Raw genomic sequence first — 54,963 nt, 5'->3', positions numbered from 1 at the left:
AGCGCAACTCAGCAGGAGCACGACATAGAGGAAGGACACGATTCGTCTCTCTGCGGCCGGGACGCGGGGGTCGCGTCAGTGGGTCTCAGCGGGAACGGTGCGGGACTGCGGATCGGTGGCTCTGTCGCGGGTCACCAGGGCCTGGCGGACGAGTTCGAGGGCCCGGGTGACCGAGCCGATCTCGTCGTGGTTGGCCGGATAGATCACACTGCGCCGGTCACCGGCGGCCAGCCGCTCCGCGGTCGCGGTGAGCGCCCGCAGCGGGCGGACCACCACGAGGTGGGTCCAGCCCAGACAGACGGCGCCGACGGCGATGGCGAGCAGGCCGGTCAGCATGGTGTGCCACTGGACGGCGAACGCGCCGAGCCTGAGGGCCGACGCCTGCTCGGCCGACACCACCTGCCAGCCGAGTGCGGTGGTCGGCCCGGCCTGTGCGAGCGGCACGGCGGCGGCGACCGAGGCGCCGTCGGCGGTGGCGCCACGCGTGTCGATCAACGCGGACCGCGCCGCGCCGGGCAACGTCGCGAAGTCGCCTTTACGCGCGGCGAGTCGAGCGAGGTCGTGGCCGGGCAGGCGTTGGAACGCGCGGAAGCCGACGCTCGCGGCGAGCACCCGGTGGTGTTCGTCGGTGAGCCAGACGTGGCCGAGGCCGGGCCGTTCCAGCATGGCATCGAGGACGGACACGTCGATCTCGGCGAAGAGCACGGCGGGAGCGCCCCTGGCGGCCTCGACGGCGGCGCGGCCGTGCGGTCGCGGTGGGTTCCCGGTCCGCGCGTAGGCGGCGATCGCGGGGATGCGGCCCGAGGCGTTCACGAGGGTGACGCCGTTGCCGGTGGGCGCGTGGACGAGGGTGCGCAGCGGCTTGGCACCGCGCCGGGTGAGGATCCTGCCGGTGCCGTCGAGGACGTACACCGAGCGGTACTCGGTGTGTTCGGCCAGCACGCGCTTGAGGACGGCCGTGCGTCGCGTGACGTCCCCTCCGGCGAGGGCGGAGGCCGCGGCGGCCAGGTCGGTTTGGGAACGGTCGAGATAACGGCGTACCCGGTCAGCCGCCGCCATCGTGCGGTCCCGCTGGTCGCCGACGACCGCCGTGGGGACGGCCGTGCGGGGGTCGGCCCGGTTGACGACGCACAGCATGGGCACCGACCAGGCCGCGACGAGCACAGCCGCCACGACGACGACCAACCGGGTGCCCACCGGAATCCGTGCCGGGGCGGGCTCGGACGGCGCGCTCCCGCCGAGCAGTTGGAGACGCAGCGACTCCAGCGCCCGGGCGATCCGCCGCGGTTCACCGAACCGTGGCAGTGGCACCGGGACCGCCAGATCGCCCTCTCGCGCCTGCGGACCTCCGGCAGCGCCCCGTGCCAGCCGACGTGCCGTCACATGCAGTCCGATGAGGGGACGTTGCAGCCCGAACACCAGAAGCGCCGTGACGAGCAGGGCCACCAGCGCGAGCAGGACGCCGGCCACCAGGGCGCACCGCAGGTGCCGCACGTGGTGTTCGGTGGCCGTCGCCGTCGAGGAGGTGGTGAGGACGACGAGACCGGGGCCCGAGGCGTCCTTCCCGCCGCCCACGCCGTCGACCGACGCCCAGCCGGCGATCGTGCGCCGGTCGCCGTGCGTGTCGCCGAGGAGCGCGCCGGACGCCGGGCCGGGCGCGGCGGACGCCGAGGCGGCGGCGACCGCCCGGGTGGCCAGCGCCGACGACTCCCGGGCCGGGAGCGGCGATCGAACGGATACCACCGGGGTCGGGTGCGGCGACCGAGCGGACACCGCCGTGGGCGGGTGCGGCGACCGGACGGACACCACCGCGGCCGGGTGCGCGGGCGTGGGGAACGCCGGGGTCTCCTGCGGGGCATCGGTCCGGGCGAGCACCGTGCCGTCACGGGTGAGGAGTTGGACGCCGCGCGTCGGACCGTGCACCGGCGGGGCGGTGAGGGCCTCGGAGACGGCCAGGAGCCACTTGCGGTGCGCGGGCGCCAGCCCGTTCAGCACCTGCCCCTGGTCGTCCTGGTCGCCGGGGGGCGTGAGCGTGACCCTGGCGAACAGCAGCAGCCTCAGGCCGGTTCCGGCGCGCACGACGCGGGGCGCGATCGTACGGCCTTCGCGCTCCGGGACGCCGCGGACGTCGGACGGCGCCAGGGGTAAGGACTCGCCCCGCGCGGCGAGCCTGCCGCCGGTGCGCAGGTCGAAGAGCGCGACACCGCGCACGGACGGGTCCTTGGGGGGCACGGCGGTGAGCGATGCCGCGGGCGCCGTGCCCGTGGCAGGGGTGTACGCCGAGGCGGTGTAGCGCAGTTCGCCCGCCCTGGCCTCGATGTCGGCACGGGTGGAGGCCGCGGCGTCGGCGGCTATCTGGCGTTCGGCGTCCGGCAGCGCCTGCGGTACCGCCCGTGGGCGCACCGTGCCGATGGCGAGCGCGGTCGCTCCCGAGACGGCCAGAAGCAGGCACAGCAGGGCCGCGACGGGGGGACGCACACCCCCGAGCAGCGGCATGTCGGCACGCAGGCGGGTGCGATGACGGCGGGACGGACGAGGGGACGGTGTCGTTGCGCGACGGTTCATGACTCCTGAGTGCTGCTCAGGTCGGCGTGGCGGGGGGACCAACGGAGCGCGGACGTCAGCGTCTTCGCGTGCGTCCGGCGACATCGGTCCGGGAGCAGACGGGCGTGCGGGACGTGAAGAGACGGCGTCGGCAGGGGCACGGCGTACATCGGCGGCACGCCGGACATCGTCGGCTCGACGCTCCCGGTCCGGCCGTGCGACCGGCCGGCTCGTGTATCGCCCCCGGGCCCCGTAGACCTTGGACGACCAGCACGCTCTCACCCTCCGTTCGGCGGGTACAGTCCTGGCGGTTCCGCTCCGGGACACTCAACGGCCCTGGTCAGGGGCCGCCCGCGTCACACGGGCACCTGATCGGGAACGCTATACCGAGCCTCGTCACAGAAAACACACAACTTCCGTGGCCCTACTGGCGAATCAGCCACCACAGCACACCGCACGCGCGGCATGTCCCGACATTCCGCCCACGTCCCGGCGCGTTCTGTACGAAATCATTCGCAGGGACTTCACTCGCGGTCGCCACGTCACCGTCCGGAGGGCGGCGACACAAGGAAGCGTGAGCGGTGCGAAGACGCGTGGGACCCGCGAGGGGTCGTGGGATCCGGTTCGTGGGATCAGGGCCGTGCAATCAGTGGCGTGGGATCAGGCGCGCGGGGTGCCGAGGGCGAGGATCGCCAGGTCGTCGTGGCCGTCGCCGGGGCCCGCGGCGACCAGCGCCTCGCACAGGACGTCCAGATCCCGCGCCCCGGCAGCGGCCGCCGCGTCGGCGACCAGGCGCAGGCCCTCCTCGATGGACTGCCCCGGGTGTTCGATCAGGCCGTCGGTGAAGACCGCCAGCGTCGATCCCGCGGCCAGCGGCAGGGCGTGGTCCCTGCGGGCGATGGCGGTGTCGACGCCGATGGGCAGGTCGGCCGGGGCGTCCGGGTAGGAGGCCGCACCGTCGGGCGACAGCACCAGCGGCGGCGGGTGGCCCGCGTTGCTCCAGCGCATCAGCCAGCCGCCGTCCAGGGCCGGTTCGAGGCGGACCAGGCACACGGTGGCCATGACGGCGGGCTCGACGGCGTGCAGGGTGCTGTCGAGCCGGGCGAGGACGGTCGCGGGCGAGGCGGAACCGTCATGGACCAGGGCGCGCAGCATGTTGCGGACCTGGGCCATGGTGGCGGCGGCGTCCAGGTCGTGGCCGACGACGTCCCCGACGACCAGCACGCGCGAGCCGTCCGGAAGCGTCATCGCGTCGTACCAGTCACCGCCCAGCAGGGACGGCGAGGCGGCGGGGCGGTAGACGGCGGCACAACGGAACGGCGACAGGTCGGGCAGGCTGGGCAGCAGCAGCCGCTGGAACCGCTCGGCCCCGGCGCGCAGCCGCCCGTACAGCCGGGCGTTCTCGATGGCGATGCCCGCCGCGCCGGCGAGCGCGGTCACCACCGCCTCGTCACCCGCGTCGAACGGTTTGCCGCCCGCCTTGTCGGTCAGGTACAGGTTGCCGTAGACGGTGCCGCGCACCGCGATGGCGACCCCCAGCAGGGTGCGCATCGGCGGGTGGCCGGGCGGGAAGCCGACCGCGCCGGGGTGGTCCGGGATGCACTCGACGCGCAGCGGCCGCGGGTCGCTGATGAGGCGGCCCAGCAGACCGCGGCCGCGTGGCAGCTCCACGCCGTCGAGGCAGGCGATCTCCTCGTCGTCGAGGCCCGCGGTGATGAACTCGGCGAGTTCCTCGCCGGTGTCGTCCAGGACGCCCAGCGCCCCGTAGTGCGCGCCGACGAGCGTCATCGCGGTGCTGACGATGCGGCGCAGCACCACCGGCAGGTCCAGCTCGCGGCTGATCGACAGGACCGCGTCGAGCAGGCCCCGCATGCCCGGCTGGTCGTCCGTCGTGTCATCCGGGCCGTCGTACCGGCCCGGGTGCCCGTCCTGATTCATGATCCGCTATTGACCTCTGCCGCTCGGGGCGCTCGTCCTCCGGGCACGCCGCACCAGCCCAGGCCCGCCTGCCATGTCTGAGACCGTTTCAGCCGGTGCTCCCGACCGAGGATATCGACTGGAAGGCCCCGGAACCGGCAGTACGGTCATATGAACCAGACTTACCGCAGGTCACAGGCGTGTGTCCGGACAACGCGCCGTGCGCGTCGCGGCCCGAGCCCCAGCCCGGGCCGCGATCGCACGCCCCACCCCGACGCGTCGCCCGCTCACTCCTTCTCGCCGCGCACCACGACCACCGGACAGTCGGCGTGCTGAACGCAGTGCTGGCTGACCGAGCCGAGCAACGCCTCGGTGAAGCCGCCGTGTCCCCGGTTGCCGACGACCAGCAGGTCGGCGCCGCGCGCGGTGTCCAGCAGGGCCCGGGACGCGTTGTCGGCGACCACCGTCTGGCGGACCTCCACCGACGGCTCGCCCGCGGCGACGGTGGCCACCAGCTCGGACAGCGTCTTGGCGGCCAGTTCGCCGAAGTCGACGTCCGGCAGCGGCGCGGACCAGCCCGCGTACACGCCCGCCGGGTACTCCCAGGCGATGACCGCCTCCACCGAGGCCCCGGTCAGCCGCGCCTGCCCGACCGCCCACGCCAGCGCCGCACGGGACGCGGCCGAACCGTCGGCCCCCACCACGATCCGCCCACCGGCCGTCCGCTCACTCATCGCTGTCTCCGTCTCCGTCCGGCCCCGGCGCGGGGCCGACTCGTCGCGTACGCCAACTCACGTCACTGGCATACCTGCCCACGCACCGCCTCTTCGATCGCGACGTACGTCACGGTGACCGCGCTCGCGGCCCACGTCACGGCGGCCGCGACCCGCATCACGAGGCGAACGCGCCGGCGCACTCCGGGTGGCCCCAGGACGCGCCGACCCGGGTGATCGTGTCGCCCTTGCCGTACGGGCGGGAGCAGGGGCAGGTGCCGGGGAAGCGCGCCGCGAGCGTACGAGTGCCTCCCGGGGCGGAGCCCTTCCGGGCGGAGGCGGCCTTCTTTCCCGGGCCGCCCTCCTGCGACGCGCGCGCACGGGGCGGGGCGACGCGGACCGGGTCGGGGACGGGCAGGTCGGACGCGGTCCCCTCGGCGGACTCCTGCGTGCGGGCGGCGTCGCTGGCGGCCTTGTCCGCGATCGCGTTCAGACGGTCGCCGTCGGCCTGGTGGGCGCGGACGTACGTGAAGACGACGTCGCGGCCCTGGAGGAGTTCGTCGATGGCCTGGATCAGCTCGCGGTTCGCCACCGGCTTGCCCGCGGCGGTCTTCCAGCCGTTGCGCTTCCATCCGGCGAGCCACTTCGTCGCGCAGTCCCGGGTGTACGTGCTGTCGAGCCGGACCTCCAGGGATACGGCCGGATCGGTGGCGGCCAACACCTCGCGCAGGGCGGTCAGTTCGCCGACGTTGTTGGTGCTGTGCCCGAGGGCACCGGCCCGCCACCGCTGCGGGACACCGGCGGCGTCCGCGACCACGTAGGCCCAGGCCGCAGGCCCCGGGTTGCCCTTCGCGGCCCCGTCGCAGGCCGCAATCGTTCGCTCGCTCATGCCCTCGATCATGCCAGCAGCGGGACAGGGCGACCGCCGCCACCGGGTGCGCCGGGATCGGCGGGGACGTTGCCGGACGAAAGGCCCAGCGGAAGGCGGCCGAACCGACGGGCTCGTGTCCTGTTTCCGACATTGTCATGTTCACACGCTGTCGTGGCGCCGCCCCGGCCCTAGCGTATCGCCACCCGATCACGGGCTCCCCCACGGTTTCGAAGGGGCATCATGACGTCGATACCCAGAATGCCGGGCCGCTCCGGTCCCGCACTGCTGGCAGCCATCGCTACGGTGTTCGCCCTCGCGGCAGCAGGAAGCATGCCGGCCGCCGCCGCCTCGCCCGCCGCCTCCTCCCCCGCGTCCGGTTCCGCCTCGTACACCCACGCCTGCGCCGACGCCGGGGCGGGGCACGCCCGGTGCTGGGCCGAGGGCGTGCCCGGTGCGCGCGGCGGTACGGGGGCCCGCCCCGCGGCGCCCTCCGGCTTCGGTCCTTCCGACATCCAGTCCGCGTACGACCTGCCGAGCGGCGGCTCCGGTGCCACCGTCGCGATCGTGGACGCCTACGACGACCCGAACGCCGCGAGCGACCTGGCCACGTACCGCAGCCAGTACGGGCTGCCCGCCTGCACCACCGCGAGCGGCTGCTTCACCAAGGTCGACCAGACCGGCGGCACCACCCCGCCGCAGGGCGACTCCGGCTGGAGCGAGGAGATCACCCTCGACCTCGACGCGGTCTCGGCCGCGTGCCCGTCCTGCCACATCCTGCTCGTCGAGGCGAACGACAACAACGACGACAACCTCTACGCGGCGGACGACGAGGCGGTGAAGCTGGGCGCGAAGTTCGTCTCCAACTCCTGGAGCGACAGCGAGAGTTCGGGCGAGACGTCGAGCGACTCGCACTTCGACGTGCCCGGTGTGCTGTTCGCGTTCGCCACCGGCGACAACGGCTACAGCATGGGAACCCAGTACCCCGCCTCCTCGCGCTACACCCTCGCGGTGGGCGGCACCTCCCTCAGCAGGGGCGGCGGCAGCCGGGGCTGGACGGAGTCGGCGTGGAGCGGCGCCGGGTCGGGCTGCTCGGCGTACGAGAAGCAACCGAGCTGGCAGAGCGGCGTGGTGAGCGCCTGCGGTTCCGAGAAGGGCACCGCGGACATCTCCGCGGACGCCGACCCCAACACGGGCATCGCCATCTACGACACCTACAGCGCTCCCGGCTGGCAGCAGTACGGCGGCACGAGCCTCGCCACCCCGCTGATCACGGCGATGTACGCGCTGGCCGGCACCCCGGGCGCCAATGACGACCCGGCCTCCTACCCGTACGCGCACCGCGGCGCGCTCAACGACGTGACGTCGGGGAGCAACGGCGACTGCGGCACGGCACTGTGCGACGCGGGCACCGGCTGGGACGGGCCGACCGGCCTGGGCACGCCGGAGGGCGTCAGCGCCTTCACCCCGGGCGGCGGCACGACCGGTGTCACCGTGGCCAACCCCGGTAACCAGAACGGCACCGTCGGCACGGCGATCACACCGGTACGCGACAGCGCCAGCGGCGGCACGGCGCCGTACACCTGGTCGGCGAGCGGACTGCCCGCCGGGCTGTCCATCGACTCCTCCAGCGGCACGATCAGCGGAACCCCGACCGCGGCCGGCACCTCCCAGGTGACGGTGACCGCCAAGGACAGCACCGGCGCGACCGGTTCGGCGCCCTTCACCTGGACCGTCACCTCCGGCGGCGGCAGCGGCACGGTGACCGTCGGCAACCCCGGCGACCAGGTGTGGATCACCGGCTATGCCATCAACTCCCTGCGGATCAGCGCCACCGACAGCAAGAACCTCCCGCTGACCTACAGCGCGACCGGGCTGCCGTCCGGACTGCGGATCAGCACGAGCGGCGTCATCAGCGGCACCCCGACCGCGTCCGGCGACTACACCGTCAAGGTCACGGCCACCGACTCGGGCGGGGCGAACGGGTCGACGACCTTCACGTGGACCATCCTCGCCTGACGTCGTGACGTGGTGAACGCCGTGACGTGGTGAACGCCATGAAGTCGTGACGCCATAGCGCCCTGACGCCCTGACGGGCGCCTTCCCTCCCCCACACGCCCGGTTCCGGGACGGCGGTGGCCTCGCCGCCCCGGAACCGGGTCATGTCCGTCCGGCCATCGCAACCGGGGAGCAGCGCTCCCGAGAATCCCCCGTCCGCAACCCTTCTTCCCCCCACCCCTCGCCGCCTAAGGTCCGCGCATGGCCCACTTGCTCCAACCGGTCGGTCTCGGCCAGACCGACAGCGACGTCTATCTGCGGCTGCTCTCCCACGCCCACGTCACCCCCGCCGACCTCGCGCAGGCGCTGGAACTGTCCGCGTCGACCGTCCGGCAGTCCTTACGACGGCTGACCTCCGCGGGTCTGTGCAACCAGCTCGTCGGCCGTCCCATCCGTTACGTCGCCGCGCCGCCGGAAGTGGCGCTCGATTCCCTGGTCATCCAGCACCACCGCGAGCTGGACCAACTCCGGGTGCAGGCACGCGCGTTGTCGGTGCGCGCGCAGACGACCGGCGCCCAGAGCCCGTTGATCGAACTGGTCGAGGGGGCGGAGGCCGTGTGGCACACCCTCGCCCGGCTCGAACTCGGGGCGCGGCAGGAGGTGTTGATCATCGACAGCCCGCCGTACCTGGCGAGCGGGCTCAACACCAACGAGATCCAGGCGCTGGAACGGGGGGTGACCTACCGGGCGATCTACCACGCCCAGGCGCTGGCCGACAGCGGGCGGCTGGCCCTGCTGGAACGGTACTTGGAGGCGGGCGAACAGGCCCGCAGCCTGCCCGACGCACGCATGAAGATGCTGATCGTGGACCGCGAACAGGCGCTGGTCCCCATCAGTTTCACCGGAAGCGACGCCGCGACCCGTCTGCTGGTGCGGTCCTCGCCGCTGCTGGACGCCCTCGTGCTGAGTTTCGACACGCTCTGGCAGCGCGCCACACCGCTCGGCGCGGGCTCGACCGGGCGAACCCCCCTCGGCGACACCGTCTCCCCACGCGACCGGGACATCCTGCGCCTGCTGGCCACCGGAGCCAAGGACCGCACGATCGCCCGCACGCTGGGCATCACGGAACGCACGGTGGTACGCCGCATCCACACCCTGATGACCCTGCTGAACGCGACCACCCGCTTCCAGGCAGGAGTCCAGGCCGCGACCCGGGGCTGGCTGGGAGGGCGTGCGTGACCACTCGCTCGCTGACGCGGGTTGCGCGCCGAAGGCGCCCGTGCGTCAGGCCCCGCCGCCCCCGGCCAGGACGCAGTCGCCGCACAGGCCGCCCGCGCCATCCGGGGCGGCCCGGTAGATCAGGCAGCAGCTGCGGCGGCGGAACGTCCCGTCCTCGTCGCTGAAGGCGTCCGCCAGGTACGGGTCGTCCAGCAGCTCGGACGCGACCGCCCGCACCCGGTCCGCATGCGGCGAGGAGGAGTGCGCGGCGGCGCGGGCGGCGCCGTTCAGGGCGGAGGCGGCGTTGCCGCGCAGGATGTGCGGGGAGACGGACATCGGCAGCGCCACCGCCTCCAGGGGCCGCAGCGCCCCGTCGACGACGGCGGACAGCGGCACGTCCTCGCCGGAGCCGAACGCGTCCTCGGGGAGCGACAGCGGGAAGGTGCCGCCCAGCTCGGCCTGCCAGCGCACCCGTTCCGGGTCGAGCGAGGGGATCCGCCCGAGCGCCGCGGCGCACCCGAGCACGGGTGACAGCAGCCGGGAGACCAGCCCGAGGTGCGTCACCGACGCGGCGACCCGCTCCTCGATCTCCTCCGGAGCCCGTCCGCCGCCCGCGGCGAGGAACGCGCGCACGGCGGCGACCCGTTCCGCGAAGGCACCGGAACCGGGTTCGAAGAGGTCGGACAGGACGCGCCACGGCTCCGGCGCGACGGAACCCTTCGGATGGACCTCGAAGGCGAAGAACGGTCCGAGAGCGGCGACCCGGGCGGCCTCCTCGGGCGTCACCGCACCCCGGATCGTGTCCTGGCTCACATGGTCGTGACGCTGCGGGCCTTCGTCCGTCCGACCCTGTGACCGATGTCCACTCGGGTCCAACTCCCCACGCTCCCCGCGCACTTCGTCCTCCGCTCCCGTGCGCTGGTCTCGCACGCCAGCCACGGGATTGTGCAGCCTACCGCAGCGCCCCTACACTCCGAGTGCATGACAGGGCACGGAAGCCGGTGTGAGTCCGGCACGGTGGCGCCACTGTGATCCTCCTTCCGGGGAGGTCAGTCAGACACGTTCCCGTCATGACGCTTCGACCCCTGCAACGCGGGACGCACCATCCCCGGAGGAGCTCACCATGACGTCCAGTGTGTACGGCGCCAACCCGATCCCCGAGGTGAACGTCTCACCCGAGGCGATCTCGCGCGGCCGTGTCATCGCCGTCCTCAGCCTCACCGTCTTCCTGGCGCTGGCGGCGTACTACTTCGTCGGCGTCGACGAGGGCATGACCTCGGTGTTCGGCAAGACCATGGTGATCCACGAGTGGGTGCACGACTCGCGGCACTTCCTCGGTTTCCCCTGCCACTGAACAGGGGTCACCACCGTGGAAATACGCGCCATCCTGCGCGGTGCGCTGGCGGGTGCGCTCGCCGGCGTGCTCGCCTTCGCCTTCTCCCGCATCTTCGCCGAGCCGGTGATCAACAAGGCCATCGACTACGAGTCGGGCCGTGACGCGATCCTGGCCGAGCTGAACAAGGCGGCCGGCCGTGCCGTCGCCCCGGACGGGCCGGAGATCTTCTCCCGCTCCATCCAGTCCACCGTCGGCATCGCCACCGGCCTGATCCTCTTCTCCGCCGCGATGGGCGCCCTGGTCGCCGTCGCGTACGTCGTCCTGCACGGCCGCTTCCAGGTGCGTCCGCGCAACCTGGTGTGGATGATCGCGGGCTTCGGCTTCCTCGGCGTCTTCGTGCTGCCGTACGTGAAGTACCCGGCCAACCCCCCGGCCATCGGGCACACGTTCACGATCACGACCCGCGGGCACCTGTACCTGGCGATGGTCGGCTGCTCGCTCGTCCTGCTCGGCCTGGCGGTCCACCTCGCCCGGCGGCTCTCGCGCCGCTACACGATGACGACCTCCGTCGTGCTGTCCGGCATCGCGTTCCTGGTGGTGTACGGCGTGCTGATCGGGCTGCTGCCCTCGCTCGGCGACCTGTCGGCGAACGTGGACGCCGCCCACCAGTTCGGCTATGCCCGCGCCGCGACCGAGACACCGCAGCCGATCGTCAACATCCTGTCCAGGTCCCTGGTCATCGACGGCAAGTCCATCGCGCCGGGCCAGATCGTCTATCCCGGGTTCGACGCGGACGTGCTGTGGAAGTTCCGCTGGTACTCGCTGCTCAACCAGCTGCTCATCTGGACGACGATCGCCCTGGCCTTCGGCGCCCTGCTGGAGCGCTTCCTGAACGGCGGCTCCGGCCGCACGAAGCGCGACCGGGCCGAGCGGCCGACGGTGGACGAGCCGGTCCCCGCGAGCTGATCCACCGATCCCTTCCGGGCCGTCCGACGGTCCTCGTACGTCCCCTGGCCTCCCGGCCGGCGTTCACGCTCGTTCGTGATCGTCGGCCGGGAGTCAGTCGTTCGCGGGCGGATCGCACAGGTCGGCGACGAGACCGCGCGCGTAGTCCTCGTCCGTCTCCGGGACGGAGAAGACCACGCGGAAGTAGAGCGGCGCGACGACGCGGTCCAGCACCCGCCCCAACGCGGGTGTCTCCTCGCCCCGTTGGGCGGCGGCGTCCAGGGCGGCCTGGAACCGGGAGCTGACCCGTTCCAGGCACTCGCGCAGCCCGGCCCGCCGCTCGTCCACGTCCGGCGCCACTTCGGCGCGGAAGAACGCCACGCCTCCCGGCCGGGACAGGTCGGCGAGGGTCCACACCGCCACGTGCTCCAGGTCCGCGCGCAGGTCGCCGCCGGGTTCCACGCCTTCCTCACCACCGGTGACTGGGACGGCATCAGGAGCCTGCTCACCGACGACTGCGTGTGGACGCTCCCCGGCGACAACGCGATCTCCGGCACGGCGGACGGCGCCGACGCGGTCGTGGAGCGCGCGCGGAAGATCGCGTCCTACGGCCTCGACTTCGAGCTGCTGCACATCCTGGTCAGCCGCGAGAACATGGCCCTGTCCCTGCACAACACCGCCCGCAGGGGCGACGTCCGCCTCGACGAGTACCTGTCCACGGTCTGCCGACTGCGCGACGGCAGGATCGCGAACATCGAGACCTACCTGTCGGACGTCCAGGGCATGAACGCGTTCTTCGTCTGATGCGTCCGAGGAGGGAAGCGGCGCGCCCTGCGGGCGGGGTGGGTCAGGGAGTTCAGGCGGTGATGCGGACGACCGCCTCGATCTCCACCGCGATGCCGAACGGCAGGCTCATCATGCCCACGGCGGAGCGGGCGTGCGAGCCGACCTGCGTGCCGAAGACCTCGGTGAGGAGGTCGGAGGCGCCCTCCGCGACCACGTGCTGTTCCTCGAACTCGGGCGTGCACCGCACCATGACCAGGAGCTTGACGAACTCCCGTACACGGTCCAGGTCACCGAGTTCGGCCTGGAGGGCCGTCAGCATGTTCAGCGTGACCAGGCGGGCGGCCTCCTTGCCGTCCTCCACGGTGAAGTCGTCCCCGAGGCGGCCCCGGTACTTGACCGACCCGTCCGGGTTGAGGGGGCCGTGCCCGGAGACGAAGACGAGTTCGCCGACCGTCTTCGTCGGCACGTAGTTCGCGAGCTTCGGCAGCAGGGGCGGAAGCGTCAGTCCCATGTCGGTGAGGCGGCGGGAGACCTGGCCCATCGGTGTTTCTCCTCAGTCTTCGTTCGCTGATGCGGTTGCGGTGGTGGAGGCGGGCGCGGACGCGCCAGTGGTGGCGGGGGCGGTCGGGGACGCGGCGGCCGCGTGGGCCGACAGGGCCCGCAGGCCGTGGAACGCGGCCAGGCCGACGAACGCGAAGGCGGCGACCAGGATCGCGAAGGACCGGGTGTCCGGCGGGATCTTGCTCACCAGGAGCGACGACAGGCTGCCCCCGGCCATCTGCACCGCCCCCAGCAGCCCCGAGGCCGCCCCCGCCATGGTGGGGAACGACGTCACCCCGCCGGTCACGGACATCGGGAAGAGGAAGCCGTTGCCGATGGTGACGACGGTCATCAGGACCAGCAGCGGCCACGGGGTGTGCGGATCGGTCAGTCCGACGGCGAGCAGGAGCAACGCGCCGCCGGAGAAGATCAGATGGCCCCGGGCCAGCAACCGGTCGACCGAGTACCGGGCGAGCAGGCGGCGGGAGACGAGGTTTCCCGAGATGTACGCGGCGGCGATGCTGATGTAGCAGTAGCCGTTGACCTCGGTGCTCATGCCCAGACGCTGGAAGATCACCGGGGAGGCGACCAGATAGCCGGTGTAGACGGCGTAGCCGACGCCGAGGTTGAGCCCGTAGCCCCAGAACTTCGCGCTCAGCGCCAGCCTGCGGTAGTTGCCCGCGGTCGCGCGCAGCCTGGGCGCGCGTCGTTCGTCCGGCAGGGACTCCGGCACCTTGAGGACCACGACGATGACGGTGACCGCCGCGATCACGGCCGTCAGCACGAAGGGCGAGCGCCAGGACAGGTACGTGGTGAGGTAGCCGCCGATGAGCGGGGAGATCGCCGGTGACGCGCCCACCACCGGCATGATCGTGGTGAACACCCGCGCCGCGGTCTGCTGTCCGTACAGGTCGCCCACGATGGCCCGGGCCAGGACGAGGCCCGCGCCCGCGCCGAGCGCCTGGAGCAGCCGGGCGACGGCGAAGACCGCGATGTCCGGCGACAGCGCGCAGGCCAGCGAGGCGACCGCGTAGAGCGAGAACCCGCCGATGACGAGTCGGCGCCGCCCGACCGCGTCGGACCAGGGCCCGTACAGCAGTTGGGCCACCAGCAGCCCCACGAGGTAGGGACTGAACGTCGCCTGGACCGCGGAGGTGGAGGTGGCCAGCGCGTGGGCGGTCCGGGTCAGCCCGGGGAGGTTGATGTCCGAGGACATCAGTCCGCCGACGCTCAGGGAGATGAGCACCGCGAGCAATAACGGCGGGACCTTGGCTTGCGTGGTCTGCATACCTGCCCTTCCGCCGGGCGGGTGCGGCCTGCGCCCGCCGTCACGGCGACGGTGTGGTGGCGAACGCCATCGGTGTGGCGAGCGGTCGATCAGTGATGCTAACGATCCGCGGGGCACGCAGACAGTCCCCTCTCGGACCGTTCGTCCCTCTCCAATGGGCGATCGGCCCTGCTCCGAAGAGCGCCGCTCGGGCCTGTTCCGCCCTCGGGCGCCCGGCCGTTCCGTAACGTCGCGAGCATGCGCGCCTTCATCGTCGATGCGTTCACCGACCGGCCCTTCGCCGGGAATCCCGCCGGAGTGTGCATGCTGGACGCCCCGGCCGATCCGTCCTGGATGCAGCGGGTCGCCGCCGAACTCAACCTCTCGGAAACGGCGTTCGTGCACCCGGTGGATCAACGCACTTACGGCTTGCGGTGGTTCACTCCAACGGTGGAGGTGAGTCTGTGCGGTCACGCCACCCTGGCCACCGCGCACGTGCTGTACACGGCGTGCGGCGTCTCCCCCGACGCCGCCGTGTCGTTCGACACCCTCAGCGGTGTGCTCACGGCGCGCCCAGCGGGTGACGGTCGCGTCACCTTGGACTTCCCCGTGGATCCGCCGGCCGAGGATGCCGTGCCGGAGCGGCTGGCCGAGGCGCTGGGCACCGAACCGGTGTGGACCGGCCGGGCGAGCCACGACCTGGTCGTCGAGGTGCGGGACGCGGCTACGGTCGGCGGACTGGCCCCGGACATCGCCGCGCTGGCGGAGTTCAGCGGCCGGGCGGTCATCGTCACCGCACGGGCCCGCGAGGGCGCGGACCACGACTTCGTCTCCCGGGTCTTCGCCCCCGCCGCGGGGATCCCGGAGGACCCGGTCACCGGCGCCGCCCACTGCGTTCTCGCCCCTTACTGGGCAGGGCGGTTGGGCCGTACGGAATTGACGGCACGTCAACTCTCGCCGCGCGGCGGGCAGCTGGGGGTCGCGTTGCGTGGTGAGCGGGTCGCGCTGGTGGGCCGTGCGGTGACGGTGTTCGAGGGCGAACTGAGGGCGTGACGCGCGCGGGCGCCTCGGGAACGGCTGGTTTTCGCCGTTCCCGAGGCGCCCGCGCGGTGTGGGTTCAGGGGCGGATGAGGACCTTGAGGGCCTCGCGCTCCGCCATCGCCTTGTAGCCGTCCGGGACACCGTCCAGCGCCACGGTGCGGTCGAAGACCGCGGAGGCGTCGAGCCGTCCGGACAGCACGTCGGGCAGCAGCTCCGGCACGTAGGCCCGCGCCGGGGTCACGCCGCCCGCGAGGGTGACGTTGCGCCGGTAGAAGCGCCGCACGTCGACGCCCTCGCCGTCCTGCGGCACTCCCACGTAGCCGACCGCGCCACCGGGGCGGGCCATGTCCAGGGCGTCGCGCAGCGCCGCTCCCGTCCCCACGCACTCCAGCACGGCGTGCGCGCCGTGCCCGCCGGTCAGCTCCCGGACACGCTCGACGGCGGCCTCGCCGCGCTCGGCGACCACCTCGTGGGCGCCGTAGCGGCGGGCCAGGTCGGTGCGCCGGGCATGCCGTCCCAGCATGATCACCCGGTCCGCGCCCAGGCGGACGCAGGCCAGGACCGCGCACAGGCCGACGGCGCCGTCACCGACCACGGCGACGGTGGTGCCGGGTCCGACCCGCGCGGCCTTGGCGGCGTGGTGGCCGGTGCACAGCACGTCGGACAGCGCCAGCACCGCGGGCAGCCGCGGGTCGTCCGGCTCCGGATCGAGCTTGACCAGCGTGCCGTCCGCCTGCGGCACCCGCACGGCCTCGCCCTGCCCGCCGTCCAGTTCCCCGCCCCAGAACCCGCCGTTCAGACACGACGAGTGCAGTCCCGCGCGGCAGAACTCGCACGTTCCGTCGGACCACTTGAACGGCGCCAGCACCAGGTCGCCGCGTCGCACGGAGGTGACGTCCGCGCCGGTCTCCTCGACCACGCCGATGAACTCGTGCCCGACCCGCACGCCGTCGGGCGTCGGCGCGAGTTTCTGGTAGCGCCACAGGTCGCTGCCGCAGACGGCGGCGTGGGTCACCCGCACCACCGCGTCGGTCGGCCGGGTCAGCCGGGCATCGGGCACCTCCCTCACCTGGACGTCGCCTGCTCCGAACATCACTGCTGCCCGCACGGTCGTACTCCTCCGCAATCGCTCGTCACGTCCGGCCGGTGTCGTCTCTGTCGCGTCCCGCGCCGTCACTCGTGGACGGGCCAGCCCCGGCGCCGCAGTCCGGCGGCGAGCGCGTCGGCGGACTCGCCCGCCACCAGCAGTTCCACGAGCCCGGTGTCGCCGTCCGTCGCGTGGTCGAGACGGATGTCCTCGATGTTGGCCCCCGTGCCCGACGCGTCGGTGAGCACCCGGGCCAACTCGCCCGCCCGGTCCCGCAGAACGACCCGAACCGATGAGTACGTTACGGACTCTCCCCCGTGTTTGCCGGGGATTCGCGCGTGTCCCTCGTTGCCGCGGGCGAGCAGCGCCGTGAGGTGCGCGGCGGCCGGATGGGTCCGCGCGGTGACGGCGTCGACCGACGCCAGGCCGCGCAGGGCGGTCAGCACCTCCGCGAGGTCGTCGGCCACGTCGCCCAGCACCCGTGCCACAGCCGGGGCGTTGGACGCCAGGATGTCCGTCCACAGAGCGGCGTCGCCCGCCGCGATGCGGGTGACGTCCCGCAGTCCCTGACCGGCGAGCCGGACCGAGGAGTGCGGGCCGCCGCGCAGCCGGGCCGCCATCAGGCTGGACAGCAGGTGCGGTGCGTGGCTGACGAGCGCCACGGCCTCGTCGTGGTCGTCGGGGCTCAGCACGACGGGCACGCCGCCGCACAGCCTGACCAGTTCCAGCACCCGGGCCATCGCCGCCCGGCGCGTCGCCCGGCCGGGCGTCAGCACCCAGGGTTTGCCGCCGAACAGGTCGGCCCGTCCGGCCAGCGGCCCCGAGCGTTCCCGTCCGGCCAGGGGGTGACCGCCGACGAAGGAGGCCAGGTCGCAGCCGCGGGCCTCCACGTCGGCCTGCGGCGGTCGTTTGACGCTGGCCACGTCGGTGTAGGTGCGGGCCAGTCCGCTCCTTTGGTGCTGTTCCAGTACGGCCGCCACGCTCGCGGGCGGCACCGCCAGCACCGCGAGGTCCACCGGGGAGCCCGGTAACTCGGCGGTACCGGCGCCGAGTTCCGCGGCGGTACGGGCCGCCGCGTGGTCCCGGTCGATCAGGTGCGTGGTGACGCCGCGTTCCGTCAGGGCGAGGGCCACGGAGGTGCCGATCATGCCGGTGCCGACGACGGCGGCCGTGCGCAGGGGGGTCTCGCTCATCGGTCGCCCTGGGTGAGGCGCTCGATGACGTGCCCGGCGAGACGCCGCACCCCCTCGTCGATCTCGTGCGGCGTGAGGTAGCTGGCGGAGAGCCTGATCTGCCGTTCGCCGCCGCTGCCCAGGTGGAAGTAGCGCATCGGGGTCCAGATCACCCCGTGGTCGCCGGCCGACTCCCGCAGGAACGCGTCGTCGGCGTCGAACGGCACGGTCAGCGAGAGGAAGAAGCCGCCGTCCGGCACGTTCCACCGCACCGGCCACCGGTCCTGCGGCAGGTGCCGGTCCAGCGCGGCCAGCAGGGCTTCCATGTTGCCGCGGTAGAAGTCGACGAGGTCCTTGTCGGCCTCGCGCAGCCGGCAGTCGTAGGAAACGAGCATCCCGCCGATCACGGCCTGGGCGAGGGCGGGCGTGTTGACCGTCACCATGCTCTTGATCTTCGACAGTTCGTCCGCCAGGACCGTGCGCGCGCCGCTCGCGGTCACGACCGGCTGGTCCGCGATGACGTAGCCGACGCGGGCGCCGGGGAAGCAAGTCTTGGCGAACGACCCGAAGTGGACGACCCGGTGGCGGGTGTCGAGCGACTTCAGCGTGGGCCGGTGCTCCCCGGTGCGGCTGAAGAACCCGTACGGGTTGTCCTCCAGCAGCAACAGGTCCTCTTCCGCCGCGAGTTCGAGCAGGCGGCGGCGCCGGTCGACCGGCATCGACGTGCCGGAGGGGTTGGCGAAGTCGGGGATGACGTAGACGGCGCGCGGCTGCTTGCCCCGGGCGCGTACCTCCCGGACGGCCGCGAGCAGCGCGTCGGGGTCGAGCCCCGCCTCGTCCTCGGGCACCGGCACCGTCTCGGCGTCCAGCAGCCGCGCCGCGCCGGTGATGCCCACGTACCCCGGATCGGTCACCAGCACCACGTCGTCGGGACCCGTGACGAGCGCCCGCAGCACCAGCAGCATCGCCTCCTGGCAGCCGACGGTGACGACGACGTGCGCCGGATCGACGTGGATGTCCTCGTCGTTGGCGAGCGTCCGGGCGACCAGGTCGTTGATCTGGCCGTTGGTGCGCCCGTACTGGAACAGCGCGGTGCGCACCTCCTCGGGCGTGCGTCCGAGGTCGGTCTCCAGGTAGCGGGTGTAGGCGGTGAGGTAGTCGCCGATCCGGTCCACCTCGAAGAACCCGTCGTAGGGGCGGCCCGGGCCGAACGAGATCGCCTCGGGGTGACGCGAGGTCACCTCGTTGAGGAAGTTCATCACGTCGAGCAACGGGTCCGACAGCGAGGAGTGCAGTTGCGCCGACGTGAGTTCGGCGTCCGGTCCGGGCCGCGCCATTACGGCTGCTCCTGCCACAGCACCGGGCAGAAGTCCGGGTCCGCGTAGTCGGGGTGGCCGTCGGCGGTCTTCCGTACCAGGACGTCGTTGTTGTAGACGACCTGCTCGCCGGTGGAGATCCGGAACGGCCGCCACTGGTTGGCCTGGTCCTGGAGGTGGAAGGAGATCGCGCGGCGCGGGCGGGTGCCGCGGTTCAGCCCGCTGCCGTGGTAGGTGCGGCAGTGGTGGAAGCTGATGTGCCCCTTGGGGATGACGACGGGCACCTTGCGGACGGTCTCGTTGTTGAACGCGGCGTTCTCCTCCAGCATCTCGTCCAGCTCGGAGCGGTCGCGTTCGGCGAAGTGCCGGGTGGTCGCGTCGTTGCCGCCGATCTCCTTCCAGCGGTGGCTGCCGTCGACCATGGTGATGGTCCCCAGCTCCTCGTCGCAGTGGTGGAAGGGGACGAAGGCGGTCAGCATCTCGTCGGAGGTGCAGGTCTGCCAGTAGTGCCGGTCGAAGTGCCAGGGCACGATGTTGCCCTCGTCCTCCGGGCGCGGCGGCTTGTGGATCAGCGTGCTGTTCCACAGCCGTATCTGACCGGTCTCCGCGATCCGCGCGGCGACCGCGCCGATGAGCGGCTTGGACAGGATGCGGCGGACGGTGTCGTCCTCGTAGAAGATGTAGTCGTTGTGCCGGTGCACGTCGCCTCGGGAGGGCTCCCAGTAGGCCAGGCGCGGCGGCCGCACGGGCAGGGTGCGGTCGCGGTGTCCGGCGTAGAAGCGGTCGGCCGCGGCGTCGAGCGCGTCGACCTCCCCGTCGGTCAGCAGCTTCTTCGACAGGTACCAGCCGTGTTCCTGGTAGAACGCCACTTCCTCCTCGGAGGGCAGCAGCGCGCGGTCTTCGTCACTGAGGCGGAACGCTGATTCGGTCATCGTCGTCCTTCCGGGGATTCGTCGTACGAGGCGGCGGGGGCGACCGCGGCGGCCCCTCGGTCCAGTAGGTCCGGGGTGAGGGAGTCGAGCGACGGGCAGCCGGCCAGGGCCATGGCGTCCTCCAGCTCGTCGCGCAGCAGCGTGAGCACGTCGCGCGCTCCGGCCTCGCCCGCGGCGGCCAGTCCCCACAGCACGGGGCGGCCGACGAACACGGCGCGGGCCCCGGCGGCGAGCGCCTTGAGCACGTCGGTCCCGCCGCGCACTCCGCCGTCGAGGAAGACCGGGCAGCGGCCCGCGACCGCCCGCACCACGTCCGGCAGCGCGTCCAACGTGGCGCTCGCACCGTCGAGTTGGCGGCCGCCGTGGTTGGACACGATCAGCGCGTCGACGCCGAGGTCGGCCGCGCGGGCCGCGTCCGCCGCCGAGAGCACGCCCTTGAGCACGATCGGCAGCCGGGTGCGGGAGCGCAGCCAGTCCAGGTCCGACCAGTTCAGCGAGGGGTCGATGAACGCGTCGGCGTGCCGGGAGAGGGCCGAACTGCCGTCCTCGTGTTCGTGCAGGAACCCGGTGACCTCGCCGTCCAGGTTGGGCGCGGTGATGTGCGGCGGCAGGTGGAAGCCGTGGCGGGCCTCCCGCAGCCGCCGGCCCAGCCGCGGCGTGTCCACGGTCAGCACCAGGGCGCGGAACCCGGCGTCCTCGGCGCGGCGCACCACGCGCTCCAGCACGCCCCGCCGGTGCAGCCAGTACAGCTGCAACCACACCGGGCCGGTGGCGTGTTCGGCGATCCGCTCGAAGGATCTGCTGGCGAAGATGCCGACCACGGTGGGCACCCGCAGCTCACCGGCGGCCCGGACGGTGGCCACCTCGCCCTCCTCGCAGGCGAGTTCGTGGTACGCCATGGGCGCGACGCCGAGCGGGGCGGAGGCCGGTTCGCCCAGGATCGTGGTCGAGGTGTCGCAGTGGGAGACGTCGCTCAGCACGCGCGGCCGGATCCGGACCCGGCGGAACGCGGCACGGTTGGCCTCGACGGTGCTCTCCGTACCGGCCCCGCCCTCGAAGTAGTGCCAGGTCGCCTCGGGCAGCCGGGCCCGGGCGAGGGGGGCGTACTCCTCGATCGTCAGGGGGCGGCCGACAGTGGTCGCCGTCACCGGGCGCCCGCGCCGGCGGCCACCTGGGCCCGCTCGACCGCCTCGTACAGGCCCTTGATGTTGCCGCTGCCGAAGGTCTGCGCGCCGCGCCGCTCGATGAGTTCGAGGAAGAACGTCCCCCGGGCGTGCGGGGAGCGGGTGAAGATCTGGTACAGCAGGCCCCACTGGTCGCGGTCGGCGAGCACGCACAGCTCGCGCAGCACGTCCAGGTCGCCGCCGAGCGGGCCCACCCGGCCCTCGACCGCGTCGTAGTACGTGGCCGGGGTGTGCAGGAAGTCGACGCCCTGCGTGGACAGTCGGCGCACGGCTCCGGCGATGGCCGAGGTGCCGAACGCGAGGTGCTGGACACCGGCTCCGCCGTGCGCGTCGAGGAAGGCGTCGATCTGGCCCGGCTTGCGCCGCACGTCGGGTTCCAGGAACGTGAAGGTGACGGCGCCGGAAGGGCTGCGCACCACCTTGGATTCCATGGCCTGGTCGCCGACCTCGATGAACTCCTCGAACGCCTCGCTGAATCCCAGCGCGTTCTGGTAGAAGTCCACGGTCTTCTTCAGTTCACCGGCGGGAAGGCAGACCGCGAAATGGTCGAGAGTGGCGAGGAGTTCGCCTTCTTCCGGCCGGTCGTCCGCGGTGTCGACCCAGCGCAGGTACGGGCCCGGTAATTGGTCGTCGTTCTCGTATTGCACGAAGGAGTGGACCGTGTCGCCGAACGCGCGCACGGCGGCGGTCGAGACGGTGCCGTCGGGCTGCTCGACCGTGTGCAGGCCCGTGACCTGCTCGGCGCCGTGGTCGAGCGCCGTGCGCAGCGCCCGCCCGGCGTCCCGGGTGCGCAGCGCGACGTTCGCCACTCCGTCGCCGTGGCGTGCCACGTAGCGGGCGACCGGGCCGTCCGTCGTCAGATCGGACGTCAGGAGGAGGCGGATGTCGCCCTGGGCCAGGAGGACCGACCTGCGGCCCTCGAGACCGGTTTCCGGGCCGCCTTCGGCGATCGTGCGGAATCCGAACGCGGTGCGGTAGTAGTAGGCGGCCTGCCGGGCGTCGCCCACGTGGAATTCGACATGGCTGATGGTGAAGTCGCTCACGAAACCCCCGCAGTGGTATGGGCGAGTGGCCGCCCGCCCTATTTCCGTGGGGCAGGGCTGGGCGGCCCGAAAGAGCGACACCAAATTATCCGGCGGCCGGTACGGCGAAGAACACACCTTCGGCGACCGGTACGGTCTCGACGGCGCCTGAGGAATACTCCGAACGTCGCCCTCCGCATGTGCCTTTCAGCTAACGACAGCTTCAGCCGACGGCAGCTGACGTCGGCTAACGGAAGATGCCGTGCTGATAGGCGTACAGCCCGGCCCGCAGCCGGTCGGGCTGGCCGATCTTGCGCATGGCCTGGGTCAGGTGCTTCTTCACGGTGGCCTCGGCGAGGAACAGCTCCCTGGCGATGGCGGAGTTGCTCAGCCCGCGGGCGAGCCGGCCCAGGACCGCGCGCTCCCGGTCGGTCAGGCGGGCCTCGTCCGGAGTCGGCCCGCTGATCGCCAGCGGCTCCTCGGCCTGCTCGACGCTGGGGGCGGGCAGGAACACCGACCCGCCCATGGCGACCGTCTCCACCGCCCGGACGATCTGCTCCTCGTCCGCCGCGGGATCGAGGCAGCCGTGCACGCCTCCGGTGAGGACCTGGAAGACGTCCGTGGTGGTCTCGGCGGGGTGCAGGAGGATGGCCTTCGCCCGTGGCGCGACGGTCGCGGCCAGCAGCTGCCGGGCGGCGACCGCGTCCACCGCCAGGCCTTCCCGCGTGCCGACGAGGATCACCTGCGGCTGTTCCCGGCGCACCGCTTCGAGGGCCTGCGCCGGATCTCCGTGGCCGCTCACGACGCACAGTCCCGGCGCCGACGTCAGGATCGAACGCAGCCCGGCCCGGGTCACCGACTGCTCGGCGACCAGCACGACACGCACCACGCCCCGCCCGGTCCCGTCCCCCGCCGCCCGCGCGCCCGTCGCCCGCACGGCCTGAGCGCGTCCGCCCCCGCCGTCCCCCACCTGCTCTAACGCATCGTGTCCCGGCATGCCGACTCCCCCCATCCTCCTGAAGACCCCTCTTCGTGATAACGATGTCCACGGATGGTCATCGGTTCCCCCGCAGAGCGTTACGGCCCCAACGGACCAGCGACGTCTGATCGTTCGGCCCACGTCCGTCGCCCGAGGGCGTCCTCGCGGGCACCGTGCGCGGACGTCGAGGACCCCGGAGCCGGTCGGCTCCGGGGTCCTCGCACGGGCGGGCGGCCGGGTTCGCCCCCTCGCGTTACGGGTTGATTCCGTCGAACTGCAGCACCCGGTAGTTCGACGCGGTCCACTGCGACACGATCAGCGTCAGGGACGTGGCGCTCGCGCTGCCGGGGTGGATGTAGCCGCCGTACAGGTTCGGCACGGTCAGCGCGGTGATCCGCGGTACGGGGACGCTCCACACGGCGTCGGGCCGGGGTGCGGTGCGCGTGCAGATCGCGCCGAGGACCACGTCGAAGTAGCTCATGCAGTACGTGTCGCCGATGCGCTTGACGGAGAACTCGCCGGTGTTGTTGCCGGACAGGATGACCGACGGCGGCGCCGAAGTGGTCCACGTCCAGGCGCCGTTGACGTACGCCCAGTTCTGCTGGGCCCCGAAGTTCCCGGCGCGGAAGTCGCCGGGCTGGATGCGGAACAGCTGGATCGCCCCGCCGTCGGCGGTGTTCTTGTGGCTGCCGTTCCACCGCTTGGAGAAGATGTACAGCCATCCGTCGGGGTCGATGCCCGCGAAGGACCACATGCCGTACAGCGACTCGTCGGTCCCCTGGGTGTCGCCCGGCCAGTGGTAGGCGTAGTCGTTCCAGGTGACGCCGTAGTCGTCGGAGTAGGCGACGCCGGACATGAGCGAGCCGTCGTACCCGGCGGGCAGCGGGTCCTGGTCCGTGCCCCAGACGGCCACCGAGGTGTACTGGATGTAGGTGCGGCCGCCGAACTCGATGCAGTCGTTGGGGATCCGGCTGACCTCGTAGCCGTAGCCGTTGTTCGTGCGGTGCCGGTAGTCGAACAACTGGGCGGCGCGGCCCGAGGTGGGCATGGCCCAGGTGAAGGAGATCGGGGTCGCGCCGGAGGAGTCGAAGGACGCCTGGTTCAGCATCACCGGCGACCCGAGGTAGCCGCTGTCGACCTGCTGCTGGGTGTTCCAGGAGTCGCCGAAGACGTAGCCCCAGGAACCGTCGTGCTCCCGGAAGTACGGGATGCCCAGGTCGCCGCAGCCCAGGCCCTGGGCGCTCGCGGAGTCGCCGGCCCCCTGGACCAGCGCAGTCCCCTGCTGGAGCCTGGGCTTCACGCCGGCGGCGGAGGCCGCGGCGGCCGGTACGGCTCCGAGCGCGCCGGATCCCACGCCGACGGCTCCGGCGGTCAGGCCCATGGCGGCCTTGAGCACGGACCGGCGTCCGGCTTCCCTGCGGCCCGGCTGCGGTGTTGTCGCCACTGTCTGTTCCTCCAGTTCTGGTGCTGAACGACCAGTGTGGCGGCGGCACTTCACAATCGGAGCACACGAATCGCACAGTCGGTTCGGCGTGAACCGAGGCGGGCCGCGGCGCTGATCGGCCAGACTGAGGTGGAGCGCCCACGCGCCGCACGGCTGGTGAGTCCACGCGCCGCACGGCTGGTGAGGCGCTGAGGCGAGGCGCGGGACATCGGTGACCGGAGCAGGGGGGGCGGAAGCGATGAGCCTGAGTATCGGACTGCTCGGCGACTTGACCATCCGGCATCACGGTGTGCCGCTCCCATTGGGCAGCCGGCGCCGCACCTGCCTCCTGGCGGTCCTGCTCCTCCACCACGGCCGTACCGTGCCGCGCGCCGACCTGGCCGAGTGGGCCTGGCCCTCGGTCCCTCCGGACACCGTCGACCGGCAGATCGCCAACTACGCCTCGGGCCTGCGCAGGGCGCTGGAGCCGGTCGGCGACCGGATCCGGCTCCTGGCCCGGCGGCCCGGCTTCAGCGTGCAGGTCGACCCCGCCCTCCTGGACACCGAGCGGTTCGCCGTCCTGGTGGAGCAGGCCCGCGCCGCCCGTCGGGAGCGGGAGTCCGGGATCGCGGCGGACCGGCTGCGCGAGGCGCTCGCCCTGTGGCGTGGCCGTCCCCTCGACGGCCTGGACACCCCGTACTTACGTCAGCACGCCGAGCGGCTGGAGGGCCGACGGCGTGAAGCCGCCCTGACGCTCGCCGAGATCGAGGGGGAGCTGGACCGCCCCGCCGAGGCCGTGGCGCTCCTGCACGACCTGGCGGTGGGGCACCCCGGTGACGAGGCGGTCACCGCCGCTCTGGTCCGGGCGCTCACCGGCGCCGGGCGGACCGCGGAGGCCGCGCGGATGGCGTCGCACGCGGAGCGTTCCCTCATCCGCGAGGGCCGACTGCCCACGCCCGCCCTGCGCCGGGCCCACAGTGACGCGCTGGCCGGGCGGGCGGCGGACGGTCCGGCCCCTTCGGACCCTCCCCGCCGTCATCTTCCCGTCGACACCGGCGCGTTCACCGGACGCGCGGGCGAACTCGCCGAGCTGGCCCGGCTGGCGGGCCGGGTCCGGGCGGGAGACCGTCCCGGCGCTCCGGTGATCTGCGCGATCGACGGGATGGGCGGGGTGGGCAAGACGGCTCTGGCGGTCCACGCCGCGCACCGCCTGGCCGACCGGTTCCCCGACGGCCAGCTGTACCTGGAGCTGCGCACCCACAGCGCGGACGCCTCCCCGCGCACCGCCTTCGACGCCCTGGGCACCGCGCTGGCCACGCTCGGCCTGCCCCCGCGCAGCGTCCCGAACGATCTCGACGCGCGCGCGGCCAGGTACCGGGCCCTGCTCTCCGGCACCCGCACCCTGATCGTGCTGGACGACGTCGCCGACGAGGCCCAGGCGCGGGCCCTGCTGCCGGGGCACGCCGGATGCCTGGTGCTGGTCACCAGCCGCAGGCGGCTCAAGGCGCTGGACGACGCCGAGGCGCTGAGCCTGGGAACCCTGCCGGTCGCCGACGCGACCGAGCTGTTCCGCACGACGGCCGGCGTGAAGCGGCTGGCCGCCGGTGACGAGCGGCTGCGGCAGGCGGTCGAGCTGTGCGGACGGCTTCCCCTGGCGCTGCGGGTCGCCGCCGCCCTGCTGCGGCATCGCCGCACCTGGCAGCTGGACGACCTGCTGGCCGAACTGCGCGATGACCAGGCGGAGTTGGAGGCTTTCGACGACGGCGAGCGCAATCTGGCCGCGACCTTCGACATGTCGTACCACCACCTGTCCGCCGAGCAGCGGACGCTCTTCCGCCGCCTCGGACACGTGCCGGGCCCGGACCTGGACGCCTACGCGGCCGCCGCGCTGCTGGACGTCGGTCTCAGGGCCGCCCGGCGCCTGCTGTACGAGCTGGTGGACCACAATCTGCTGTCCGAGTCGGCCCCGGGCCGGTTCCGGCTGCACGATCTGCTGCGGGAGTACGCCCGTAGCCGTGCCGCGCACGAGGAGGCCGGGCCCGGCCGACGGGCGGCGCTGGAGCGGCTCTTCGCCTACTACCGGCACACCGCGGGATCGGCCGACCGCCATCTGCGCACCCTGCCGGCCGATCACCCGGCCCCCGCCCCGGCCCCGCGCCACCACCCTTCGCTCAACGACCGCGAGGCGGCGGAGCGCTGGATGGCCGCCGAGATCGACAACCTGCTCGCGGCGAGCCGGCAGGCCGCCGCGCACGCCGGTCCCGACGGCGCGGTCGCCCCGCCCGCGGCGCTCGCCTCGTACCTGTACCACCGGGGTCCCTGGCCGCGGGCCCTGGAACTGCACGCCGCCGCCGCGGACCTGGCTGGTACCGGTCACGACCCCCGCGGCCGGGCCGCGGCGCTGGTCGAGGTGGGCCGCCTGCGGCAGCTGACCGGGGAGTACTCCGGCGCGATCGATTCGCTGACCCGGGCCCTCGACCTGTACCGGGACCTGGACCGGCCGCTCGGGCAGGCCAACGCCCTCACCGAACTGGGCCGGGTCCGCATGCACACCGCGGACTACCCCGGCGCCACGCGGGCCTGTACTCGGGCCCTGCGGCTGTACGGCCTGCTGGACAACGCGCTCGGCCAGGCGAACGCCCTGATGGTGCTGGGCCGGGTGCGGCAGCTCACCGGCGACTACTCCGACGCCGCCGCCGACCTCACCCGCGGCCTGCGCCTGCACCGGCAGGTCGGCAACGAGGCCGGGCAGGCCCTGGCACTGCGGGAGTTGGGCGCGGTGCGCTTCCTCACCGGCGACTACCAGGAGGCCGCGGAGGACTTCGACCGGGCGCTGCTGCTCTGCGGCAGGCTGGACAACCCGCTGGGGCAGGCCAACGCCCTGACCGCGCTGGCCATCGTCAGGCGGCGCACCGGCGACTACCCGGGCGCGGAGGAAGCGGGCGGGCGGGCCCTGCGGCTCTACCGCAGGCTCGACAACCCGCTCGGGCAGGCCAGTACGCTCACCGAGCGGGGCACCGTCCGCTACCTCACCCGGGACCACGCCGGAGCCACCGAGGACCTCACCCGGGCCCTGCTGCTGTACCGGCGGCTCGACCAGCCGAGCGGCCAGGCCATCGCCTCGACCCATCTGGGCACCGTCAAGAGCCTGGTGGGCGACCACACGGGCGCGCTGGCCGACCTGGACGAGGCGCTGCGCGGCTTCCGCGAGTCAGGCGAACGCGGCAACGAGGCGTGGACTCTGACCCACTACGCGGCCGCCCTGCGGGCCGCGGGCCGCACCGGGGAAGCCCTCGGTGCGTACCGGCAGGCCGTCGGGATGAACCGCGAACTGGACAAGCGCGACGACGAGGCCGCGGCCCTGGAGGGCGTCGGGGGGATCCTGCTCGACACCGGCCACACCGCCGAGGGCACGTCCCATCTGCACCAGGCCCTCGACATCTTCCGGCTCCTGGGCATGGCCCCCGACGTCCGGAGAGTCGAGGACCGGCTCAAGTAGCCCCGGACGTCGGACTGTTGCCCTGGCGCCACGTCAGGCGGGCGGAGGCGGGTCCGGCGGTGTGTGCTGTGTCACGTACACAAAGGCCGCCCAAGTTGTCTACATCACAGCGCAAATGTCCTTTTGATGGCCATCCTTGAAACGGACAACACGCCGCGAAGCGGATCACACCGGCGAGCTCCCGGACAGGACACCCCGAAGTGATCCACGACACAGCGCTCGTGGCATTCCCGCGCTTTCCCCAGAAAGGTGCCTCGCGATGGCCGCATACCTCTGCCCTCCCGCCGTGATCAACGGCGAGCACGCCGTGGAGACCAGCCAGGTCGTGGCCCAGGTGCGCGACCAGCACCCGGACGCGGCGTGGGCGCCGCGGATCGACCGCATCGCGGCGAGCACCGGCATCGAGCGCCGCGGGTGGATGCTGCCGCTGGAGGCCGCCGTCGCGCCCGGCGCGGGCGGCGCCCTGCGCGGCGTCGGCACCGAAGCGGCCCGGGAGGCGCTGGCGCGCGACGGGTTCGGTCAACAGGACGTGGACCGTGCGATCGCCGCCCTCGAGGCGATACCCGCGCCGCAGACCGTGCAGGAGCGCACCGCCCCGGCCTGGGAGGCCGTGCGGTCCTACGGGGAGCGCGCGGCGCGCGGCGCCCTGCAGAGCGCCGGTCTCGACGCCTCCGACGTCGACTGCCTGATCACCAGTCACTCCACCACCCCGGCGCTGCCGGGCCTCGACGTCGCCCTGGCCAACGAACTCCCGCTCCGCGACGACGTGATGCTGCTGCCGGCCACGCAGTGGGCGTGCATCGCGGGGACCCGCTCGCTGGCGCTCGCGGCGGACCTGGTGGCCGCGGACCCGGACCGGGTGGTCCTCGTCGTGATCTCGGAGGCGCTGAGCACCACCTACCAGCCCGCCGACGACACCCTGGAGTCCCTGATCGTCCGGCTGCTGTTCGCGGACACCGCGGTCGCCGCGGTGGTCACCGGCCGCCCGCGGCGCGAGTCGGTGCTGCGGCTGGACGCCGCCTGGCACCACACCCTGCCCGGCACGCAGGACCTGCACCGCCTGGACACCCGGGCGGACGGCGCCCACTTCGTGATGGACCGGCGCGGGCCCCGCGCCGTGCAGGAGACGGTCACCGCGATGTGGGAGTGGCTGCGGGTCCGTCACCAGGACGACCCCGGCTCCTGGCACCCCGACGTGCTGCTGGCGCACCCCGGCGGGACCCGGGTGCTGGAGTACATGGAGCAGACGATGCCCGAGGAGTGGCCGGCGGGACTGCTGGAGCACAGCCGGGCGAGCTACACCACCGGCAACCGCGGCGGCGCCGCCGTCTTCGACATCATGCGGCGGGCGTACGACGCCGGGCAGAAGCCGGGCGACCGGGCCGTCCTGTACGCGGCGGCGCCGGGCCTGACCGCCACCGCGCTGGAGGGCGAGTGGCTGTAGGCCCGACGACGCGGGGACAGGCCGTACGGTAACCGCGACGGCGCCGGGCGGGCGGCCTCACCTCGCGATCTCCGCCCAGACCACCTTGCCGGCGTCCGTCCACCGCACCCCCCACCGGGTGGTGAGCCGGTGCACGACGTGCAGGCCGCGGCCGCTGTCGTCGAGGAGCCCGCCCCGGCCCAGGCGCGGCCTGCCGTTGCCGGTGTCGCCCACCTCGCACAGCAGTCCGTCCCCGGTCCTGATCAGCCGTACCGTGACGGGACCCGTGGCGAAGCGGACCACGTTCGTGACCAGCTCGTCGACCAGCAGCATCGCGTTGTCCCTGGTCTGCTGCCTGGTGTCCCAGCGCCGCAGCAGCGCGCGGACGTGTGCGCGGGCCCGGGCGGGGGCGTCGTCACGGGCGGGCAGCCGCCAGGTGGCGGAGTCCTCCTTGCGGTAGCCGATCATCCGCGCGAGCAGCAAGGTCACGTCGTCGCGCTGACGGGCGGGGGCGAGCTCGGTGACGACGTTGCGCGCGGCCTGCTGCAGGCCGTCCCAGGGGTGCACCCGGGAGACGGCGTCCGCCAGCCTGGCGATGCCCTCGTCGATCGGCACCGCCGGATCCTCCACCAGGCCGTCGGTGCACAGGGCGAGCAGGGAGCCGGGAGGCGCGGCGAACGTGTGCACCTCGAACGGCTCCCGCAGCGCGAACTCGGCACCGAGACCGGGGTGCGGGCGGATCTCCAGCGGGGCGGCGTCCCCTTCCGGGGAGACCAGGATCGGCGGAAGGTGGCCCGCGCTGGCCAGCGCCACCTCATGGCTGACCGGGTCGTACAGGACGATGCAGCAGGTCGACCCGAGGGCGCTGTAGCCGGCCGCCAGTCCGGACTCCGCGTCGTCCAGCAGCGTCACGGTCTCGTCCAGGTGTTCGAGCACCTCGTCGGGGGCGAGCCCGGCGGACAGCAGCGCGCGGGCCTCCATGCTCAGCTGGCCCATCGTCGCGGCGGCTCCCAGGCCGTGCCCGACGACGTCGCCGACCACCAGCGCGGTACGGCCGTCCGGCAGCGGGAAGCTGTTCACCCAGTCGCCGCCGACGCCCGCGCTGTCGGGGGTGGCGGGCTGGTAGACGCTGGCGACCTCGACGGTGTCGCCGCCGGTCCTGGGCAGCAGGCGGCGCTGCAACGCCAGCACCTGCGTGTGCTCGCGCTGGTGCTGGCGGGCGAGGTCCACGTGGTGGGCGGTCCTGGCCACCAGTTCCTGGAGGTCCAGCAGCTCGCTGTCGCGGAAGGGGATGTCGGAGCGCCGCCACACCTCGGCCACGCCCAGCACGACGGGCGGCACGCCGTCCAGGACCAGCGGCACGCACGCCACGCCCACCGAGCGGACTCCGGGCACCAGGGCGCGCAGCACCCGCGGGCTGCCGAGCACCCGCTCGACCGCCTCCCGGTCGGGGATGACGATGGCCTGCGGGGCGTCGTCCCGCCGTACCGCCTGGGCCAGCAGGCGGCTCGCGTCAGCGGGCAGGTCCTCGCCCTCCGTCACGTAGCCCTCGGGCCACGCCCGGTCCGGCACCAGGGCCGCCCGCCGCAGCCGGATGCGCCCCTGCCCGTGTCCGGTGACCCCCTCGCCCGTCCAGACGGCGAAGTCGAGGTCCACGGCGGCCACCTCTCCCCAGGCCAGCAGGGACTGCGCCAGCGAGTGCGCGGTGTCGCCGATGTCGAGCGAGGTGCCGATCGCGGTCTCGGCGGCGTACAGGTGCAGCCGCCTGGCCATGGCGATCAGGGAGACGGTCAGGCCCTCCTGGGACGCCGCGGCGGGCAGGATGCTCATCGAGACCACCAGCTCGGTCCCGTCGCCGCGGTGCAGGCGCTGGATCCGGGCGACGTGCGCCTGACCGGTCTGAAGGACCTGCCGCAGGCGCCGCGTGACCGTGGGGACGTCCCCCGGAGGCAGGAGGTCGACGAAGGGGCTGCCGATCGCGGCGTCCAGGCCCGCGAAGACGGGAGCGTCCAGGTTGCGGCCGGTGATCCTCAGGTCCCGGTCCAGGTTGACCGCGCCGAGGATCTGGTCCGCGGGGCCCGCTTCCGGGTCGTCGGGCGCTCCCGGCGCACCGGCGGGATCGCCGCCCGAGGGGTCCCCGGGACCGGCGGCGGCCGCACGGCGTGGGATGTAGCGCCCCAGGGCGCCGCTGACCAGGTCGAACGGCGAGGAGGACGAGGACGAAGGTGTGGAGTCCATACGGCTCTCTCAGCAGCCCCCGGCGCGGTGCCACGGCGTACTCGGACCCGTGCGGCGGAGCCCCGAGATCCCTGACCGCACACCTCATTGAACAACACCGGGGGTCGCTTCGCCCATCAACGGATCACGCGGTACGGGGAGCCGGTACGTGAACCCGGCCGCCTCCGCAACCCCGGGAGAATCCCAGGTCAGCGGGCCGACCGGAGGCCGGGGGGACCCCCGCGGCCTCGATGCCGCGAGGAGCCCGTTCCCTCACCCCAGCGCCGCCGTCGCCCCGCTCGGGTCCCGGTAGACCGGCTCCAGGGCGTGGTACGCGCCACCGCGGGCCGCCGCGGTGAAACCCAGGGTGGAGAGCATGATCTCGCAGCCGCCGACGTCGGGGGCCATCACGCGTTCGTCGAGGACGGACCGGACGCGCTCCAGCAGGAAGTCGCCGAAGTAGGCGAAGTGGCCGCCCAGCACGATCGCCCGGGGGTTGAGGACGTCCGCGAGGAGCGCGAGGCCCAGGCCCAGGCTGTCGGCCACCCGGTCCAGCGCGCCCAGGGTGCGGGGGTCGCCCGACGCGGCGCGGTCGCGCAGGTCGGCCAGCCGCTGTTCGAGGTCGACGGCGGGATCGCGGACGACGTCGTCGGGGTCGGCCGCGAAGCGCAGCAGGGCGGACAGCCCGACCATGGTCTCCCAGCAGCCGCGGCGGCCGCAGGCGCAGGGGAATCCGGTGGGGTCGAGCGGCATGTGGCCGATCTCGCCGGCGAACCCGGCCGAGCCGCGCAGGAGTTGGCCGCTGGAGATGATGCCGCCGCCGACGCCGGTCTCACCGGTGACGTAGATCAGGTCGTGGATGTCGGCGGCCGAGGCGAGCAGGTACTCGGCGACCGCGCCCAGCTTGGCGTCGTTCTCCATGCCCAGCGGGGGGGCACCGGGGCCGAGGCGGTCGCGCAGCCCGTCGAGCGCGGCGACCTGGCGCCAGCCGATGTTCGGCGCGTAGCCGACGACCCCGGTGTCCGGGTCGATCACCCCGGGCGCGGCGAGCGTCACCCCGACCGCCCGGGCTCCGCGTGCGCGCAGCGTGTCCAGGGTCTCGCGGATCACCGCGGCGGTGGTGTCGAGGACCACCGCGGCCTCGGTCCCCGGTACGTCGAGGGGGACGCGCCGCTCCACGATCACGTCGCCGCGCAGGTTCAGCGCGATCAGGCTGAGGTAGTCGACGTTGATCTCGACGCCGATGCCGCAGATCGCGCGGCCGTCGAGTTCCACCGTGAGGCCGGGGCGGCCGATCGAGCCGTCCCGCTCGGTCCGGCCCTCGCGGACCAGGCCGTTCTGGACCAGTTCTGCGATCAGGTTGGTGATCGTGGCCTTGGGCAGGCCGGTCTCGGCGGCGATGCGGGTGCGCGGGCGGGCGCCCGCGTCCCGCAGCAGACGCAGCACCAGGCCCAGGTTGGCCCTGCGCACCGAGGCGCGGTCGGACGCCCCGGAGGGCGCCGCCATCGCCAGGTGCCGTACGCCCGCGCCGCGTAGATCCGCCTTCACCAGCCTGCTCCTCGTCGTCTCCGGGAGGCTCCGCCCCCGGCCAAGTCTCCAGGAGGGCGCCGCTCCGCCGCCAACTCGGGCCCTCGGGCGGCCGCTTGAGCGCCGCCCCCGGGCCGCGGGCTCCGCCCCGCTTCTGTCCGATTCCCGTGTCTGATTCTTTCGTCCACCCTGTTGACTTCGGCAGACTTAGTTTAGATCCTACTCAAACTAATCAGCCCCCGGGGGCTGGGGACCTGAAGGAGACCGACGGTGAAGGTGCGATGGATACGCGCGGCGGCGGCAGCGGTCGCCTTCGTGACGATGACCGCCGTGGCGGGCTGCGGGGCGAGTGACAGCGGGAGCGCCAAGGCCTCCGGCAAGGTGAAGCTGGACTTCTGGGGGTGGGCGCCCGGCTACGACCAGTCCGTGGCCCTGTTCGACAAGACGCACCCGGACATCCAGGTCTCCTTCGACAAGACCGCCTCGGGCGCCAAGGGCGGCTACACCAAGATGCTGACCGCCGCCAAGGCGGGCAACGCGCCGTGCCTGGCGATGGTCGGCTACGAGACCCTGCCGAGCTTCGCGGCGGCCGGTGCGCTCCAGGACGTCTCCCAGTACGCGGCCCCCGACAAGGACGACTTCGCCGCCTGGACCTGGAACCAGGTCACCATCGACGGCAGGACCTACGGCGCGCCCGTGGACACCGCGCCGATGGCGCTGCTGTACCGCAAGGACCTGTTCGCCAAGTACGGCATCGACAAGCCGCCGGCCACCTGGGCCGAGTACGCGGCCGACGCCGCGAAGGTGCACCGTGCCGATCCCGGCGTCTACCTGGGCGACTTCGGCAACGACGCGTACAACTACGCGGGCCTGGCCTGGCAGGCGGGCGCCAAGTGGTTCGGCACCGGGGGGAACAGCTGGCACGTGTCGCTCGACAGCGCGGCCAACGACAAGGTGGCGAACTACTGGCAGGGGCTGCTGGACAAGAAGCTCCTCAAGACCGACCCGAGCTTCGACCCGTCGCTCTACAAGGACATGGGAAGCGGCACGGTCCTCTCGGACGTCAACGCGGTGTGGGACGCGCCGATCCTGGCGTCGAGCGTGAAGTCGACCTCGGGCAAGTGGGCCGTCGCCCCGATGCCGGTGTGGAACGCGGCGCAGCCCGCATACGGCGACGACGGAGGCTCCGCGACGGTGGTCATGAAGGGGTGCCAACACCCCAAGGAGGCCACCGAGTTCGCGATGTGGATGAGCACCGACGCGGCCAGCGTCGACAACCTGGTGAAGGTGACCGGCATCTACCCGGCCGCGACCTCCGGCCTGACCAGCCCCGCGCTCTCCCAGCCGGACGCCTTCTACGGCGGGCAGAGGATCTACGACGTCTTCAAGGCGGAGTCCGCCCGCATCGACACCAGTTGGCAGTGGGGTCCGACGATGACGCAGACCTCCACCGACCTCGGTGACGGCCTCGGCAGCGTGGGCACCGGGGGTTCCACCCTGCCGTCGATGCTGGCCGGGGTGCAGGACAAGACGCTCTCGGAGATGAAGCACCAGGGCCTGAGCGCCACCGCCGGCTGACGAGGGTCCCGACCCCGTCGCGCAGAACTGCCGTACGCCGTACCGCCCCCGAGCGGGGCCGCGAAAGGACCGCAACCGTGACCACCGCAGCACCACCCACCACCGCGGGCGCGCCACCGGGCCGCACGTCGCGGCACTCGCGCCGCCGCGCCAGGACCGCCCTGACGTTCCTGGCGCCCTTCGGGATCCTGTTCGCGGCCATGTACCTGGCGCCCATCGGCTACACCGTCTACCAGAGCCTGTTCCAGGAACACCGCTCCGGGCTCGGACTGTCCGCGCCCACCAAGGTGTTCGCGGGGCTCGCCAACTACCGCGCCGCGCTGGACGATTCGGGTTTCCGTGGCTCGTTGCTGCGGGTGCTGCTCATCGGGGTCGTCCAGGTGCCGGTGATGCTCGCCCTCTCGCTCACCCTCGCGCTGCTGCTGGACGCCAGGCGCACGCTGTTCAAGCGGTTCTTCCGCCTGGCGTTCTTCCTGCCCTACGCGCTGCCCGGGGTCATCGGCGCCCTCATGTGGTCGTTCCTGGTGGCCCCCGGGCTCAGCCCCATCACCGCCGCCGCCCACCACGTCGGCCTGCACCTGGACCTGACGTCCAACAGCCTGCTCGCCCCCACCATCGGCAACATGCTCACCTGGGGGTGGACCGGCTACAACATGCTCATCATCTACTCCGCCCTCCAGGCCATCCCGCCGGAGCTGAGCGAGGCGGCGACCATGGACGGCTGCTCGGCGTTCGGCATCGCGTGGCGGATCAAGATCCCGCTGGTGCGCCCGGCGCTGGTGCTGACCACCGTCTTCTCGATCATCGGCACGGCCCAGCTCTACAACGAGCCCGCCATCCTGCACAACGTCGCGCCCAACCTGAGCAGCGACTACACCCCCATCTTCGCCGCCTACGACGCGGTCGACGCGGGGAACTTCGACTACGCCGCGACCGAGTCGGTGATCCTCGCGCTGCTGGCCTTCGTGCTGTCCTTCGGCTTCCTGCGCCTGGTGCAGCGGCGGGGGGCCGCGCTGTGACCGCCACCGAGACTCCCGTACGGCCCGACAACGGGACGACCACCACACCGCCGGACCGGCCGCGTACGCCGCTCGCGCTCTCGCGGTGGCTGGTGCTCGGCGTGATGGTGCTGGCCGCGGTCTACTTCCTCTTCCCGGTGTGGTGGCTGCTGGTCGCCTCCACGAAGACCAGCTCCGGCCTGTTCTCCGGCAACGGCTTCTGGTTCGGTGGCCACTTCGCCTTCTTCGGCAACGTCCGGGCGGTCTTCGCCCAGCAGGGCGGCATCTTCTGGCGCTGGCTGCTCAACAGCGCGCTGTACGCCGTCGGCGGCGCGGCGGCCGGCACCCTGATCTCGGCGCTCGCCGGGTACGCCCTCGCCAAGTACCCGTTCAGAGGGCGGGAGTTCGCCTTCAACGTGGTGCTCGCCGCGGTGCTCGTGCCGCAGCCGCTGCTGGCGATCCCGCTGTACCTGATGTTCTCGCCGGTGCATCTGGTCAACACCTACTGGGGCGTGCTGCTGCCCAGCGTGGTGAGCCCGTTCGGCGTCTACCTGGCGCGGATCTACGCCGGTGCCTCGGTGCCCGACGAGCTGCTGGAGGCCGGGCGGATCGACGGCGCGGGCGAGACGCGGATCTTCGCCACCATCGCGCTGCGGGTGATGTCACCGGCGCTCGTCACCATCTTCCTGTTCCAGTTCGTCAGCATCTGGACCAACTACCTGCTGCCCGTGCTGATGCTCGCCGACGACCGGCTGCAACCGGTCACCGTCGGCATCGTCGGCTGGCAGTCGCAGCGCGGCATCGGGAACGCCGTGCCGTTCAACGTGGTCGTCACGGCCGCGTTGATCTCGGTGATCCCCCTGGTCGTGCTCTTCCTGACCCTGCAACGGTTCTGGCGCTCCGGCCTGATCTCCGGGAGCGTCAAGTGAGGCGCCCGGGGCGTCCCACGGGGCGCGAGCGTCGTACGAGGAAGGACGCCATGACGGCGCGATACCACCTGCGGTTCCAGATCCACCCGTCCGCCGACGTCGCGGCGGACGCCGGGGCGCTGGCGAAGGAGTGCGCCGAGGCGGGCGTGGCGGAGGTCGTGCTGCTGATCGGCGCCGAGGAGGTGCACACCGGGCATCTGGCGGGCGCGGCCGAGGACCGCTGGTTCGAGACGGCGGCGGTGGCCCGCGAGGTGCTGGTGGCTTCCGGGATCGAGGTCAGCCTCAACCCCTGGGTGACCACCGGCCACACCGACCGCGGCCGCCGCGACGACCTCGGCTTCGCGCCGATGGTCTCGCCGGGCGGCGAAGTGGCCACCACCCAGGCGTCGTTCGCCTGCCCGCGCTGGCGCGCCTGGCTGCGTGGACACTACGGGCGCTTCGCCGAACTCGGCTTCCGTGTCCTGTGGCTGGAGGACGACTTCCGCTTCCACAACCACCTGCCGCTCGACTGGGGCGGCGGCTTCGAGCCGCTGATGCTGGAACGGCTGGCCGTGCTCGCCGGGGAGCCGGTCACCCGTGAACGGGCGGTGGCCGCCCTGACCGCGCCGGGCCCGCCCCACCCGCTGCGCGCCATGCTCCAACAGGTCTGGCGGGACGCCCAGATGGAGGTGGCAACGATGGTCGCCCGGGAGGTCGCGGAACGCTCCGGTGGCCGCTCCCGGCTCGGCCTGATGAGCTCCCGGCTGGGCCCGGCCTCGGTCGAGGGCCGCGACTGGGCCGCGCTCTTCGACGCGTTGACCTCCGACGGCCTTCCCCCGGTGCACCGCCCGCACTTCGCGCCCTACACCGACGCCCCCGGGCGGGAGTTGAGCTACTCGGTGTGGATGCTGGAGGCGCAACGGCATCTGCGTCCCGCCGGGGTGGACAGCGAGCCGGAGATCGAGAACTGGCCGCACACCGCCTGGTCGAAGTCCGACACGCAGACCTGGTCGGAGATGGTGGCCACCCAACTGGCCGGATCGGACGCGCTGTTGCTCAACGTGCATCCGACGTACGGCGGCCGTGCCGAGCGCTACCCGGCGGTGGGCGCGATGCTGCGCCGCTCCCGCCCGGCGCTCGACTGGATCGCGCGCCGGCGGTCCGCCGAGGCCGACGCCCTGGGCGTGGGCCTGCCGTTCCGCCAGGACACCGCGGCACGGATACGCACCGGTGGCGCCGCCCGGGGCAACGGGTTGCTGGTGGACCCGGCGCTCGGCGCGCCGCCCGCGGACCGCGCCCTGGACGAGCTGGCCGCCGACCCGCAGCCCGCCGCCGACTTCCTGCTGCGCTACGGGATCCCGGTCACCCCTCGGCCCGCCCCGGTGCAGGCCCTGTTCGGCGCGGCCGCCTGGGCCTTCGACGACGAGGAGGTGCGCCGGATGCTGTCGGGCGGACTGCTGCTCGACGGGGTCGCGGCGGCCGTGCTCGACGAACGCGGCTTCGGCCGCTGGACCGGCGTGCGGGTCACGGAGACGGTCGCACGCGAGCAGGACGCCGAGCCGGGCCCGTACGCCATGGAGCGGGTGACCGCGCAGGCCGCTCACGCCGGGGTGTCCGAGGGCACCGGGCTGAGCGTCAACCTCCAGCCGGCGCTGGCCAGGCTGGAACCGCTGGACGGCGCGACGGTGTGGACCCGGGTGGTGACCGCCGACGGCGCGCACTGGGGCGCCGGACGCTGCGGCTTCGTCAACGACCTCGGGGGCAGGGTGATGGTGCTGGCCGCCACCCGGCCCCAGGACCTGGCCCGCGACGACGACGGGCAGCGACTCGCGCACGCGATGGTCCGCTTCCTCGAAGCCGCCCACCCACGACTCCCACTGGTCAGCGGTGGCCCGTACCTGATCCCACATCTGACGCAGCATCAGGATGGCGTCCACCGACTCGCCGTGGCCAACGGCAGCGCCGATCCGGCGGCCGTACGCGTCGACTTCCCGGCGCCGCCCGACGAGGTCCACGCCACCTTGCTGACCCCGCTCGCCGAACCGGTGCCCGCGGGCAGTCGGCTCGACGGAGAGCCTCCGGTCCCCCATCGAGGGTGGCTGGTCATCGAATGGTGAGCCCGATCCGACGGAAAGGAGAACCGCGATGAGGTGCATGACATGAGGCGGACCGGCACGAGGTGGAGTGGGATGAGGCGGGTCGACGCGGGACGAAGTGGCATGAGGCGGACCGACGCGAGGCGCGTATCGACGAGCAGGGCGGGCCTGCGCTGGGCAGGTGTCCCGGCGGCGTTCGCGCTCGCGTTGTCCGCGCTGGCCGCCGCACCATCGGCCGGCGCGGTGGCGAACGCCACGAGTACCGGCTCCGGCACGATCACCATCGGCTCGCAGTGCCTGGACGGCGGCGGATCCGGTGGTGTGCGCCTCGCCGGATGCGACGGGTCGGCCACGCAGCAGTGGACGTGGACGAGCGGTGGTGAGGTCAGGACGACCGGCGGGTGCCTGGACATCCCCGGTGACGCGACCGCCGACGGCACACCGGTCCGGCTGGACTCCTGCTCCACGGGGGCCGCCGGGCAGCACTTCAGCCACCTGCCCGACAGCACCGTCTTCGCCGCCGAGTCCGGCAAGTGCCTTGCCGTGCAAGGTGGTTCGATCGCCGCCGGGGCGGCCGTAGGGCTCGACGCGTGCGACGCCACCCAGGACGGCCAGCGCTGGACGGCGGCCACCGCGCCCGGCGCGCGGTACGACCTGTCGGCCGGCAAGCCCGTACCCTTCTCGAACACCGACGACACCCCGGCGTACCCGTTCATCGACAAGGACGGCACGTTCTACTACCAGCAGTCCCACTCCCTCTACGGGAAGACCGACTCGCGGCAGTGGAGCTTCTACTCGGGCAGCGACTTCGACACCGCCACGCTCAATCCCATCAGCAGCGCGGTGAACCCGGCCAACCCGCAGGACCGCAACGACGACACGACCTGGCGCTGCAACAACGGCCCGACGGGCGTGGAGAGCACCTACGCGCCGAGCGGCTCCGGTTACGCGGAGCGCGACTACTGCGACCTGCTGGGCACCTGGGTCGACCCGGACACCGGCTACTGGTACGGGCTGGTGCACAACGAGTTCACCCCGCAGCCCTTCGGTGACGGCCTGCACTACGACGGCATCGACTACGCGGTCTCCAAGGACCAGGGGCACACCTGGACCATCGAGGGCCACGTCATCACCTCGCCGTACAGCACCCAGCGCGACGACACCGGCCAGTACCCGCAGTCGACCTACTACTACGGCGACGGCGACCAGCGGCTGTTCGTCGACGACCGCACCGGCTACTTCTACGCCTTCTACGCCACCCGCGTGCTCAACAAGGCCGACGACAAGGAGATATGGGAGGAGCACGTGGCCCGTGCCCCCATCTCCGGCAAGATGGCGCCCTCCTCCTGGCACAAGTGGTACGACGGTTCGTGGACCAGCCCGGGCGTCGGTGGCAAGGAGAGCGACCTGATCCCCGCCGACGGCGGCGGCACCGGCTACGTCCCGTCGGCCAAGGACTACCAGCCCGGCGACCCCGGCACCGTGCAGAGCCAGTCCAGCGGCGGGACCATGCCCGCCCAGTCGCAGCTGGCCGTGCTCAACGTGGCGTGGGACGCGTACCTGGGCGAGTACATCGGCACACCGCAGAACAGCCTCGCGCAGGACACCAACACCAAGGCGCCGCTGCACTTCTACGCGACCAAGGACCTGGCCACCGAGCAGTGGACCGACATGGGAAGCGTCACCTCGCTGCCCAACGCCTCCTGGTACCGCTGGTTCCTGGACTCCAAGACCCTGACCGCCTCGCAGGTGCTCGGCAAGACCTTCCGCTCCTACTGCGCGTACTACTGCTCCACGGGGGACGGCGAGTACTCCGACGTCACCATCACCGCGAAGACGGCGGCCGAACGGCCGGCGCTGCCGGTGCGCAGCGGCGCCTCCTACGGCATCACGGCGTCCGACGGACGGCTGCTGGCCCAGTCCGGCGACGGCCTGACGACCGCCGACCGCGTCGGCCCGACGGCGAAGTGGACGTTCACCAGCACCGGTGACGGCTTCTTCACCGTCGTCAACTCCCGTACCCACCAGGCCCTGGGCGTCAGCAGCAGGGCCTGGGGCACCCCGACCACACTGTCCCGCGCGGCCGCCGATCCGTCCGCGCGGCAGGAGTGGTCGATCCAGCAGGTCATGCGCTCCGCGCCGTCCGGCGGCCCCTCGGTCCCCACGGGCACGTACCGGCTGGTCAACCGCTACAGCGGCCTGGCCCTCAGCCTCGGTTCCGGCCCGGCGGTCACCGCACCGCAACGCGACTGGAACAACTCGGGCCCGGGCAAGGCGGACACCCGTCCGGCCTCGGCGCAGTTGCTGAGGTTCACCGACTGAGGAAGCAACGCGGCCGTGGCCGTCGTCCTGGAGACGGCGGCCACGGCTGTGGGCGGGCGGAAGCCCGCTGTGCGCACCGCGGTGTGCAGCGGCGTCCCGTCGGTGAACTCCGCTTCGCAGCCCGGGCATTGCAGCGCTGAAGGAGCAGGAGGGCAGGGACGAGTTCGGATGTCATCGTTGCCTCCTCCAGGGTCCGGGCGGACTCACCGGGTACAACGACCCCACCCCGGCCTTCGAACACATGTCTTTGAGACGGCTCGTGGACCCCGGACTTGAGCGGTTCGAGGAAGGTGTGCGGTGCACGGACCCTTGCGGCGCCGAGAGCGGCGTTCAGCCAGGATTGGCTGAAACACCGACGACGGCACGGGCGTTGTCGAGACGAGCGCGTCAGCCGCTCCCGGCTCCGGCGGCGACAGCGTCGAGTTGCGTGGTCAGGTCGGCGGACAGGCGAGTGAGCAGGCGCGCGAGTTCGGTGCGGTCGCGGGCGGGCCACTCGGCCAGCGCGGCGGCGAACCAGCCTTCGATCACACCGGTGTAGCGGTCGACGAGGCGCTGCCCCGTGGGCGTCAGGGCGATCAGGCGGGCCCGCTGGTCGTCCGGGTCGGGAACGCGCTGGATGATCCGCTGCTTCTCCAGGTTGTTGAGGTGGCGGGTGACGTGGGGGCCGACGACCTGCATGCGGGTGGCGATCTCGCCGACCCTCAACGGCTCTCCGGCGGCGTCGAGGACGACGAGGATCGTCATGGCGGGCCGGTCCAGCGCCACCCCGGCGGCCTTGGTGGCCAGCTCGTACAACTGCCCCCGGTTGAGCAGGGTCCGCAGCTGGAGCATCGTCGGCAGCAGTCCCGCGGCCGTGTTGCTACGCGATTCCATGCGCCGCACCTCCTTGTTAGATACCTAACGTAGGTATATTGTCGTTCTCGAAGCCGACCCCGACAGGGATCGCCTCCGTCCAGAAACATGATACCTAAGGTAGGTAACCAACGCCATGAACGCGATCGCCACCACCACCGACGTCCTGATCATCGGCGCGGGCCCCACCGGCCTGACCCTCGCCTGCGAGCTGGCGCGGCGCGGCGTCGGCTTCCGCCTCCTGGAGCGGTCCGCGACCCCGAGCACCGCCTCGCGCGCCAAGACCATCCAGCCCCGCACCCTGGAGGTCGCCGACGACCTCGGCATAGTCGACCGCGTCCTCGCCCAGGGCAAGGTGAACATCCCCACCCGCCGCTACGACCACGCCCGGGTGATCTCCGAAGCCGTGGAGCTCGCCGACGGGACACCCACCCCGGAGGCCCCCTACCCGCCGGTCTGGCTCTCCCAGCCGAAGTTCGAGCGGATCCTCCGCGACCGCCTGGCCGAACTCGGCGGAACCATCCACTGGGGAAGCGAGGTGACCGGCCTCCAGCACGACGGCGACACCGTCACGGCCACCGTCGAGACCGCGACGGGCAGCCACACCGTGCGGGCCCGCTACGTCGTCGGCGCGGACGGCGGACGCAGCACCGTGCGCGCACTGGCCGGGATCGAACTGCGCGGCGTCTCGCTCACGGACCAGCGCTGGCACCTGGGCGACGTGCGGGTGACCGGGCTCTCGCGGGACTGCCAGCACCTGTGGACCAGCAAGGAGGACGGCCTTCTGTCGCTGTTCCCGCTGCCCGGCACCGACCTGTGGCAGTTCCAGGCGTCCATCCCCACCGACGAGGCCGAGCCCGAGGCGCCGTCACTGGAGTTGTTCCGCCGCATCTTCGCCGCCCGCGCCGCCGTGCCCGGGGTCGGGATCCAGGATGCCGAATGGCTCTCCCTCTACAGGATCAACGTGGTGCTGGCCGACCACTACCGCACCGGCCGGATCCTCCTGGCCGGAGACGCCGCCCACATCCACTCCCCCGCCGGCGGCCAGGGCATGAACACCGGCATCCAGGACGCGTACAACCTCGGCTGGAAACTCGCCGCCCTCCTCGACGGCGCCGACCCCGCGCTGCTCGACACCTACGAACACGAGCGCCGCCCCGTCGCCCGCGCCGTCCTGGACGACAGCACCGCCCGCCTGGGCCAGGTCATGCGCGCGACCAGTGCGAACGACGGGACGTCCGCGCAGCGCGGTCTGACCGACGAGCACACCACCGGCCTGCGCGTCGCCTACCACGACAGCGCCCTCACCCACGGCCCCGGCGCCGGCGGTCGCGCCCCCGACGCGCCCTGCACCGACGCCGACACCGGCCGCCCTGTGCGTCTGTTCGACCTCCAGCGCGGCCCCCACTGGACCCTGCTGTCCTTCGGAACCGCAGCCGTCCCGCAGACCCCCAGCGGCCTGCGCACCTTCCGTGTGACCACCGACCCGGACGCCACCGGGCCCGCCACCGTCATCGACACCGACGGCCACGCCCACCACGCCTACCAGTCCACCGGGGACGAACTCGTCCTCATCCGCCCCGACGGCTACATCGCCGCCCGCCGCCCGGCCGCCGACCTGCCCGCCGTGCTCGCCCTCTTCTCCACCAACGGCCTGTGACCCACGACTCCCCTGAGGCGCAAGGGACATCCGGCCACGGTGCCCCTTGCGCCTCAGGGTTCGTCGGGGCCCGGCGGATCGCCGATGTCGAGCGTCACGCGGGACAACGGGCAGCCGACGCAGGCCAGCACGTAACCCTCGGCCCTCTGCTGCGGGGTCAGACAGGTCTGCTCGGGTTGCGCGACCTCTCCGCTGCGAAGGCGCACCATGCATTCGCCGCAGCTGCCGACCGTGCACGAGTACGGCATCGGCAGTCCCGTGGCGAGACCGGCGTCGAGCAACGTCTGGCCGGGCTCGACCACGGCCGACCCGAGGAGGCTGCCGTTCTTCTCGATCCTCATCTCCTGGGGTGCCACGACGGCGGAGGTGGTCACGCCACCGCTGAAGCGTTCCTGGTGCGTGCGTTCGTCCGGCACGCCGAGTCGGCGCAGGACGTCCTGGACGGTGTCCATCATCGCCTCGGGACCGCAGACGAAGTGGTGTGCGCTGCCGGACGGGGTAAGGCCGGTCACCCATCGACGGATGCCTTCGGCGTCGAGCCGGCCGTCGCGGGAAGTGAGGACGTGAGTGACCGTCAGACGGCCCGGCCGGTCCTTCTCCAAACGGGTCAACTCCTCGCCGAAGATGATGTCTTCGGGACCGCGGCTGCTGTAGAGCAGGTCGATCCTGACGGGCGGTTCCGGGTCGGCCAGGTGGGTTCGGATCATGCTCATCATGGGGGTGACGCCGCTGCCGGCGGCGATGAGCACCAGGTGGCCGGGGGCGGAGGCCGGAGTGTGGAAGGTCCCGGAGGGGCCGCGTACGGCGAGGCGGTCACCGGGACGCAGGACGCGGTGGGCGTGTGTGGAGAAGTGACCGCCCTCCACGTGCTTGACGGTGAGCTCCAGGTAGGGCGCGCCGGGGACCGAGGAGGCCGAGTAGGCGCGCCGGACCGGGGAGCCGTCGAGGTCCGCGACCAGGGTGAAGAACTGTCCGGGGCGGAACGTGAAGGGGCGGGCCTCCCCCGCCGCGTCCTCGAGGACGAGGGTTCGGGTGGTGGGCGTCTCCTGCCGTATGTCCCGGATACGCACAGGCCGTAGCGGGTTCTCCGCCTCCTCCCGGGGCGCGTCGTCGCGGTGGGGGGCGACGGGGGCCCGGACGTCCTCGTAACCTTCCTTGCGCAGACCGGAGACGTAGGCCCGGTCCATCGCCTTCCGCATCAGCCGGGTCACTCCCGGGACGGAGGTGAGGAGTTTGATCAGCCATGCCGAAGCGCGCCCGGATTCGGCCGAGTTGGCGGCCAGATGGGCGCCGCCCAGGGCCATCATGTCGGGTGCCCGGCCGTGACGGGTGCGGCCTTCGGGGGTCCACAGGCGCGCACCGGAGACGGCGTCGTTGCCGCTCACCTCGGCGTACTCCACGTCGATGAGGAGCGCGAGATGGGGTGGCACACCGCGCAGCGCCATCGTCTCCAGCAAGGCGGCGTCGTCGGTGATCGCGGCTCGCCCGTGGACGTGCAGGACGCCGCTGCGGCCGGGGACGAGCGCGGCGAGGGACAACCGGTCGTCCTGGAGCAGGTTGTGCAGCGTGTCCGCGCGCTTGTTGCCCTTGCGGTCGGCCAGGACCAGGGTGCGGCCGTCCAGGATCCGGGCCACCGTCTGCCGTTCTCCGCGCGGGCTGGTGTCGCTGCCGCCGTGGGCGTCCCAGGAGGAGAGGGCCAGGAAGGGCGCGGCGGCCAGGAAGTCGCCGACGCCGGGACCGGTCAACGGGCCTTCGCCCGCTACGGGTTCGGCCGCCCGGGGCGGGGCGGGCGGTTCCCACAGGCCGGAGCGGATGACGGCCTGCGCGCAGTGCACGTACGCCTCGTTGACGTCCACGGCCGTCTCACCCCGCTTGTGGGTGACCGCGGTGCCGTTGACACGCAGTACCTCGCCCACACCGGGCAGCAGGAAGAACAGCGAGACCGGACCGGGCGCGACGTGCGGCTCCGGCACGGAGGAGACGTGCGGCCCCGGTACGGAGGAGACGTGCGGCTCCGGCACGGAGAAGGAGAACCGCTTCGGTGAGTGGACGCGCGCGAAACCCGGGGTGCCGCCGACGAAGGTGGTCCGGGCGATGCCGTCGGCGTCCCGATAGCCGAAGGCCGCGATCGGGCTGTGTTCCAGCACCCCGCGGCAGCCCGCGTCGAGGACGCCGATCTGCTTGCGCGTGATCATCGCAGCCGGGCGGCCGACGATCGCTTCGACCTCCTCCGCGGAGGAGATCCGGCGCACCGCACTCACCGTGTCATGCCCTGCCTCGTTTCCGCAGCTCATGACATTATTCTGAGCAAAAGCTCACGTCCTGACCACTCGCTTTTTCGCTGTCCCGAAGGAGCACGGATGACCTCCTCCGACCGCCGTCTCGCCCCACGTCGCAAGCCACAACAGGTACGCGCCGAACTCACCCGCGAACGGATCCTCACCGCCGCTGCTCACGTTTTCGCCGAGCACGGCTACGCCGCCGGCACCACCAACCGGATCGCCCAGCACGCCCACATGTCCATCGGTTCGCTGTACCAGTACTTCCCGAACAAGGACGCCATCCTCGCCGAGCTGCTGGTGCGGCACGTCGACCGCGGCGCCTGGGCGGGCGCCGCCGCACTGGACCTGACGCCCGGCAGCCTGCGGAAGGCCGTGGAGTCCCTGGTTCGCGATGCCATCGACCACCACCGCGACGACCCGCAACTCCTGCGCATCATGATCGAGGAAGCGCCGGTCTCCAGCGACCTGATCGAAGCGATCGACCGGCACGGCACGGCACGGGTTCGGCAGGTGCGCGACGCGCTCGCCCGTCACCCGGACGTCCACGTGCCGGACCTCGACGTCGCCGCGGAACTCGTCGTGGGAACCATCGAGTTGAACACCCACAAGCTCATGGCGACCCCGCGTCCCGTCCAGGTCGAGAAGCTGGAGACGGAGCTGGTCGCCATGATCACGGGATACCTGCGCGGCGACCGGTAGCCGTCCGGAGCGGACTCGGCAGCGTCGGATGTTCAAACGTCTGATGTTTGTATAGTGTGGGTCCATGAAGCGCATCAACACACCGCGCAGGACGGCGAGTCTGGCCTCGCAGCTCGTGGACAGCCTCCGCTCGCACATCGAGGCAGGCGGCTGGCCGGTGGGAACCCGCATCCCGCCGGAGCAGGCCCTCATGGAGGAGCTCGGGGTCGGCCGCAGCACGCTGCGGGAGGCGATCGGCGCGCTCGTGCACCTGGGCCTGCTGGAATCCCGTATCGGGGACGGCACTTACGTCCGCGCGTCCAGCGAACTCCAGTCGGTCATGGTGCGGCGGGCGAGTTCCGCGGAGCGGGACAACGTGCTCGAACTGCGCACCGTCCTGGAGGAGTACGCCTCGGGGGCCGCCGCTCTGCGTCGCGATGAGGATCAGCTGCGCCAACTGCGAGAACTGCTGGTCGACGCGGACGCGGCCTGCGCGGGTCGGGACCGGTCCGCGGCCGCGAGTGTGGACGCGTTGTTCCACCGGGCCGTCGTGCGGGCGAGCGGAAACGATCTCCTGATCGAGGTCTACGACTACCTCGGCACGGCGCTCACCGCTTCCCCGGGCGGTCTGCCCTGGGACGTCGCGGGCGCCGAGGAGCACGCCCGGCTGCACACGCGACTCGTCGACGCGATCGAGGCCCAGGACGCGGGCGGCGCCCGTGACGCGGCGGCGGCGATCGTCCAGCTCACCCGCGACCACGAGGCCGGGACACCGCGGGAGCCGGAGGGACGGTGAGCTCCCGCCCAGGCACCGGATGACACCTGTCGGTGCCGGTTGGTAGCGGGTTGGCATCCAACCGTTCCCCGTCCGCCCTCGCCCTCGCCCCGAGAAGTGAAGATCCCGCCACATGAACGAGTCCTTAACACCGCAGAGGAGTCCCCTCATGTCTGTCGTGCAGACCCCGGCCGACGAGCTCAGCGCGGCCACCGCACAGCGCAGCGCCCACCTGTACGCGACGGATCCGCAGTTCCGCGCCGCCGCGCCCCTGGACGCCGTCACCGAGGCGATCCGGCGGCCCGGCCTGCCGCTCGCCGACCTCGTGGCCACGGTGATGGAGGGGTACGCGGACCGCCCCGCCCTGGGCGAGCGCGCCAGAGAGCCGGTCACCGACCCGGACACGGGCCGCACCACGCTGCGCCTGCTGGGGCGGTACGACACGATCACCTACGGCGAACTGTGGGAACGGGTGGGCGCGGTGGCCGCCGAATGGCACCACCACCCCGACGGTGCCGTGGGCCCGGGCGACTTCGTCGCGATTCTCGGCCCCACGAGCGCCGAGTACACAATGGTGGATCTGGCGTGCGTTCGTACCGGTGCGGTGAGCGTCCCCCTCCAGGCCGGCGCCTCGGCGGAGCAACTGGCCCCCATCGTCGCGCAGTCCGGTCCGCGCCTGCTCGCGGTCGACGTGGCACACCTCGACGTAGCGCTCCACGTCGCGGCGGACGCACCGTCGTTGGGCAGGATCCTCGTTCTCGGCCACCATCCCGACGTCACCGCTCATCAGGACGCGTTGGAGACCGCACGACGCCAACTCGCGGCGCAGGGACGCGACATCACCCTGGACACGCTGGCGTCCGCCATCGAGCGAGGCAGGACCCTGCCTCCGGCTCCCCGCAGCCCCGAGGGACCGGCGGCCGACGTCGACGCGCTCAGTGCGCTGATCTACACCTCGGGGAGCACGGGCACCCCCAAGGGGGCCATGTACAGCCAGCGTCTTGCCACGCGGTTCTGGGTCGACGTCGTGCCCGACCAGGAGACACGACCGTCCATCGCGCTCAACTACATGCCGCTGAGCCACATGGTCGGACGGGGCGTGCTGTTCGGCACCCTCGCCAAGGGGGGCATCGCCTGCTTCGTGGCGTCGAGCGACCTGTCGACCCTCTTCGAGGACCTCTCCCTGGTGCGTCCCACCGAGTTCCTGATGGTGCCCCGCATCTGCGACATGCTCTTCCAGCGCTACCAGAACGAGTTGACCCGCCGGACCGAGGCGGAAGGCGATGCGGGAGGCGATGCGGCCGAGCGGGCGGGCCGTGTGAAGGAGGAGTTGCGGGACAGGACCCTGGGCGGCCGTCTCCTGTGGGCCGCCAACGCCTCGGCCCCGCTGAGCGCGGAGATGACGGCGTTCGCCGAGAGCTGCCTGCGCGTGAGGATGTTCGACGGCTACGGGTCGACGGAAGCCGGGATCGTCCTGCTGGACGGCCGGGTGCTGCGCCCGCCGGTGACCGACTACAAACTGGCGGACGTGCCCGAGCTGGGATACTTCGGCACCGACTCGCCGCACCCGAGGGGCGAACTGCTGGTCAAGTCCGACCGCCTCGTCTCCGGCTACTTCCGGCGACCGGATGCCACCGCCCAGGTCTTCGACGAGGACGGCTTCTACCGCACCGGCGACATCATGGCCCAGGTCGGCCCCGACGAGCTGGTGTACGTCGACCGCCGCTCCCACGTCATCAAACTGTCCCAGGGCGAGTTCGTGGCCGTCTCCCGTCTGGAGGCCCTCTTCACCGGCAGTCCGGTGATCCGGCAGGTCTTCGTGTACGGCAGCAGTGCCCGTGCCTACCTGCTCGCGGTCGTCGTACCCACGCAGGACGCGCTCGACGGCGTCGACGGCGATGCCCAGCGGCTCCGGCCGGTCCTGCACGAGTCCCTGCGCCGCCTCGCCACCGAGGCGGGCCTCAACTCCTACGAGATACCAAGGGACTTCCTCATCGAGACCGAGCCGTTCAGCCAGGAGAACGGGTTGCTCTCCGGCATGCGCAAGCCGCTGCGTCCCGCGTTGACGCGGCGCTACGGCGAGCGGCTCGAAGCGCTGTACGCCGAGCTGACCGAGCGCGAGAGCGACGAACTCCGGGCACTGCGCCAGGCGGGTGCGTCCCGGCCGGTACGGGAGACCGTCCTGCGGTGCGCCGGGGCGCTTCTCGGACACCCACAGGCCGAGGTGGAGCCCGGCACGCGCTTCCTCGACCTCGGCGGTGACAGCCTCTCCGCGCTGTCGTTCTCCCAGTTGCTGAAGGAGATCTTCCACGTCGACGTCCCCGTCGGCGTCGTCACCCATCCGGTCAACACGCTCCAGCAGGTGGCCGATCACGTCGAAGCGGCTCTCGCGTCGTCACACCGGCGCCCGAGCGCCGACAGCGTCCACGGACCGAACGCGACGCGGCTCCGGGCGGGCGACCTGACGCTGGAGGCGTTCTTCGACACGGACACCATCGCGAAGAACGGCACACCCGCCGGCCCCTTGCCCGAGGCACGGACCGTCCTGCTGACCGGCGCCAACGGCTACCTGGGCCGCTTCCTGTGCCTCGAATGGCTGGAGCGCGTCGCGGAACGCGGAGGCACACTGGTGTGCGTGGTCCGCGGCACCACCGACGCGTCGGCCCGGGCCCGCCTCGACGCGGCCTTCGACAGCGGCGATCCGGAACTCCTCCGGCGCTACCGCGAGGTGGCCGCGGACCACCTGGAGGTGGTCGCCGGTGACGTCGGGGAGACGGACCTCGGACTCGGCGAGGAGACCTGGCAGCGGCTGGCCGACACCGTGGACCTGATCGTTCATCCGGCGGCGCTCGTCAACCATGTCCTGCCGTACGACCAGATGTTCGGCCCCAACGTGCTGGGGACGGCCGAACTGATCAGGCTCGCGGTCACCTCCCGGCTCAAGCAGTTCACCTACCTGTCGACGGTCGCCGTTGTCTCCGGGTCCGGGGCGGCGGCCGACGAGGCGGCGGACATCCGCACCGCCTGCGCGGAACGCGACCTCGACGGCGGTTTCGCGAACGGATACGCGAGCGGTTACGCGGCCGGCAAGTGGGCGGGCGAAGTGCTGCTGCGCGAGGCGCACGACACGTTCGGCCTGCCGGTCGCGGTGTTCCGCTCGAACCTGATCCTCGCGCACCCGCGCTACCGGGGTCAGCTGAACCTCCCGGACGTGTTCACACGCCTCGTGCTGAGCCTGCTGGCGACGGGAATCGCCCCGGGCAGTTTCTACGGCCGGGGGGTAGGCGAGGGCAACGGCCACTACGACGCGCTCCCCGTGGACTTCACCGCGCAGGCCATCGCCTCGCTGGGCGACGACACACGGGAGGGGTACCGGACCTTCAACGTCGTGAACCCGCACGACGACGGGATCTCACTCGACACCTTCGTCGACTGGCTGGTGGCGGCCGGACACCCGCTGGCACGCGTCCACGACTACGACGAGTGGTTCGACCGCTTCGAGACCGCGCTGCGCGGCCTGCCCGACCGTCAGAAACAGCATTCGCTGCTGCCCCTGCTGCACGCCTTCACCAGGCCGCAGGAACTCCTGCCCGGCCCCGCCCTGCCGTCCGACCGCTTCCGCGAGGCAGTGCGAACCGCCGCCCCCGACAAGGACGGCGCGATCCCCCACCTGTCGCGAGCCCTGATCACCAAGTACGCGGCGGACCTTCGATCGCACCATCTGCTGTAGCCGATCCCACGAGCACACCTGCGAAGGTGTGCGGGCGACCGGCTTCGACCCGGTCAACCGGGCCCCCGAAGCAGGCCTCTCCGCGGGAGCGGGGTGGGTCCCCGCGCGGGGGCCCTGGCACAGAGGGTTGACATCGCCTCACCCCGGTTCCATCATCCTTGCACATGCGCGGTGTGTGAAACTGTTCACTTCTGAGTTCTACTGAGCAGTTCCACTCATCAAGCCATGGCAATTCCCTCATTTCGCACGCTCCGCCCCCACCTCGTCCTGAGCGCCGGTGTCCTCCCAGTGCGTCGCACCCCACCCGTCCGGGCGGCGGTCCGGGAACCGCAGTCGCGGGAGCGCCGCCTTGAGTCCGCTTCGAATGAAGGAGTCCGTCGTGTCCCTCATCCCGCATGTCCGCCGGGCCGGAAGACGGCGGGCAGGCTCCGTCGCCACGGCCGTCGCCGCCATGCTGCTGGGCAGCGGCGCGCTCGTTGCCGCCGCGCCGGCCTCGGCCACGCCTCCCACCAGCGGCTATTCCGTCACCGTCGGCGCCAAGGGGACCTGGTCGTCCCCGACCGACTCACCGGCGAGTCCGTACATCGACAAGGACGGCACCTTCTACTTCCAGCAGTCCGCCGCCGACTACGGGGCGAACGACGCCCGCGAGTGGGATTTCTACACGGGCGGCACCTTCGACTCCGCCACCCGCTCCAGCGCGATCAGCGACGCGGGGACGAACCCCGACACGACGACGCTGTGCAACAACAGCCCCACCGGCAAGGAGGCCACTTACGCGCCGAGCGGTTCGGGCTACGCGCAGAAGAACTACTGCGACCTGATCGGCACCTGGGTCGACCCGGACACCGGTGACTGGTACGGCCTGGTCCACAACGAGTTCACCCCGCAGCCCTTCGGCGACGGCCTGCACTACGACGCCATCGACTACGCCGTCTCCACCGACCAGGGCAAGGACTGGACGATCAAGTCCCACGTCATCACGTCGCCCTACAGCACCAAGCGCGGCGACACCGCCGCGTTCCCGAACCAGACGTACTACTACGGCGACGGCGACCAGCGTCTGTACGTGGACGCCGCCTCCGGGTACTTCTACGTCTATTACGGCTCCCGCGTGATCGACAAGTCCGGCGGCTGGGTGGCGTTCTACGAGCACGTGGCCCGCGCCCCGATCAGCGGCAAGATGGCGCCCGGCAGTTGGCAGAAGTGGTACGACGGCTCCTGGTCGCAACCCGGCGCCGGTGGCAAGGAGAGCGACATCGTCCCCGTCGGCTCCGGGGCCCCCAACGGCTACGTCCCGCCGTCGCAGGACTACAACCCGGCCAACTCCGGCACCGCCGAGCAGCAGATCGCTGCCGGGAAGATGCCCTCCACCTCCCCGCTGTTCGTCATGGACATCACCTACGACGCCTATCTCGGCCTCTACATAGGCGAGCCGCAGGCGGTCGACCAGAGCGGCAACGCCCCGCAGCAGTACTACGCCACCGACAACCTCGCCACCCAGAAGTGGTATCCCATCGGCGACACCGGCAGCTACCACACCGCCTCCTGGTACCGCTGGTTCCTCGACAGCGGCAACAAGACCAGCTCCACCGTCGTGGGCAAGTCCTTCCGCTCCTACTGCTCCTACGGCTGCTCCGGCGGCAGCGACTCGGAATACGTCAACGTGACCGTGGACAACGCCACGCGCGCCGCCTCGCCCTTCGACCCGGCCAAGACCTACACGATCGCCAACGGCAACGGTCGCGTCCTGGCGCAGAACTCCGGTGCGTCCACGACCACATCGGCCGCCTCCGGCAACGGCTCGGCTCTGCAGAACTGGCAGTTCACCGCGAACGGTGACGGCTCGTACCGCATCGCCAACGCCTCCACCGGACAGCTGCTGGGCGTCGACTCCGGCGGCACCGCGGGCCGCGCGTGGGGAGCCGCGCTCTCCGTCAGCGCCGCCGGACCGGGCGGACCCAGCACCGGCCAGCAGTGGTGGATCATCACCGACACCGACGGCTCCTACCGCCTCGTCAACCGCTACAGCGGCCTGGCGCTGGCCCTGTCCGCCACCAGCGGCCGCCTCTCGGAGACCACCCCGGTCCGCACCTGGACCGACAACTCGGGCAACCCGGTCGGAGGCGGCCGCACCGCCGCTCAGCAGACCCTGACCATCACCGCCTCCGGCACCGCCCCCGTCGGCCTGACCGGCACCCACACCCTCTCCATCGGCGGCAAGGCGCTGGACGACCCCAACCACTCCACCACCACCGGCGTCCAGCTCGACACCTGGACCACCAACGGCGGAGCCAACCAGAACTGGAAGTTCACCCAGAACTCCGACGGCTCCTACCAGTTGGTCAACGCCGAATCCGGCCTGTGCGCCGACGTCGACGGCGGTTCCACCAGTGCCGGCGCCGCCGTCATCCAGTGGACCTGCACCGGCGGCACCAACCAGCACTGGACCCTCACCCGGCAGTCCGACGGCACCTACACCGCCGCCTCGGTGAAGAGCGGACTGTTCCTGACCACGGCCTCCTCCTCCGACGGCTCACCGGTCACCCAGCAGGCGCCCTCCTCCTCCGCCCTCCAGCACTGGAGTCTCGGCCAGCAGTGACCGCGTCGGCCGGTACGGCGCCAGCCGTACCGGCCGACGATTCACCCACGGCGCGGTCCTTCGTGCGCGAGGACTGGCCGGAGGCGCCCGCGCCGTGGCCCCGCGTGACCTCCCGCGCCCACGCCTGTCGGCTGCTGGGCGCTGTGCCGCGCGAGCTGTACGTGGTTCACGCCTCCTACAAGCACTCCCTCGCCCTGCGCGAACAGGTCCAACACCTCACTCTCGTGCCGGGCCAGGAACTGGTACTCGATCTGTCCGGCCTGCAATTCCGCGACTCCACCGGCATCACCGCACTCCTGGCGGCGCGGCAGCACGCCCAGGCCGCCGGAACCGAAGTGATCCTCGCCGCCGCCCCCGCAACACCCTGCGCACCCTGACCCTCGTCGGCCTGGACCGCGCCTTCACCATCCGCCCGGGCGACTCGCGGTAGCGACGCTGCCGGATTCGGCCGCCGTCCTGGCGATGGGCTTGGTGCGCGCGGGTGGCCACTCTGCCCGGCGCGCGCCCGCGGTCTCCCCGGTGGATCCTGGTGGGGTGGTGGTCAAGACGAAGGGCCGATGGCGTTGGTGGGTGCGCGCGCTGCCGCTGTGGCGTCAGCGGACCGTCGTCATGGAGATTCCGGGCGGCCGCCATCTGTTCTTCACCGTCTTCGACCACTGCGGAACGAGGAAGCTGCTCGCCTCCGCGCGCGCCCTCGCCGAGCGCCAGGGCCAGCCGGACGCGGTCATCGTGCGGGTGGGCAAACGGCCTGGTCCCGACGAACACGACCCTGCCCCTGATCAACACGGCGGATGAGCGCGCTGCTCCCGGAGCCGGTGCGCGCCACGGCGCAATGCTCCGAGCCGGCGCGCCGACGCTCTCGTTCACACGCCGCACCGCGGGCCGGGCCTGTAGTGGCCCGGCCCGCAGACGTACGAACCGCCTGGCTGCCGGTCAGACGCTGCCGCGCCAGGCGCCGGTCTCGGTGCCACCCCGGGACTCCACGAACTCCTTGAACCGCTTCAGGTCCCCGGTGACCTGGCGCTTGACGAAGCCGAGCTTGTCGCCGACGGTCTCGGCCAGTCCTTCGGGGTCGTAGTCGAGCTGGAGCATGACCTTGGTCGTGGTGTCGTCGATGCGGTGGAAGGTGACCACACCGGCTTGCCGGGCCTGACCACCGATGCTGGTCCAGGCGACTCGTTCGTCGGGGATCTGCTCGGTGATCTCCGCGTCGAACTCCCGCTCGACACCGGCGATCTTCGTCTTCCAGTGCGTCAGGGTCGCGGTCCGCTGTTCGATCCGCTCGACGCCCTCCATGAACCGGGGAAAGTCCTCGAACTGGGTCCACTGGTTGTAGGCGGCACTGACGGGAACGCTGACCTCGATGGACTCCTCGACCTGCGACACGAGCACTACCTCTCATCTCTCGGTGAACGGCACCGGCACGGGTGCGCTGAGCCACTCCTGCCCGCTCACCTGCCGCCTGCACCACCCCCGTAGCGTCCCGCCCGGTGTCAGGCCTCCGTGAGGAGTTGGTCGCGCAGGCGCT

The 54,963-nt window shown here is 72.2% G+C and carries 41 protein-coding genes; 20 read left to right on the top strand and 21 right to left on the bottom strand.

The window, feature by feature from the left end; genetic code table 11:
• Nucleotides 1-75: 75 nt before the first annotated feature.
• The 4 genes from K7472_RS30165 to K7472_RS30150 form a co-directional block, all read right to left on the bottom strand.
• Nucleotides 76-2,565 (bottom strand): HAMP domain-containing protein, encoded by a 2,490-nt coding sequence (locus tag K7472_RS30165; protein WP_222982096.1) that lies wholly within the window; start codon nucleotides 2,563-2,565, stop codon nucleotides 76-78.
• Between the two features lie 639 nt (nucleotides 2,566-3,204).
• Nucleotides 3,205-4,482, bottom strand: coding sequence for a PP2C family protein-serine/threonine phosphatase (locus K7472_RS30160; RefSeq protein WP_222982089.1), 1,278 nt, complete (start codon nucleotides 4,480-4,482; stop codon nucleotides 3,205-3,207).
• 266 nt (nucleotides 4,483-4,748) lie between these two features.
• The gene (locus K7472_RS30155; RefSeq protein WP_222982081.1) at nucleotides 4,749-5,195 is read right to left on the bottom strand and encodes a universal stress protein; all 447 of its coding nucleotides are present in this window, start codon (nucleotides 5,193-5,195) and stop codon (nucleotides 4,749-4,751) included.
• 157 nt (nucleotides 5,196-5,352) lie between these two features.
• Nucleotides 5,353-6,075: a ribonuclease H family protein gene (locus tag K7472_RS30150; protein WP_222982079.1), complete on the bottom strand. Its 723-nt coding sequence runs from the start codon at nucleotides 6,073-6,075 to the stop codon at nucleotides 5,353-5,355.
• A gap of 210 nt (nucleotides 6,076-6,285) precedes the next feature.
• Here K7472_RS30150 and K7472_RS30145 point away from each other — a divergent pair, with 210 nt between their 5' ends.
• A complete protein-coding gene (locus K7472_RS30145) occupies nucleotides 6,286-8,061 on the top strand; it encodes a putative Ig domain-containing protein (protein ID WP_222982077.1) in 1,776 nt (591 codons plus the stop codon).
• Between the two features lie 240 nt (nucleotides 8,062-8,301).
• On the top strand, nucleotides 8,302-9,279 hold the full coding sequence (locus tag K7472_RS30140) for a helix-turn-helix transcriptional regulator (protein ID WP_222982075.1): 978 nt from the start codon (nucleotides 8,302-8,304) through the stop codon (nucleotides 9,277-9,279).
• 45 nt (nucleotides 9,280-9,324) lie between these two features.
• Here the strand turns inward: K7472_RS30140 and K7472_RS33565 are convergent, their stop codons facing one another.
• Nucleotides 9,325-10,071, bottom strand: a complete 747-nt coding sequence (locus tag K7472_RS33565) for a (2Fe-2S)-binding protein (protein ID WP_308014153.1) — start codon at nucleotides 10,069-10,071, stop codon at nucleotides 9,325-9,327.
• A gap of 310 nt (nucleotides 10,072-10,381) precedes the next feature.
• On the opposite strand from K7472_RS33565, the gene K7472_RS30130 reads away from it, so the two are divergent.
• Together K7472_RS30130 and K7472_RS30125 are read left to right on the top strand one after the other, a co-directional pair.
• Nucleotides 10,382-10,612, top strand: coding sequence for a CbtB domain-containing protein (locus tag K7472_RS30130; RefSeq protein WP_222982073.1), 231 nt, complete (start codon nucleotides 10,382-10,384; stop codon nucleotides 10,610-10,612).
• 15 nt (nucleotides 10,613-10,627) lie between these two features.
• Nucleotides 10,628-11,560: a CbtA family protein gene (locus K7472_RS30125; protein ID WP_222982071.1), complete on the top strand. Its 933-nt coding sequence runs from the start codon at nucleotides 10,628-10,630 to the stop codon at nucleotides 11,558-11,560.
• A gap of 93 nt (nucleotides 11,561-11,653) precedes the next feature.
• Here K7472_RS30125 and K7472_RS30120 read toward each other — a convergent pair whose 3' ends face one another.
• Nucleotides 11,654-11,962 (bottom strand): TetR-like C-terminal domain-containing protein, encoded by a 309-nt coding sequence (locus K7472_RS30120; RefSeq protein ID WP_308014152.1) that lies wholly within the window; start codon nucleotides 11,960-11,962, stop codon nucleotides 11,654-11,656.
• On the opposite strand from K7472_RS30120, the gene K7472_RS30115 reads away from it, so the two are divergent.
• Entirely contained in the window at nucleotides 11,963-12,343 is a 381-nt protein-coding gene (locus K7472_RS30115; RefSeq protein WP_222982069.1) for a nuclear transport factor 2 family protein, read from the top strand.
• 52 nt (nucleotides 12,344-12,395) lie between these two features.
• Here the strand turns inward: K7472_RS30115 and K7472_RS30110 are convergent, their stop codons facing one another.
• Nucleotides 12,396-12,866, bottom strand: a complete 471-nt coding sequence (locus K7472_RS30110; RefSeq protein ID WP_222982068.1) for a RidA family protein — start codon at nucleotides 12,864-12,866, stop codon at nucleotides 12,396-12,398.
• Nucleotides 12,867-12,878: 12 nt separating this feature from the next.
• On the bottom strand, nucleotides 12,879-14,153 hold the full coding sequence (locus tag K7472_RS30105; RefSeq protein WP_222982067.1) for a multidrug effflux MFS transporter: 1,275 nt from the start codon (nucleotides 14,151-14,153) through the stop codon (nucleotides 12,879-12,881).
• Nucleotides 14,154-14,390: 237 nt separating this feature from the next.
• On the opposite strand from K7472_RS30105, the gene K7472_RS30100 reads away from it, so the two are divergent.
• Nucleotides 14,391-15,185: a PhzF family phenazine biosynthesis protein gene (locus K7472_RS30100; RefSeq protein ID WP_222982066.1), complete on the top strand. Its 795-nt coding sequence runs from the start codon at nucleotides 14,391-14,393 to the stop codon at nucleotides 15,183-15,185.
• A 64-nt stretch (nucleotides 15,186-15,249) separates the two neighbouring features.
• Here the strand turns inward: K7472_RS30100 and K7472_RS30095 are convergent, their stop codons facing one another.
• The 8 genes from K7472_RS30095 to K7472_RS30060 form a co-directional block, all read right to left on the bottom strand.
• The gene (locus K7472_RS30095; protein ID WP_372458129.1) at nucleotides 15,250-16,281 is read right to left on the bottom strand and encodes a zinc-binding dehydrogenase; all 1,032 of its coding nucleotides are present in this window, start codon (nucleotides 16,279-16,281) and stop codon (nucleotides 15,250-15,252) included.
• Nucleotides 16,282-16,346: 65 nt separating this feature from the next.
• Nucleotides 16,347-17,453 (bottom strand): prephenate dehydrogenase, encoded by a 1,107-nt coding sequence (locus K7472_RS30090; protein ID WP_252396476.1) that lies wholly within the window; start codon nucleotides 17,451-17,453, stop codon nucleotides 16,347-16,349.
• Nucleotides 17,450-18,769 carry an aminotransferase-like domain-containing protein gene (locus tag K7472_RS30085; protein ID WP_222982065.1) on the bottom strand — a complete coding sequence of 440 codons (1,320 nt, stop codon included), beginning with the start codon at nucleotides 18,767-18,769 and terminating at the stop codon, nucleotides 17,450-17,452. Before K7472_RS30085 ends, K7472_RS30090 begins: the two co-directional genes overlap by 4 nt.
• Nucleotides 18,769-19,680: a phytanoyl-CoA dioxygenase family protein gene (locus K7472_RS30080; protein WP_222982064.1), complete on the bottom strand. Its 912-nt coding sequence runs from the start codon at nucleotides 19,678-19,680 to the stop codon at nucleotides 18,769-18,771. The genes K7472_RS30085 and K7472_RS30080 overlap by 1 nt, the downstream gene beginning before the upstream one ends.
• Nucleotides 19,677-20,828 (bottom strand): alpha-hydroxy acid oxidase, encoded by a 1,152-nt coding sequence (locus K7472_RS30075; RefSeq protein ID WP_222982062.1) that lies wholly within the window; start codon nucleotides 20,826-20,828, stop codon nucleotides 19,677-19,679. The genes K7472_RS30080 and K7472_RS30075 overlap by 4 nt, the downstream gene beginning before the upstream one ends.
• Complete coding sequence (gene hppD / locus K7472_RS30070) at nucleotides 20,825-21,907, bottom strand: 4-hydroxyphenylpyruvate dioxygenase (RefSeq protein ID WP_222982060.1); 1,083 nt, start codon at nucleotides 21,905-21,907, stop codon at nucleotides 20,825-20,827. Before hppD ends, K7472_RS30075 begins: the two co-directional genes overlap by 4 nt.
• Before the next feature lie 226 nt (nucleotides 21,908-22,133).
• Nucleotides 22,134-22,775, bottom strand: coding sequence for a response regulator transcription factor (locus K7472_RS33560; RefSeq protein WP_222982058.1), 642 nt, complete (start codon nucleotides 22,773-22,775; stop codon nucleotides 22,134-22,136).
• 343 nt (nucleotides 22,776-23,118) lie between these two features.
• On the bottom strand, nucleotides 23,119-24,309 hold the full coding sequence (locus K7472_RS30060) for a glycoside hydrolase family 183 protein (protein WP_308014151.1): 1,191 nt from the start codon (nucleotides 24,307-24,309) through the stop codon (nucleotides 23,119-23,121).
• 238 nt (nucleotides 24,310-24,547) lie between these two features.
• Here K7472_RS30060 and K7472_RS30055 point away from each other — a divergent pair, with 238 nt between their 5' ends.
• The gene (locus K7472_RS30055; protein ID WP_222982055.1) at nucleotides 24,548-27,787 is read left to right on the top strand and encodes an AfsR/SARP family transcriptional regulator; all 3,240 of its coding nucleotides are present in this window, start codon (nucleotides 24,548-24,550) and stop codon (nucleotides 27,785-27,787) included.
• 259 nt (nucleotides 27,788-28,046) lie between these two features.
• The gene (locus tag K7472_RS30050; RefSeq protein ID WP_222982053.1) at nucleotides 28,047-29,231 is read left to right on the top strand and encodes a beta-ketoacyl-[acyl-carrier-protein] synthase family protein; all 1,185 of its coding nucleotides are present in this window, start codon (nucleotides 28,047-28,049) and stop codon (nucleotides 29,229-29,231) included.
• Between the two features lie 57 nt (nucleotides 29,232-29,288).
• On the opposite strand, the gene K7472_RS30045 is transcribed toward K7472_RS30050, so the two are convergent.
• Nucleotides 29,289-31,448, bottom strand: coding sequence for an ATP-binding SpoIIE family protein phosphatase (locus K7472_RS30045; protein ID WP_222982051.1), 2,160 nt, complete (start codon nucleotides 31,446-31,448; stop codon nucleotides 29,289-29,291).
• A 252-nt stretch (nucleotides 31,449-31,700) separates the two neighbouring features.
• Nucleotides 31,701-32,975, bottom strand: coding sequence for an ROK family transcriptional regulator (locus tag K7472_RS30040; protein WP_222982049.1), 1,275 nt, complete (start codon nucleotides 32,973-32,975; stop codon nucleotides 31,701-31,703).
• 255 nt (nucleotides 32,976-33,230) lie between these two features.
• Between K7472_RS30040 and K7472_RS30035 the strand changes: the two genes are divergently transcribed.
• From K7472_RS30035 to K7472_RS30015, 5 genes are all read left to right on the top strand, one after another.
• Nucleotides 33,231-34,532: an ABC transporter substrate-binding protein gene (locus K7472_RS30035; RefSeq protein WP_308014150.1), complete on the top strand. Its 1,302-nt coding sequence runs from the start codon at nucleotides 33,231-33,233 to the stop codon at nucleotides 34,530-34,532.
• 77 nt (nucleotides 34,533-34,609) lie between these two features.
• Entirely contained in the window at nucleotides 34,610-35,551 is a 942-nt protein-coding gene (locus K7472_RS30030; RefSeq protein WP_308014149.1) for a carbohydrate ABC transporter permease, read from the top strand.
• Nucleotides 35,548-36,459, top strand: a complete 912-nt coding sequence (locus K7472_RS30025) for a carbohydrate ABC transporter permease (protein ID WP_308014148.1) — start codon at nucleotides 35,548-35,550, stop codon at nucleotides 36,457-36,459. Before K7472_RS30030 ends, K7472_RS30025 begins: the two co-directional genes overlap by 4 nt.
• A 50-nt stretch (nucleotides 36,460-36,509) precedes the next feature.
• Nucleotides 36,510-38,555 (top strand): serine/threonine-protein kinase, encoded by a 2,046-nt coding sequence (locus K7472_RS30020; protein WP_222982047.1) that lies wholly within the window; start codon nucleotides 36,510-36,512, stop codon nucleotides 38,553-38,555.
• A 102-nt stretch (nucleotides 38,556-38,657) separates the two neighbouring features.
• On the top strand, nucleotides 38,658-40,856 hold the full coding sequence (locus tag K7472_RS30015) for a ricin-type beta-trefoil lectin domain protein (RefSeq protein ID WP_222982045.1): 2,199 nt from the start codon (nucleotides 38,658-38,660) through the stop codon (nucleotides 40,854-40,856).
• Nucleotides 40,857-41,243: 387 nt separating this feature from the next.
• On the opposite strand, the gene K7472_RS30010 is transcribed toward K7472_RS30015, so the two are convergent.
• Nucleotides 41,244-41,729 carry a MarR family winged helix-turn-helix transcriptional regulator gene (locus K7472_RS30010; RefSeq protein WP_222982043.1) on the bottom strand — a complete coding sequence of 162 codons (486 nt, stop codon included), beginning with the start codon at nucleotides 41,727-41,729 and terminating at the stop codon, nucleotides 41,244-41,246.
• 115 nt (nucleotides 41,730-41,844) lie between these two features.
• On the opposite strand from K7472_RS30010, the gene K7472_RS30005 reads away from it, so the two are divergent.
• A complete protein-coding gene (locus tag K7472_RS30005; RefSeq protein WP_222982041.1) occupies nucleotides 41,845-43,368 on the top strand; it encodes an FAD-dependent monooxygenase in 1,524 nt (507 codons plus the stop codon).
• Between the two features lie 53 nt (nucleotides 43,369-43,421).
• Here K7472_RS30005 and K7472_RS30000 read toward each other — a convergent pair whose 3' ends face one another.
• A complete protein-coding gene (locus tag K7472_RS30000; protein WP_222982039.1) occupies nucleotides 43,422-45,662 on the bottom strand; it encodes a 2Fe-2S iron-sulfur cluster-binding protein in 2,241 nt (746 codons plus the stop codon).
• A 66-nt stretch (nucleotides 45,663-45,728) separates the two neighbouring features.
• On the opposite strand from K7472_RS30000, the gene K7472_RS29995 reads away from it, so the two are divergent.
• The 6 genes from K7472_RS29995 to K7472_RS29970 all read left to right on the top strand — a co-directional run bounded on the left by K7472_RS29995 (nucleotide 45,729) and on the right by K7472_RS29970 (nucleotide 54,230).
• Nucleotides 45,729-46,349: a TetR/AcrR family transcriptional regulator gene (locus K7472_RS29995; protein ID WP_222982037.1), complete on the top strand. Its 621-nt coding sequence runs from the start codon at nucleotides 45,729-45,731 to the stop codon at nucleotides 46,347-46,349.
• A gap of 64 nt (nucleotides 46,350-46,413) precedes the next feature.
• Nucleotides 46,414-47,124, top strand: coding sequence for a FadR/GntR family transcriptional regulator (locus K7472_RS29990; RefSeq protein WP_222982035.1), 711 nt, complete (start codon nucleotides 46,414-46,416; stop codon nucleotides 47,122-47,124).
• A gap of 148 nt (nucleotides 47,125-47,272) precedes the next feature.
• Nucleotides 47,273-50,833, top strand: a complete 3,561-nt coding sequence (gene car, locus K7472_RS29985; RefSeq protein WP_222982033.1) for a carboxylic acid reductase — start codon at nucleotides 47,273-47,275, stop codon at nucleotides 50,831-50,833.
• Nucleotides 50,834-51,212: 379 nt separating this feature from the next.
• Nucleotides 51,213-53,435 (top strand): RICIN domain-containing protein, encoded by a 2,223-nt coding sequence (locus K7472_RS29980; protein ID WP_308014147.1) that lies wholly within the window; start codon nucleotides 51,213-51,215, stop codon nucleotides 53,433-53,435.
• 62 nt (nucleotides 53,436-53,497) lie between these two features.
• The gene (locus tag K7472_RS33555; RefSeq protein ID WP_308014146.1) at nucleotides 53,498-53,812 is read left to right on the top strand and encodes an STAS domain-containing protein; all 315 of its coding nucleotides are present in this window, start codon (nucleotides 53,498-53,500) and stop codon (nucleotides 53,810-53,812) included.
• A gap of 157 nt (nucleotides 53,813-53,969) precedes the next feature.
• Complete coding sequence (locus tag K7472_RS29970) at nucleotides 53,970-54,230, top strand: hypothetical protein (RefSeq protein WP_222982031.1); 261 nt, start codon at nucleotides 53,970-53,972, stop codon at nucleotides 54,228-54,230.
• Between the two features lie 138 nt (nucleotides 54,231-54,368).
• Here the strand turns inward: K7472_RS29970 and K7472_RS29965 are convergent, their stop codons facing one another.
• Complete coding sequence (locus K7472_RS29965) at nucleotides 54,369-54,821, bottom strand: SRPBCC family protein (protein ID WP_222982028.1); 453 nt, start codon at nucleotides 54,819-54,821, stop codon at nucleotides 54,369-54,371.
• Nucleotides 54,822-54,963 lie beyond the last annotated feature (142 nt).

The sequence above is a fragment of the Streptantibioticus parmotrematis genome, assembly GCF_019890615.1.
GTDB lineage: Bacteria > Actinomycetota > Actinomycetes > Streptomycetales > Streptomycetaceae > Streptantibioticus_D > Streptantibioticus_D parmotrematis.
The sequence above is the reverse complement of the archived record's forward strand: the minus strand, read 5'-3'. Positions and strand labels throughout refer to the sequence as shown.

What these genes read in the sequence shown, in the direction of transcription:
- K7472_RS30165 (WP_222982096.1), bottom strand. Translation starts at nt 2,565, where the DNA reads ATGAACCGTCGCGCAACGACACCGTCCCCTCGTCCGTCCCGCCGTCAT.
- K7472_RS30160 (WP_222982089.1), bottom strand. Translation starts at nt 4,482, where the DNA reads ATGAATCAGGACGGGCACCCGGGCCGGTACGACGGCCCGGATGACACG.
- K7472_RS30155 (WP_222982081.1), bottom strand. Translation starts at nt 5,195, where the DNA reads ATGAGTGAGCGGACGGCCGGTGGGCGGATCGTGGTGGGGGCCGACGGT.
- K7472_RS30150 (WP_222982079.1), bottom strand. Translation starts at nt 6,075, where the DNA reads ATGATCGAGGGCATGAGCGAGCGAACGATTGCGGCCTGCGACGGGGCC.
- K7472_RS30145 (WP_222982077.1), top strand. Translation starts at nt 6,286, where the DNA reads ATGACGTCGATACCCAGAATGCCGGGCCGCTCCGGTCCCGCACTGCTG.
- K7472_RS30140 (WP_222982075.1), top strand. Translation starts at nt 8,302, where the DNA reads ATGGCCCACTTGCTCCAACCGGTCGGTCTCGGCCAGACCGACAGCGAC.
- K7472_RS30130 (WP_222982073.1), top strand. Translation starts at nt 10,382, where the DNA reads ATGACGTCCAGTGTGTACGGCGCCAACCCGATCCCCGAGGTGAACGTC.
- K7472_RS30110 (WP_222982068.1), bottom strand. Translation starts at nt 12,866, where the DNA reads ATGGGCCAGGTCTCCCGCCGCCTCACCGACATGGGACTGACGCTTCCG.
- K7472_RS30105 (WP_222982067.1), bottom strand. Translation starts at nt 14,153, where the DNA reads ATGCAGACCACGCAAGCCAAGGTCCCGCCGTTATTGCTCGCGGTGCTC.
- K7472_RS30100 (WP_222982066.1), top strand. Translation starts at nt 14,391, where the DNA reads ATGCGCGCCTTCATCGTCGATGCGTTCACCGACCGGCCCTTCGCCGGG.
- K7472_RS30090 (WP_252396476.1), bottom strand. Translation starts at nt 17,453, where the DNA reads ATGAGCGAGACCCCCCTGCGCACGGCCGCCGTCGTCGGCACCGGCATG.
- K7472_RS30085 (WP_222982065.1), bottom strand. Translation starts at nt 18,769, where the DNA reads ATGGCGCGGCCCGGACCGGACGCCGAACTCACGTCGGCGCAACTGCAC.
- K7472_RS30080 (WP_222982064.1), bottom strand. Translation starts at nt 19,680, where the DNA reads ATGACCGAATCAGCGTTCCGCCTCAGTGACGAAGACCGCGCGCTGCTG.
- K7472_RS30055 (WP_222982055.1), top strand. Translation starts at nt 24,548, where the DNA reads ATGAGCCTGAGTATCGGACTGCTCGGCGACTTGACCATCCGGCATCAC.
- K7472_RS30050 (WP_222982053.1), top strand. Translation starts at nt 28,047, where the DNA reads ATGGCCGCATACCTCTGCCCTCCCGCCGTGATCAACGGCGAGCACGCC.
- K7472_RS30045 (WP_222982051.1), bottom strand. Translation starts at nt 31,448, where the DNA reads ATGGACTCCACACCTTCGTCCTCGTCCTCCTCGCCGTTCGACCTGGTC.
- K7472_RS30020 (WP_222982047.1), top strand. Translation starts at nt 36,510, where the DNA reads ATGACGGCGCGATACCACCTGCGGTTCCAGATCCACCCGTCCGCCGAC.
- K7472_RS30015 (WP_222982045.1), top strand. Translation starts at nt 38,658, where the DNA reads ATGAGGCGGACCGACGCGAGGCGCGTATCGACGAGCAGGGCGGGCCTG.
- K7472_RS30010 (WP_222982043.1), bottom strand. Translation starts at nt 41,729, where the DNA reads ATGGAATCGCGTAGCAACACGGCCGCGGGACTGCTGCCGACGATGCTC.
- K7472_RS30005 (WP_222982041.1), top strand. Translation starts at nt 41,845, where the DNA reads ATGAACGCGATCGCCACCACCACCGACGTCCTGATCATCGGCGCGGGC.
- K7472_RS30000 (WP_222982039.1), bottom strand. Translation starts at nt 45,662, where the DNA reads ATGAGCTGCGGAAACGAGGCAGGGCATGACACGGTGAGTGCGGTGCGC.
- K7472_RS29995 (WP_222982037.1), top strand. Translation starts at nt 45,729, where the DNA reads ATGACCTCCTCCGACCGCCGTCTCGCCCCACGTCGCAAGCCACAACAG.
- K7472_RS29990 (WP_222982035.1), top strand. Translation starts at nt 46,414, where the DNA reads ATGAAGCGCATCAACACACCGCGCAGGACGGCGAGTCTGGCCTCGCAG.
- car (WP_222982033.1), top strand. Translation starts at nt 47,273, where the DNA reads ATGTCTGTCGTGCAGACCCCGGCCGACGAGCTCAGCGCGGCCACCGCA.